This is a genomic window from Aurantimonas endophytica, from assembly GCF_014196845.1.
GTDB lineage: Bacteria > Pseudomonadota > Alphaproteobacteria > Rhizobiales > Rhizobiaceae > Aurantimonas > Aurantimonas endophytica.
Map to the genome: position 1 here is coordinate 683887 of NZ_JACIEM010000002.1, position 57671 is coordinate 741557.

46 protein-coding genes and 1 tRNA gene (2 of these 47 only partly in view) are annotated in these 57671 nt (G+C 67.8%); 10 read left to right on the top strand and 37 right to left on the bottom strand.

What is annotated here, in order from left to right; translation table 11 throughout:
• From GGR03_RS10755 to GGR03_RS10810, 12 genes are all read right to left on the bottom strand, one after another.
• Positions 1-6131, bottom strand: partial view of a LysM peptidoglycan-binding domain-containing protein gene (locus tag GGR03_RS10755; RefSeq protein WP_183207801.1) — the 5' portion only. 4813 nt of this gene lie to the left of the window's left edge; the window shows 6131 of its 10944 coding nt (coding positions 1-6131); its start codon is at positions 6129-6131; its stop codon lies beyond the left edge, outside the window.
• Between the two features lie 15 nt (positions 6132-6146).
• Positions 6147-7499, bottom strand: coding sequence for a hypothetical protein (locus GGR03_RS10760; protein WP_183207803.1), 1353 nt, complete (start codon positions 7497-7499; stop codon positions 6147-6149).
• Positions 7496-11185 carry a hypothetical protein gene (locus GGR03_RS10765; protein WP_183207805.1) on the bottom strand — a complete coding sequence of 1230 codons (3690 nt, stop codon included), beginning with the start codon at positions 11183-11185 and terminating at the stop codon, positions 7496-7498. The genes GGR03_RS10760 and GGR03_RS10765 overlap by 4 nt, the downstream gene beginning before the upstream one ends.
• A 37-nt stretch (positions 11186-11222) precedes the next feature.
• Positions 11223-11882, bottom strand: a complete 660-nt coding sequence (locus tag GGR03_RS10770) for a hypothetical protein (protein ID WP_183207807.1) — start codon at positions 11880-11882, stop codon at positions 11223-11225.
• Positions 11883-12310: 428 nt separating this feature from the next.
• Positions 12311-12697: a hypothetical protein gene (locus tag GGR03_RS10775; RefSeq protein ID WP_183207809.1), complete on the bottom strand. Its 387-nt coding sequence runs from the start codon at positions 12695-12697 to the stop codon at positions 12311-12313.
• 360 nt (positions 12698-13057) lie between these two features.
• Complete coding sequence (locus tag GGR03_RS10780; RefSeq protein ID WP_183207811.1) at positions 13058-16528, bottom strand: efflux RND transporter permease subunit; 3471 nt, start codon at positions 16526-16528, stop codon at positions 13058-13060.
• On the bottom strand, positions 16525-17709 hold the full coding sequence (locus tag GGR03_RS10785; protein WP_183207813.1) for an efflux RND transporter periplasmic adaptor subunit: 1185 nt from the start codon (positions 17707-17709) through the stop codon (positions 16525-16527). Before GGR03_RS10785 ends, GGR03_RS10780 begins: the two co-directional genes overlap by 4 nt.
• An 84-nt stretch (positions 17710-17793) precedes the next feature.
• Positions 17794-18408, bottom strand: a complete 615-nt coding sequence (locus tag GGR03_RS10790; RefSeq protein WP_246367805.1) for a TetR/AcrR family transcriptional regulator — start codon at positions 18406-18408, stop codon at positions 17794-17796.
• A 120-nt stretch (positions 18409-18528) separates the two neighbouring features.
• Entirely contained in the window at positions 18529-18969 is a 441-nt protein-coding gene (locus GGR03_RS10795; RefSeq protein ID WP_425486706.1) for a MarR family winged helix-turn-helix transcriptional regulator, read from the bottom strand.
• A 108-nt stretch (positions 18970-19077) separates the two neighbouring features.
• Complete coding sequence (locus GGR03_RS10800; RefSeq protein WP_246367806.1) at positions 19078-19677, bottom strand: hypothetical protein; 600 nt, start codon at positions 19675-19677, stop codon at positions 19078-19080.
• Positions 19678-19802: 125 nt separating this feature from the next.
• Positions 19803-21119, bottom strand: coding sequence for a UDP-glucose dehydrogenase family protein (locus GGR03_RS10805; protein WP_183207817.1), 1317 nt, complete (start codon positions 21117-21119; stop codon positions 19803-19805).
• A 463-nt stretch (positions 21120-21582) separates the two neighbouring features.
• A complete protein-coding gene (locus GGR03_RS10810; RefSeq protein WP_163044716.1) occupies positions 21583-21795 on the bottom strand; it encodes a cold-shock protein in 213 nt (70 codons plus the stop codon).
• Positions 21796-22087: 292 nt separating this feature from the next.
• Here GGR03_RS10810 and GGR03_RS10815 point away from each other — a divergent pair.
• Positions 22088-22164 (top strand) — tRNA-Pro (locus GGR03_RS10815).
• A gap of 82 nt (positions 22165-22246) precedes the next feature.
• Here GGR03_RS10815 and GGR03_RS10820 read toward each other — a convergent pair.
• Complete coding sequence (locus GGR03_RS10820; RefSeq protein WP_183207819.1) at positions 22247-23887, bottom strand: S8 family peptidase; 1641 nt, start codon at positions 23885-23887, stop codon at positions 22247-22249.
• A gap of 370 nt (positions 23888-24257) precedes the next feature.
• Between GGR03_RS10820 and GGR03_RS10825 the strand changes: the two genes are divergently transcribed.
• Both GGR03_RS10825 and GGR03_RS10830 read left to right on the top strand, forming a co-directional pair.
• Positions 24258-25028, top strand: coding sequence for a cytochrome c oxidase assembly protein (locus GGR03_RS10825; protein WP_183207821.1), 771 nt, complete (start codon positions 24258-24260; stop codon positions 25026-25028).
• Positions 25025-25534: a CopD family protein gene (locus GGR03_RS10830; RefSeq protein ID WP_183207823.1), complete on the top strand. Its 510-nt coding sequence runs from the start codon at positions 25025-25027 to the stop codon at positions 25532-25534. The genes GGR03_RS10825 and GGR03_RS10830 overlap by 4 nt, the downstream gene beginning before the upstream one ends.
• Here GGR03_RS10830 and GGR03_RS24265 read toward each other — a convergent pair.
• Positions 25512-26012 carry a DUF2231 domain-containing protein gene (locus tag GGR03_RS24265; protein ID WP_246367808.1) on the bottom strand — a complete coding sequence of 167 codons (501 nt, stop codon included), beginning with the start codon at positions 26010-26012 and terminating at the stop codon, positions 25512-25514. The genes GGR03_RS10830 and GGR03_RS24265 overlap by 23 nt on opposite strands.
• 57 nt (positions 26013-26069) lie before the next feature.
• On the opposite strand from GGR03_RS24265, the gene coxB reads away from it, so the two are divergent.
• From coxB to GGR03_RS10845, 3 genes are read left to right on the top strand one after another with little or no spacing between them, the layout of a single operon-like run.
• Complete coding sequence (gene coxB / locus GGR03_RS24270; RefSeq protein WP_343058704.1) at positions 26070-26747, top strand: cytochrome c oxidase subunit II; 678 nt, start codon at positions 26070-26072, stop codon at positions 26745-26747.
• Complete coding sequence (gene ctaD, locus GGR03_RS10840; protein ID WP_183207827.1) at positions 26744-29272, top strand: cytochrome c oxidase subunit I; 2529 nt, start codon at positions 26744-26746, stop codon at positions 29270-29272. The genes coxB and ctaD overlap by 4 nt, the downstream gene beginning before the upstream one ends.
• Positions 29273-29295: 23 nt before the next feature.
• On the top strand, positions 29296-29634 hold the full coding sequence (locus tag GGR03_RS10845) for a hypothetical protein (RefSeq protein ID WP_183207829.1): 339 nt from the start codon (positions 29296-29298) through the stop codon (positions 29632-29634).
• 10 nt (positions 29635-29644) lie between these two features.
• On the opposite strand, the gene GGR03_RS10850 is transcribed toward GGR03_RS10845, so the two are convergent.
• From GGR03_RS10850 to GGR03_RS10870, 5 genes are all read right to left on the bottom strand, one after another.
• Complete coding sequence (locus GGR03_RS10850) at positions 29645-29977, bottom strand: c-type cytochrome (protein ID WP_183207831.1); 333 nt, start codon at positions 29975-29977, stop codon at positions 29645-29647.
• A 2-nt stretch (positions 29978-29979) separates the two neighbouring features.
• On the bottom strand, positions 29980-30642 hold the full coding sequence (locus GGR03_RS10855) for a helix-turn-helix domain-containing protein (protein WP_183207833.1): 663 nt from the start codon (positions 30640-30642) through the stop codon (positions 29980-29982).
• Between the two features lie 82 nt (positions 30643-30724).
• The gene (locus GGR03_RS10860; RefSeq protein WP_183207834.1) at positions 30725-31141 is read right to left on the bottom strand and encodes a response regulator transcription factor family protein; all 417 of its coding nucleotides are present in this window, start codon (positions 31139-31141) and stop codon (positions 30725-30727) included.
• 102 nt (positions 31142-31243) lie between these two features.
• A complete protein-coding gene (gene fixJ / locus GGR03_RS10865) occupies positions 31244-31891 on the bottom strand; it encodes a response regulator FixJ (protein ID WP_183207836.1) in 648 nt (215 codons plus the stop codon).
• Positions 31878-33383 carry a PAS domain-containing sensor histidine kinase gene (locus GGR03_RS10870; RefSeq protein ID WP_183207838.1) on the bottom strand — a complete coding sequence of 502 codons (1506 nt, stop codon included), beginning with the start codon at positions 33381-33383 and terminating at the stop codon, positions 31878-31880. The genes fixJ and GGR03_RS10870 overlap by 14 nt, the downstream gene beginning before the upstream one ends.
• Positions 33384-33611: 228 nt before the next feature.
• Between GGR03_RS10870 and GGR03_RS10875 the strand changes: the two genes are divergently transcribed.
• Positions 33612-34436 (top strand): universal stress protein, encoded by an 825-nt coding sequence (locus tag GGR03_RS10875; protein ID WP_183207840.1) that lies wholly within the window; start codon positions 33612-33614, stop codon positions 34434-34436.
• A 22-nt stretch (positions 34437-34458) separates the two neighbouring features.
• Here GGR03_RS10875 and GGR03_RS10880 read toward each other — a convergent pair whose 3' ends face one another.
• Together GGR03_RS10880 and GGR03_RS10885 are read right to left on the bottom strand one after the other, a co-directional pair.
• Positions 34459-35085: a TerC family protein gene (locus GGR03_RS10880; protein ID WP_183207842.1), complete on the bottom strand. Its 627-nt coding sequence runs from the start codon at positions 35083-35085 to the stop codon at positions 34459-34461.
• 98 nt (positions 35086-35183) lie between these two features.
• Complete coding sequence (locus GGR03_RS10885) at positions 35184-36554, bottom strand: hypothetical protein (RefSeq protein WP_246367812.1); 1371 nt, start codon at positions 36552-36554, stop codon at positions 35184-35186.
• Between the two features lie 145 nt (positions 36555-36699).
• On the opposite strand from GGR03_RS10885, the gene trhO reads away from it, so the two are divergent.
• Positions 36700-37575: an oxygen-dependent tRNA uridine(34) hydroxylase TrhO gene (trhO, locus tag GGR03_RS10890; protein ID WP_183207844.1), complete on the top strand. Its 876-nt coding sequence runs from the start codon at positions 36700-36702 to the stop codon at positions 37573-37575.
• Positions 37576-37581: 6 nt separating this feature from the next.
• On the opposite strand, the gene ald is transcribed toward trhO, so the two are convergent.
• From ald to bla, 4 genes are all read right to left on the bottom strand, one after another.
• A complete protein-coding gene (gene ald / locus GGR03_RS10895) occupies positions 37582-38697 on the bottom strand; it encodes an alanine dehydrogenase (RefSeq protein ID WP_183207846.1) in 1116 nt (371 codons plus the stop codon).
• A gap of 119 nt (positions 38698-38816) precedes the next feature.
• Entirely contained in the window at positions 38817-40289 is a 1473-nt protein-coding gene (cysG, locus tag GGR03_RS10900; RefSeq protein WP_183208029.1) for a siroheme synthase CysG, read from the bottom strand.
• A 256-nt stretch (positions 40290-40545) separates the two neighbouring features.
• Complete coding sequence (locus GGR03_RS10905; RefSeq protein WP_183207847.1) at positions 40546-42171, bottom strand: alpha-amylase family protein; 1626 nt, start codon at positions 42169-42171, stop codon at positions 40546-40548.
• A 187-nt stretch (positions 42172-42358) separates the two neighbouring features.
• Entirely contained in the window at positions 42359-43261 is a 903-nt protein-coding gene (bla, locus tag GGR03_RS10910; RefSeq protein ID WP_252920196.1) for a class A beta-lactamase, read from the bottom strand.
• 207 nt (positions 43262-43468) lie between these two features.
• On the opposite strand from bla, the gene GGR03_RS10915 reads away from it, so the two are divergent.
• A complete protein-coding gene (locus tag GGR03_RS10915; protein ID WP_183207849.1) occupies positions 43469-44338 on the top strand; it encodes a LysR family transcriptional regulator in 870 nt (289 codons plus the stop codon).
• Between the two features lie 19 nt (positions 44339-44357).
• On the opposite strand, the gene pobA is transcribed toward GGR03_RS10915, so the two are convergent.
• From pobA to ribB, 7 genes are all read right to left on the bottom strand, one after another.
• On the bottom strand, positions 44358-45539 hold the full coding sequence (gene pobA / locus GGR03_RS10920) for a 4-hydroxybenzoate 3-monooxygenase (RefSeq protein WP_183208033.1): 1182 nt from the start codon (positions 45537-45539) through the stop codon (positions 44358-44360).
• A 62-nt stretch (positions 45540-45601) separates the two neighbouring features.
• On the bottom strand, positions 45602-46378 hold the full coding sequence (locus GGR03_RS10925) for a CoA-transferase subunit beta (RefSeq protein ID WP_183207851.1): 777 nt from the start codon (positions 46376-46378) through the stop codon (positions 45602-45604).
• On the bottom strand, positions 46378-47235 hold the full coding sequence (locus GGR03_RS10930) for a CoA transferase subunit A (protein ID WP_183207853.1): 858 nt from the start codon (positions 47233-47235) through the stop codon (positions 46378-46380). Before GGR03_RS10930 ends, GGR03_RS10925 begins: the two co-directional genes overlap by 1 nt.
• Positions 47236-47254: 19 nt before the next feature.
• Entirely contained in the window at positions 47255-47881 is a 627-nt protein-coding gene (pcaG, locus tag GGR03_RS10935) for a protocatechuate 3,4-dioxygenase subunit alpha (protein ID WP_183207855.1), read from the bottom strand.
• Positions 47881-48603 carry a protocatechuate 3,4-dioxygenase subunit beta gene (gene pcaH, locus GGR03_RS10940; RefSeq protein ID WP_183207857.1) on the bottom strand — a complete coding sequence of 241 codons (723 nt, stop codon included), beginning with the start codon at positions 48601-48603 and terminating at the stop codon, positions 47881-47883. Before pcaH ends, pcaG begins: the two co-directional genes overlap by 1 nt.
• Complete coding sequence (gene pcaC / locus GGR03_RS10945) at positions 48600-49004, bottom strand: 4-carboxymuconolactone decarboxylase (RefSeq protein ID WP_183207859.1); 405 nt, start codon at positions 49002-49004, stop codon at positions 48600-48602. The genes pcaH and pcaC overlap by 4 nt, the downstream gene beginning before the upstream one ends.
• Before the next feature lie 163 nt (positions 49005-49167).
• Positions 49168-50292, bottom strand: coding sequence for a 3,4-dihydroxy-2-butanone-4-phosphate synthase (gene ribB / locus GGR03_RS10950; RefSeq protein ID WP_183207860.1), 1125 nt, complete (start codon positions 50290-50292; stop codon positions 49168-49170).
• Between the two features lie 227 nt (positions 50293-50519).
• Here ribB and fdhD point away from each other — a divergent pair, with 227 nt between their 5' ends.
• On the top strand, positions 50520-51344 hold the full coding sequence (fdhD, locus tag GGR03_RS10955) for a formate dehydrogenase accessory sulfurtransferase FdhD (protein ID WP_183207861.1): 825 nt from the start codon (positions 50520-50522) through the stop codon (positions 51342-51344).
• Here fdhD and GGR03_RS10960 read toward each other — a convergent pair.
• The 5 genes from GGR03_RS10960 to GGR03_RS10980 all read right to left on the bottom strand — a co-directional run.
• On the bottom strand, positions 51341-51766 hold the full coding sequence (locus GGR03_RS10960; RefSeq protein WP_183207862.1) for a hypothetical protein: 426 nt from the start codon (positions 51764-51766) through the stop codon (positions 51341-51343). The genes fdhD and GGR03_RS10960 overlap by 4 nt on opposite strands.
• Positions 51767-51886: 120 nt before the next feature.
• Positions 51887-53041 carry an osmoprotectant NAGGN system M42 family peptidase gene (locus tag GGR03_RS10965; RefSeq protein WP_183207863.1) on the bottom strand — a complete coding sequence of 385 codons (1155 nt, stop codon included), beginning with the start codon at positions 53039-53041 and terminating at the stop codon, positions 51887-51889.
• A complete protein-coding gene (gene ngg / locus GGR03_RS10970; protein WP_183207864.1) occupies positions 53041-54843 on the bottom strand; it encodes an N-acetylglutaminylglutamine synthetase in 1803 nt (600 codons plus the stop codon). Before ngg ends, GGR03_RS10965 begins: the two co-directional genes overlap by 1 nt.
• 6 nt (positions 54844-54849) lie before the next feature.
• Positions 54850-56625 (bottom strand): N-acetylglutaminylglutamine amidotransferase, encoded by a 1776-nt coding sequence (locus GGR03_RS10975; RefSeq protein WP_183207865.1) that lies wholly within the window; start codon positions 56623-56625, stop codon positions 54850-54852.
• Positions 56626-56759: 134 nt separating this feature from the next.
• Positions 56760-57671, bottom strand: the 3' portion of a protein-coding gene (locus GGR03_RS10980) for an alcohol dehydrogenase catalytic domain-containing protein (RefSeq protein ID WP_183207867.1). The gene runs 135 nt beyond the window's last position; the window shows 912 of its 1047 coding nt (coding positions 136-1047); the start codon falls outside the window, past its right edge; it ends in the stop codon at positions 56760-56762.

Consider the following 57671-nt stretch of genomic DNA (forward strand, 5'->3'; position numbering starts at 1 on the left):
AGGACTGGCAGGTAAGGCGCCAGGTCCTTCACCGTGGCGATGCTGCCGGCAAGCGATGCCTGCGCCGCCTCGACCGCACTGAGCAGCGCGCCCGACAGGCCGAACAGCAGTGGCCTGGCCTGCGGTGTATCGCTCGCCGCCGCGAGAGCGGCGGTGCGCAGAGCCGGCGCGTGGGTGACCGAAGCCAGCCGGGCGGCATCCGACGTCGTCCACGTGGCGTGCGACGCCATGCCATAGCGGCGTGGCGCCAGCAGCGTTGCCCGCTCGGGCTCGAGCAGCGGTATCGCCGGCCGGTATCCCTGCTTTTGAGCCGAGGCTAGCACCTGGCCGGCGAGGCTCGTCTGGGCGATGATATCCCAGCCGAGGCTCGATCCGGTACCGAGCGTCAGCCATTTGAAATCTTCGGTTTCCGGTCGCGACAGGCTGATCGGGTAGGCGTCGGTGCGCTCGGCGAGCGGGAATTGCTGCCCGGTCAGCTGATAGGCGCCAAAGCCGCTCTGCTTCCCGGTCCAGTGCGGTGGCCCGTAGAGGAAGTTCGAGGGCAGCGCGAGGCCCGCCTCCACCGGCAGGCGCATGCCGTGCATCATGTAGCGCGCGCTCATCCCGGCGGTCTGGCCGAGCGTGCCGGCCGAAAGGATCGCCGGCCACAGCGCCGTATCGGGCAGTGTGAGCAGCGACGGCACTGCGAAGCGCAGCGTCGGATCGACAACGAACAGGCCAGCGAGCGCCAGGTTCGACGGCGTCAGGAAGCTCGCCGCGGGCACGGCGAGCCGCCCGATTAGCCCGCCGATCGTGTCGCCGGCAACGCTGGTCACGGTGACGTTCGGGATCGTCATGACGATGCCGGGCGCCAGCAGGCCCGGCTGCGTGTAGACGCCCGTCTGCGCCGACAGGACGTCGAGGGTCACGCCGAGACCGGCTGCCAGCTGGGCGAACCCTTCGCCGATGGCGACGACGTGGCTGTGGGTGACGCCGTCCACCACGATCGTCACGGTTTCGCCGACGGCCAGCAAATTGCTTCGGGCGGCATTGGCGATGATCAGGCCGGCGGAATCGGTGCTGCCTGCAACGGCGGCGTCGTTGTAGCGCGCCGCGATCGCCGCCAGCGTGTCGCCGGTCTGCACCATGTAATCGATGTCGGCGAAGCGCAGCGCCAGCTTCGGCGCGAGCGGGTAGGCGAGGTTGGCATTGACGAGGTCGAGCGCCGTCAGCTGCCCCGGCGCCAGGGCATTGGCCCAGTCGAGGATCGTCTGGAGGCTGGTCGCCGTGGTCAATTTGTAGGGATAGTCGTCGAAACTGTCGATGCCGCTCTGCACCAGCTGCCGCGCCAGCAGGATGAAATAATCGGTGAAGACCGAAGCCGCCATCGGCTCCGGGTCGTCGGCGACGGCGGCAAGGCTTGGGGCGGGGGTGCCGGACTCGGACTGGACGTTCGCCGCGACGGTATTGAAGATCTTGCGCAGCTCCGCCTGGTATGCGGCGGTTGCCTTCACGTAGGAATCGTAGGCGATGGTCGTGTCGCCGGTCGCCGCCGCCGGGTCGGGGACGGTCATCGACAGGCAGGCGAGGGCCGGGAAGATCGTCGTGCCGGCATCGAGGTCGTCACGCCGGGCCTTTGCAAGCGTCGCATCGGCCGCGGTGACCGTGACGGCGAAGTTCGCCGCCAGGAAGTCGACGAGTTGCTTGGCGTCGAATGGCGCCTTGGCGGGATCTGCGAGCGCCTTCAGTATGCCCTCCAGCAACGGCCGGGAGACCGTTCCGTCGCCGGGCGCCGCCAGCGGAACGTCGGTTTCGGGGACGACGCTGGCGATGATCCATGGCAGCAGCGCGCCGCACAGCCGGCCGAACGAGGTGTCGGCGCCGTCTCCGGCCCCACCGTCGGCGGTCGGCGCGTCCATGGCGAACAGGAGGACGAGCGCCGCTTCCTGCTGGCCGTAATCGGCGCCTTCCGCGCCGAGGATGGTGAACTGCGTCAGCGCCGTGAGCTTCAGCGGTACGGGCGCCCCATTGAGGGAAGCGCGCAGCAGCGCGTGCGGCTTGGCGAAGTCGAGGCTCAGCGGCCGGCCGACGATGCCGAGCTCGAACAGCGTTCGCGGCAGCGGCCGGGCGCGCTGCACGGCAATCGCGCCGTCGCGCCCGAGCAGCGCCGTCGCTGCCAGCGCCGAATGAGGATCGTCCCACGGCGCCGTGCCGTCGGAGCCGATGGTCAGTTCCTCGGTGATCGAGGCGGAGAAGGAGAAGCTGATCTTGATCGAGAACAGGCCGAGATCGATCTTGATCGAGACGCTGACCTGCACCGAGGCCGACAGCACCAGCGGGATCTTGCGATAGGATTCGTACGAAATCTTCGCATAGACGATGACGGTTAGGCTGACATCGGCCTTGATGACGGCGAAGTCCACCGAGCCGAACAGCTTGCCTATGATGCCGAACGTACCGGAAATCTTGAAATAATAGTCGCCCTGGACCTCGTTGCCGTTGCCCCTGTTGTCGGTCTCGAACGGGTGCCAGGCGGCGATCGTCCCCTCGATGATGCCGAACACGGTGATCGAGAACCCAGCCTTCAATATGCCCTTGTCGATGGTCCGGCCGATGCCGAGCTGGGCACCGAGGCCGAAGACGATCACCGGGTGGAACGTCCCGCGCGTCGTCGGCGGCAGGCCCGGCGCCGTGGCGTTGGACAGCTTGCCGAAATAGAAGCCGCCGGATCCCAGCACCGGCACGCCGTAGATGATCGCCTGAACGGTGAAGGACCGCGAGAAGTCCATGTTGTAGGGAAAGCCGAAATCGACGAGGAAATCGCCGTTGGTGTAGATCTGCAGTCCGATGCTCGGCAGCGTCACCGACACGGCGCCGAAATCGAGGTTGCGCAGCGCGCTCGGCAGGGTGAACTCGATCTGGTAGCAGCCGATGTCGTCGGTGATCTTCTTGTAGAGGACGTCGATGGCAAGGCCTGCCAGCACCTTCATCTTGTCGCCGTTCAGCGCGACGCGCAGACCATAGAGATCGGGGTCGTTGAAGACGATCATGCAGTCGATGGCGTAGACGGGGGTGTCGCCGATCCGCAGCAGGCCGAGATGCAGCGCGCCCAGCCAGTTGGACGAAGCGTCGTAGTAAGGCTGACCCTTGACCCGCTGGGTCGGGTCGAAGGGCATGGTCCCGTCGGTGGACGGCGGGATGGTCTCCAGCGCCTTGATGACCGCCGCGGTGGAATCGAAGCTGCCCGGATCGTGGATCTTGATCCGCTGCCCCAGCGCCAGCAGCTTGAGGTCGAAATAGGCGTTGCCGCGGCCGGGCACCTTGGGCATGTCGTTGACGTCCTGCCCGCCCTTGGAGGGGTCGAACAGCGGCGATGCCTGGGCACTGGGGATGATCGTCGAGCCGTCGATGGCGAGCTGGACCTTGCCGTCCACCTGCAGAAACTGCAGCCCGTTGATCTTGAGGATCCCGAGATCGATCGGCGAGGGTAGCTTGTAGCTGACGCTGACGCGGTTCTTCGCGTTCGGCGTCAGGTCGATCGTGAGCAGGAACCCGTCGAGCGAGATCTGATTGAGGATGTCCCAGGGCGAGGGCAGGGTGAAATACGGGTCGCCGATCATCTCGACGAGGGCCGTGATCAGGCCGCCGACCGTCCAGCCGGACAGCGAGAACGTCACCGACTTGTTGTCCTTCTCGTCGGACTTGTACTCCGCCCGAAAACCCTTCCAGCTCATCCACAGCGTGCTGTTTGCCGCGAAGGCCGCCGCGTCGAGCTGCGTCCCGCGCGGCAGCAGCGCCAGGGCGGCGAGGTCAGGCGAGCCGTCGGCTTTGACGGGCGGGCCGAAGCTGTAGCCGATCTGCACCGGGCCGATGTCGGCGATCTCGATCGTGCCGATCACCGAGCCGGCGAATTCCTCGCCGGCCTTGCGGTTGCCGTCGTAGTCGAGGCCAAGCTCGGCGAGGATGTCGACCGGGATGTCCTGGGTCAAATGGAAGGCCCAGCGGATCCGCGCCGCGATTTTATAAGCCGGCTTTGTAGTAGCGGGCGGGTCCACCGTCAGAAGCATGAGTCTGCCGGAAGGCTCCTGAAGCCGGCGCGTTGTCACCTGTGAATGGGCCGGCCGGATGGGGCTGCGCCAGCCGATACCCTGATGCGCCCCCGCCGCCCGGCGGGCCGGCCTCGTGGCGGATGCCCGGGCGGCGCTTAGCCGTGCGGTCTTCGGCGCGACGGGGATCGTCGCGTTCACCGTCAGCGTCTCGATGACCAAGTCGCCCGGCAGGAAGTCCGGCAGATTGTAGGCCCGGAAGAACGTCGCGATCAGGTCCGACAGGCTGAGCGGCTGCGCCAGCGCGGCGTCCAACGTCCAGACCGGGGTCTCCGCCTTGCCGTCGTAGTCGACCCGCACATTGGCGGCCACCGGTCCGATGACGATCTGCCCGTCCATCGAGCCGGCGTAGACGGTCGTGCCGGCCTGGCCGTCGGGCCGGTTCGGCGTGGAGGCGTTGAGGTCGAAGACCAGCCCGGTGATCTGGATGAGCGGCTTGGTGTCGCCGGTCGCCGAATCTGTGTGCCCGATGAAGGGGATGTCGACGAAGGCATCGACCTGGAAGCTGAGCGAATAGGTCTTGCGGCTCGGGCTGACGGCGAGGTGGATGTCGGAAAAGCCGATGGAAACCGCGTCCGGCAGGCCGATCGCGCCTTGCGTGATGGCGGTCAGGGCATCGTTGAGCGTCACCGAGCCGGTGAAGCTGCCCTCGAAATCGAGATTACTGTCGATGGCGATCTCGAACAGGCCGCCCGGCTGGCCGTCCTTGGTCCTGAACACTGTGGGGAACAGTTTGAACGTCGCCTCGAAGCGCGCGAAGTAGCTGGTTTCGCCAGCCGTGACCGTCTCGCCAGCCGCGATCGCCCTGACGGAGGAGTGCGCGTCGCTCGCCGAATAGTTGATTGTCCAGACGAGGGAGAACGCGTCGATCTCGAAGGCCGCGCCCGTCGTCGGGTCGTCGAAGAATTTGATCGGCTGGCCCTGCACGCTGCCCAGCATCGTCGTCAGGCTGCTCACCGCGGGTGTCGGCTTGAGCGGCCCGGCCAGCGTGAAACCCTGCATCTGCACGGCGGCGAGATATTGCTGCAGCGAGGCGGGCACCGCCGAGAAATAGCTGTTGCCGGCCATCAGCACGGCCACCGCCTGCGGCGTGATCGGATGTTTGGGGTCGGCCGGCTCGATTGCGAAACTGTAGCCCGATGCGTCGTCGGCGATCATCGCCCGGAACGCCAGCTTCAGCGTCTGGCCGTCCGTCCCGACCACGTCGATCTCGACGCCGAAATAGAAATACGGCGTCTGGAAGGTCATCGTCGTCGGCTCGCCGTCCGCATCGATCAGCAGGGAGCCGTCCTCGTCCTCGGTGTCGGTGGCGGTCTCGATGACGAAGCCGAGATGTGGGTTGACGACGTCGAGGAAGAACAGCTCGAGGCCGGACCCGGCGGCGATGGGCGCCGTCAGATCCATGTCGGGATAGAGGATTTCGGCGTTGTCGACCTTGTCGAGGCTGATCGCGCCGCAGGCGACGAGGCTGGGCGGGACGGCGCCGAGCCCCTCGATCAGGGCGAACAGCGGCGCCACCGCGGCCGGCACGGCGAGGACGCCGTAGAGATTCTGCCCGGCGGCCAGCGAGAGTGTCGTCCCCAGCGCGGCCGAGGCGAAATCCTGCGCCTCGCTGGCGAACAGGAACCGCTGCTGGCTGAGGCGGAGAAGGTCGAACGGCCAGCCGGCCGGGTCCATGCCCGGGAACTGGTCGGCGAGCTGCCAGCCGCCCGGCACGACGTCGATCGCCAGCAGCGGCGTCGCCGCCGTGCCGGCCGCGCCGTAAAGGCTCGCCGCGATCTTGTCCGCCGGCGCCTCCAGGAAGGCGAGCGTCAACGCCGGAATGACGAACCGGTCATTGGTGACGGCGCCTACCGTGCTGCGATCGTAGTCGATGGAGAGCCCGTCGCTGTCGTCGGCGAGGCGATAGGCGGCCTTGATCGCGGCGTCGAAGTCCGGCGGCGGCGTCAGCCCCGCGGCCGTGAAGAACGCCGCATTAACGACGACGGGGCCGGCCGGCGCGTTTGCAAACGCGTCGCGGAGTGTTTGAACGGCTGGATCGGCCATGGCGTCCTCCCTGCCTCAGATGTCCGCGACGATGGCGAGGTGGTCGCTGGTGCTGCGGATGCGGCCGTAATTGTTCCAGCCGCGGAACGCGCCCTGGCGGCCGGCGCTGAACGGCGGCGCCTGCGCGGCGGGGGCGGCGAAGGGCACCCCTGCCATGCGGATCGGCAGGTTATAGGTGCCGACAGGGGGATTGCCGGGCACAGGGGGGGCGACGCCGTTGTAGCGGGAACCGACGATGCCGTTGAGCACCGTGACGTTGGCCGGCCCAACAGCCATGAGGCCGGCACCGTAATTGGCGAGGATGTTGTCGATGGAATAGAAGTTCTGGATGATCGTGCTGCCGACATAGCCGTAGCCGGGGTAGTAGTCGGTCTGCGCGTTGGTGGTCCAATAGGTGGCGCGACTGGTCCGCTTGATGTGCGTGCCGAAATAGCCAAGCCATCCGTTCAGCGGTGCGGGCGGCCCACCCGGACTATCGATGCCGAGCGTGTATCCACTGCCTTCCAGCGCGTCATAGCTGTCGCTGCGTGTTCGTGGTGCGTCGTTGTCCAGAAGATTGACGTTGAAGTCGCCAAGGACTACCCGCACCTCGTTCGCGGCGATGCCGTCGGCCACCTCAGCGAGATCGTCGAGCGCGGTAAGATAGGCGCCGGCGCCGGCATTGGCGGGCGAGTGGATGCAGAACAGTGAAATGTCTCGCACGACGGGCGGCGCGCCAGCACCGGACATTTCCGCGAAGGTTACCCAGTAGGGCCGGCGCAGCGCGGCGAAGTTTTTCCCCATGCCGGCATTCGCATGGGCTGCCGCGTAGGTGAAGCCGGTGGCAGCCGCGAGCTGGTTCTGCGCCGTCCCGGTGTTGAGTGTGCCGGCGGGTACCGCCGCAGCTGGCAGCGCGCCGACAAAGGGCGCGGCGTAAGCGGCAGTGGCGGGAGCCGGCGCTGCCGGCGGCACGGCCGGCCCGACGCCGCCCGGCCAGAGCCAGGGGCCGGTGAAGATCAGGTTGGTGCTGTCGAAATACACCGCCACCGCCTCGCGCGGCCCGGTCTGCAGCGGCGGGACGAGCATCCAGTTGGGGTTGGCAGTCACGGCCCGCAGCGCCGTCAGCAAGGTCAACGCCCCGGCTGGTCCGTTGCCGCGCGCGAGAACGCCAGGTCCGTCATAGCCGGTGGCGACCTCGACGATGACCACGATGTCCGGCCGCGAGACGGCACCCCCTGCCGTTATGCCCCAGTGCGTGTTGATGTAGTTCAGTCGCTGCACCGAGGCCTGGTTTTGCTTCAGGGCGCCGCCGCGCTGCCGCTTGAAGCTGGGATTGGCAATCTTGTTCGAGGCGAATTTCTCGATGTTCCAATAGAGAATCCGGGTCATGCCCCTGGCTCCCGGGTCGCAACTTCTTCAATGGCTCCCGCCGTGCGCACCGGGCCGGCGATCGTCTCCCCGGGGGACGCCAGCAGCCGCGGCGCGCCCTGCCTTGGGGCACGCTCCTCGATCCGCGTTGTCTTCTGGTCGGCGACATAGGCAGCGTACCAGCCGAGGCTGCCGTTGCCGGAGGGATCGCCGAACAGGAAGAAGTTGATCGTCGCGCCCGGCGGCAGCTTGGCGAAGCCGAGAAAGGTCAGGCCGACATTGTTCAGCCGCAGCGTGAAGGAGAGCCCGGCCGTGGTCACCGCCTCGCGCCGCAGCACGAGGCTGTCGATGGTGAGTTTCATCACCCCCTGGATCGACATCAGCTTGGCGCCGGGTGCCGCCCCCGGCAGCGAGAGGCCCACGAAGACCGCCGCCGTCGCATCCTGCGCGCCCGAGCTCGGGGCCCATGCGATGAGAATGCGCGAGGCAAATCCCGCCTGCGCGACAAGCCCGCCGGGCGAGCCCATCGTGACCTTGTAGGCGATGCCGTACCAGGGCCCCGACAGCGCCTTGATCTTCGGCTCCACCGAGACCGGCAGGAAGCCGAAATCCACCGCTCGCTTGTCCTCCGGCCCGGCGATGAACTCGTCGACCTGGAGCGCGAGATCGGAGAACAGGCTGTGTGCCCGCGGCTCGCTCGATCCCTGATCGAGCGCCAGCTTGCCGGCCTCGAACGAGAACGTTACGGCGTTCGGCGCGTCGAGCGGCGAGGCCATCGTGAGCTCGAGGCCCGAGAAGCTGAGCCCTGTCGCCGGCGCGGTGCGCGGCGCCTCCGCCGGAAGGCCGAAGGACAGGAGGTCGCAGTCTTCCGTCGCATCGCCGGCCTTCGCCGCAAGAATGGCGAATTCTAGCGCGCCGGACATCAGGAAGCGGCTTCGCACCGTACCGTCGCCGCTGTTGGACAGCGTGTTGAACACCACCCGCTGGATCGCCACCGAAGGCAGCACGTTACTGTCGAGCATCAAGCGGGTCGTGGCATTCTGCTCGAAGACGTAGACGCTGGTCGCACCCTGGCGCTGATAGCTTCCCTTCAGCACGACGGCGGATGCCGGCAGCTTGCCGACCGAGCCGTAGGCGGTGGTGACCGGCGATAGGAACAGCGCGTCGAGCGTCAGCTGCACCCGGCTGCGGAAATCGACGAGCGCGGCGTTGCGGAACAGCGCCTGGAGCTGCAGCACCTGGAAGCCGAAATCGCCGTCGGTGCGAAGTGCCAGCGGCATGTCGGGATTGCCGCCCGCCTCGACATTCGCCCGGTAGGCCGGCAGCTGGTAGTCGATCAGGCCGAACAGGCTGCTCGGCGCCTCCATGGTGACGCTCGTGCCCGAAACGGTCACCCGGCTTGCCGTCGCGCCGAAATGATGGGCGCGGAAGAGCGTGAAGTCGATCCCGGCGACGAGGCCCTTGATCTGGTCCGGAAATCCGGAGGGGTCGACCTCCGCCGCCAGCACGATGAAGCCCTGCCAGTTCGCGTCGGTGACGATGCGGGCGAAGTCGTCATAGAGCGTGTTGCCGCTCTTGGCGGCGGCGATGCCGGCCTCGAGGTAGTCCTGCAGGTAGCTGGAGAGCCCGGTCAGCGCGATCCCCGGTTCGACGCCCTGGCCGGTCACCGAGAACGTCTCGGTGCCGACCCATTTGCCGGGGTTCTGCACCCGCTCGAGCAGCGAGCCGTCGCAATATTTCATGATCAGGATGTTGCTGTAGGCGGTGGCATTGAGGGATTCGCCGACGGCGGCCGTTATCCGCCAGCCGCCGATCACCACTTCGCGGTCGAAGAGCGCCGTGCCCAGCTGCGCTGCGGGCGGGTTGGCCGGCGGCGGATTGGGCGCCCCGAGCTTGGCCGGGTTGACGATCACCGCCATCAGCTGGTTGGTCTGGAACAGGCTCTGCAGCTCCGGGGCGAGGCTCTCGAAACCGAAATCGAGCGTGCCGCCCGCGGCGTCCTGCGAGCGCGCCAGCACAACCGTCTCGTAGAGCGCCTCGCCGCCGCCGTCCGGAATTTCCACTTCGGCATAGAGCCCCTGGGGCGTCGTCGCCTGATGAACCGTGGCGGCCGTCGGCGTTGCCAGCCGGCTCAGCCGCGCATTGCGCAGCGCCGTGAGCCGGGCGGTGCTGGCGGCGCCGAGGATGCGCTTTCGGGTCGACGATAGGATCTGGCTCTCGAAGCCGCCGTAATCCTCTATCGGGCTGTCGGCGGCGAGCGTGCCGAGCCCTGCATAGGGCGGCAGCGGCACGAGCAGCAGGCCGCCGTCGCTGCCTGCCTGGGCGATCGGAGAGGGCGTCGCCAGCGGCGGCAGCAAGGGCGTCGCATCGTTGGCGGCGTTCTGGGGCGGCGCATAAAGCGGGCTGCCCGAGGGCTGCGCCAGATAGCTCGCATCGCCCGAACTGCCGTTGAGCACGGCCGCCCAGGCGGTCGCGTAGGTATCGTCGAGCACCGGCTTGTCGCTCGGCGGCGCCGAGAGGCTGGCCTGCGGAAACGGGAACACAGGGGCATAGGCCGGCTGGTCCGGCAGGAAGCGCAGCCGGTCGTAGGAACCCTGGGACTGGAAGGGCGCCAGCGCGATGCGCTCCGTGCCGAACAGGCCGGCGAGCAGCGTCAGCGTGGTGCCGGCCTGCGGGTCCGTCGGCGCGAGGAGGCCGAAATCACCGGCCGGGGTCAGGCTGACCCATTTGGTCGCGGCGTTCTTCGGGGTAGTCGGCTGCAGCACCAGCGCCCCGCACCAGGGCAGCGGTTCGCCATTCCCGTCGATGCCGTTCAGCGGCACCAGATCGACCGCCTGACCGGTCGGCGTGCGATACCAGCTGGCAATCTGCGTCGAACCGCTGCCGGCCAGTGCGAACAATGTCCGCAGGCGCCCCTCGGTCGGCACCGACAGCGGCGCCACCCGGTTGAACAGGTCGAGCGGGTCGACCGCGGCGGCATAGGAGAGGTCGGAAAGCTTCGCCCCTGACACGATCAACGGAAAGACGCCGCAGCGATCGCCCTTGGTGGTCCCGTGCAGGAAGCGCATTCCGGTCGAGAGCCCATCGATCGTGTTGTGCGGCCCGGCCCGGGACAGAGCGCCGGCCATCGTGAACGAGCCGCCATGCGGGCCGAGGAAAGGCAGGCCTGCGCCGCCCGAAACCGAAGGCGGTTGCGTGTCGTCCTGGGTGTTGAACACCACCTTGCCGGATCCGGCCGTGCCGAAGACCAGGCCGCGCGCACCGATCGTGACGACCGTCTGGTTGGGGACGGAGAGGGTCAGCTGCCCCACCGGCAGGTTGAAGTCCTCCCCGGTCGAGATGCTTCCGCCGCCACCGTCGAGGAAGGTCACGGCGCTGGCCGCCGGTAGGCCGAAGACCGGGCCCGCCGGGCTCGCGAGCCAGACCGCGGCACAGCCGAGGAACACGCCGGAGTAACTGCCAAAATTCTGGTTGAGCCAGTCGATCACCGCCTGGGCGTAGGTCTCCGCCTGCTTGTTGTCCGCAAGGGTCGGAGCGCCGGTCGCGAAGAGATAATGGCCGCTCATGAAGCTGTCGGCGACGGAGAGGGTCTTCGGCGGCTTGGACTGGGTCCAGACGAAGCCGATCCAGCCCGGCGCCCCGCCACTCGCGTCGAGGGCGTAGAGCCGGCTGTCGAGGATCTGGCGGAACAGCGGATCGTCGCTCATGCGGGCCTCCCCGCGAGAGACGGTCCGCCACCGGCGATCAATTGTCGGGGGGCGGCGGCAGCGACCATTCCGCCATCGAAGCGGCGATCTGGGTCGGCGGCGTCGTCGCGGTGGTGATCGTCGCCTGCAGGAAGAGCATGCCGGGCTGCAGCGTCGTTGGAATGGTCAGCGTGATCTTGGCCCCCGAATCGATGCTCACGTCGCCCCCCTGGATCTTCGACGGGAACGCCTGCTGCGGCGAGAACTGCGTCGCCGTCAGCGTCGCGATCGGCGTGCTGCCACTGACGAACTGGAACTGCACGATGTTCGCCGCTGCCCCGCGCACGACCGTATGGGCGGAGAGCTCGCCATTGATCACCTGGGTGAACTCGGCGAACACCGGGTCGGCCTCCGCGGTCCAGGTGATGACCGCACCACGATAGGGCGTTACGGTGCCGGCGCTGGTCGCCGTGACATCCGCCTCCACGGACGAGATCAGCGGCGGTGCCTGCAGGTCGAGCGTGACGCTGCCGGTCGCGGAACTCGCGCCGGCTTTCACGTCCAGCGAGAGGCTCGGCTGCGCCAGCGTGAGGCGCTGCATGGCGATGGCGACGCCGTTCAGCGCCGCGGTGACCGTCGCGTCGCCCCGGGCCGGGTTGACGCGCGCCGTCAGGACCAGCGGGCCGATGGTCCGCGAGTCTTCGTTGGCGGTGCCCACGGATGCCGGCGGCCCGAAGGCCCGGACCCGGCTTTCGAGCGGGGCGGGAGGCGGCGGCGCCGGGGAGGCGGGAAGCGCCCGGCCTGGCACCGGCGAGACGGACGTCGCCGGCTGCGCTCGGGCGGGGGGACTGCCGGCACTGTTGCATAGCAGGCCTCCTGACAGCGCGATGGCGAGGGCCGACCTCCCGATCACCCGCCGGAAGGCGTTTTTCCAGGCCGGATGCGGGCGCACTTCAATGCGACCCAAGAACCCCGCCGCCCCCGGGCCGCGCCTGCGATCGTAACCGAGGCCCGGGGAGGCAAAGTCCTTGGTGCGCCCGGACGCAGGCGCAGCTAGACGTCGAGCATCCGGGGGATCATCCCCCCGGGCCCCGTTCGTTGGGATCGCGACGGTCGACCGCGCGACGGCTGGCCATGTCGCCGGCCTCAGCTCGTGGAGCTCGACGACAGCGTCCAGGAGGCAACGGTTGCGTTGAAGGGGATGCCTTGCGGCGCCGTCGGCGTCACGACGGTCAGCGACGCGACAACCGAGCCGGCCTGACCCGACGTCGGGATGGTCAGGGTAAAACTGCCGCCCTTCTTGATCGTCAGCTGCCCGCCGACGATGTCGTAGGGAATCTCCGCTGTCGGTGTGAACTGCGTCAGCGTCGTGCTCCACAGCGCCACCGAGCCGTTGACCAGCGACACGGTGGCGTTCTGCCGCGCGTCGCCGGTCACCGTCGTGCTGATGGTCAGTTGCGGGCTCAGGACGAAATTGATCACGAGCGGAGAGGCGGCGGCCAACTCCGCGCTGAAGGCTTCTGCATGTGACACGAGCGCAATCTCCCGACAGTCAAGAAATTCAACTGGCAGGCGATCTCCTGTCCCAAATCGCCCGCACGTGCATGGAAACATGGGACTTGCTCAGTGACAACGGGGGCCGATGGAGAAAGTAGGATTTCGACTAAGGAATATCTTGGGAGAAGCCAAAGAAGCGAGCAACATCAACGATTGCTGCAGTAGAAATTTTCATGACCTAACGGAAAGTTGAACGCATCGGGACCGGAGGGTTGCAACCCAGGCGCGAGAATCGTTGGCTTCCGCAGCCGCTTCACGCCGCGCCCGGGCGAGGCGCACCTCGCCAGGGCAGAACCTGCCGGTCCTGCCCTGCTGACCCTGGGGCCGGCGCTCTCGTTATTCTGCGGCGGGCTGGAGTCGGTCGTCCCGATCGGGCTTTGCCCGCTGCGGAAATTCGGTGACGCGTTGCCAGCTGGGCCCGAAGAGGTCCGGTTCCGCCGGCCTCGCCGGATCGACCGCCATCTCGGCGCCGTGCGCTGCGCCGTCGCCGGCCTTGTTCGGCTTCAGCAGCCATTTGAACAGCCGCCCCACCGCATGGCTCAGGTCGTCCATCAGCGTGTAGACCGAGGGGATGAAGACCAGCGAGAGCACGGTCGAGACCAGCAGGCCGCCGATCACGGCGATCGCCATCGGCGCGCGGAACTCGCCGCCTTCGCCCGTCGCCATGGCCGCCGGAACCATGCCGGCCGCCATGGCAAGCGTGGTCATGATGATCGGCCGCGCGCGCTTGCGCCCCGCGTCGATGATCGCCTCCGTCTGGCTGACGCCGTGCTTCTCCTGCTCCACGGCGAAATCGACCAGCATGATCGAGTTCTTGGTGACGATGCCCATCAGCATCAGGATGCCGATGACGACAGGCATCGAGATCGCCGTATGGGTCAGCAGAAGGGCACCGACGACGCCGCCCACCGAGAGCGGCAGCGAGGCGAGGATGGTGATCGGCAGGAAGAAGCTGCCGAACAGGAGGATCAGCACGACCAGCACCATCATGATGCCGGCGCCCATCGCCGAGGCGAAGCCGGCGAAGACCTCGCCCTGGATCTCGGCGTCGCCGACCTCCTGGACCCGAACGCCCGGCGGCATGTCCTTGATCGCCGGCAGGGCCATGATGACCTCGCTGCCCTGGCCGATCTCGTAGCCCGGCATCATCGAGGTGCCGACCTTGACCAGTCGGTCGCGATCGTAGCGGTCGATCGTGGAGGGCCCCTGGCCGAAGCCGATGTCGGCGACGCTCTCGAGCGGTACGGAGGCGCCGCTGCCGGTGGTCACCCGCAGGCTGCGGATGGTCGACAGGTCCTCGCGCGCGTCCTCGCGCAGCTGCACCCGGATCGGCACCTGGCGCGTGCCGACATTGAACTTGGCAAGGTTCGCCCCGACGTCGCCGATCGTCGCGACCCGCACCGTCTCCGAAATCGTCTCGGGCGCGATGGCGAGGTCCGCCGCCTCGTCGAGCCGCGGGCGGATGCGGATTTCCGGCCGGGCGAAGGAGGCCATGGCGGAGGGGTTGGCGAAGATCGGATCGCGCCGCATCTGGCTTTCCAGATCGGCCGCTACCGCCGCCACTGCGGCGCCGTCGGCGCCGAGGATGCCGACCGACAATTCCCGCTCGCCGCGATCGTTGACGTAGAACGAGCGGATGTCGGGGATCGCCGCCAGCCTGTCGGCGATGACCGGCTCGAGGTCGCCCTGGCTGCGGGTGCGCTCGAACTTGCGGGTCAGGTTGATCGTCAGTGCCGCCCGCCGCACTTCCAGCGTGCCGGTGGGGCTCGACCCGCCGATCACGAGGACGCTGCGCACTTCCGGCAGTTCGCGGATGCTCGCCACCGCCTTGTCGGTCACGGCGCGTGTCGTCTCCAGCGTCGAGCCGGGCGGCAGCTCGAGCGACACCACGATGCGGGAAGCATCCTCCTTCGGAATGAACCCGGTCGGCAGATATTTCACGCTGTCGATCGCCAGCGCGAACAGCGCGATGCCGGCAATCAGCGTGATCCAGCGCCAGCGCACCGTGGCGCGCAGGAAGCCCGTATAGGCCCGCATCAACAGGCCGTCATGCTGCTCCTCCGGATGCGGCATGCCGATATAGGCGAACAGGATCGCCAGGACGACGGCGCCGCCCATGACCGCGAGCGAGAGTTCCGCCGCCATGTCGAACGTGACCGTGGGCAAGGCCGCGGCATAGGCGGCGACGGTGGCGAAGAGCGGGTTCTCGGCCGCGGCACCCGGCAGCGCCGCGAGCGCGAAGAGCAGCCCGATGGCAATACCCGCGAGCGGCGCGGCGAACAGCAGGTTGCGGCGGAGCATGCGGCCGAAGCTCGGGCCGGTCGTGGCGTGCGGATGGAAGAAATACGCCGCCATCATCGGCGTGATCAGCCGCGCCACGAGCAGCGAGAAGAACACCGCGACCGCGACCGTCAGGCCGAACTGCTTGAAGTACTGGCCGGCAATGCCGCCCATGAAGCTCACAGGCGCGAACACCGCGATGATCGTCATGGTGATGGCGATGACGGCGAGGCCAATCTCGTCGGCGGCTTCCATCGCGGCCTGATAGGGCGGCTTGCCCATCGCCATGTGGCGTTCGATGTTCTCGATCTCGACGATCGCGTCGTCGACGAGAATGCCGGTGACCAGCGTGATCGCGAGCAGGCTGACGAGATTGAGCGAGAAACCCATCAGGTCCATCGCCCAAAATGTCGGGATCGCCGCCAGCGGCAGGGTGATGGCCGCGACGGCCGTCGCCCGCCAGTCGCGCAGGAACAGCAGCACCACGATGACCGCGAGCAGTGCGCCTTCTGCCAGCGTCTCCATCGCCGACTCGAAGTTGCCGTAGGTGTAGGTGACGCTGTCGTCGATCTTGGTGAACTGCACGTCCGGATTGGCGGCGGCCAGCTGGCCGACCTTTCCGGCCGCGAGGTCCGCGACGGTCGTGTCGCTGGCGCCCTTGGACCGATAGATCGAGAAGGCGACCACCGGCTGGCCGTCGAGCCGGGCGAAGGAGCGCGGCTCCTCCCAGGAGTCGGCAACCTCGCCGAGTTCGCTGAGCCGGACCTGCCGGCCACCCGGCAGCGACACCTTGGTGGCGCCGAGCCCGATGACCGTGTCGGCGGAGGAGAGCGTGCGGATCGCCTGTTCCTGGCCGCCAAACTCGCCCCGGCCGCCGGAGAGGTCGACATTGGTCGCGCGCAGCTGCCGGTTCACGTCCGCCGCGGTGATGCCGAGCGCCGCGAGCCGGTCGGGGTCGAGGCGGACCTGGATCTCGCGCTCGACACCGCCCATGCGCTCCACCCGGCCGACGCCGTTCAGTCCCTGCAGGGCGCGGATCACCACGTCGTCGACGAACCAGGAAAGCTGTTCCGGCGTCTTGCCGGGCGAGGAGGCGGCATAGGTGACGATCGACTGGTTCTCGACCTCGATCCGCTGGACGATCGGCTCGTCGATCGTGCGCGGCAGGTCCGAGCGAATCTTGGCGATGGCGTCCTTGACGTCGTTTGTGGCCCGGTCGACGTCGATTTCCAGCCGGAATTCCGCTGCCGTGACGGACGAGCCGTCTGTGATCGTCGAGGTGACGTGCTTGAGGCCTGAGATGCCGGCGATGGCATCCTCGACCTTCTTGGTGACCTGGGTCTCGAGTTCCGACGGCGCGGCACCGGACTCGGTGATCGTCACCGATATCACCGGCACGTCGATATTGGGGAAGCGGGTGATCGGCAGCGTGATGAAGCTGACGATCCCGAGGGCGATCAGCACCACGAAGAGGAGAATCGGCGGGACCGGATTGCGGATCGCCCAGGCGGAGAAATTCCAGTTCATTGCCGCACCTCGGCCGACTGCATTTCGCTCGGGGTGACGCGGTCGCCATCGCGCACGAAGGTGCCGGCCAGAGCGACAACCGACTCGCCTTCCGCCAGCCCGTCGGCGATCTCGACCTCGCTGCCGGTATTGATCCCTATCCGGATGGGCCGGCTCTCGATCGTGCCGTCACGCACGACCTGGACGACCGACTCGTCCCCATCCGTCACGACCGCTGTGTTGGGCAGCACGATGCCGCGGCTGCGGGCGATCTCGATGGCGCCGCGGGCAAAGCTGCCGCTGCGCAACAGGTCCGAAGGCGGCAGCGCGACACGCACGCGGCCGAGCCGCGTCGTCTCGTCCACGAGCGGCGAGACCAGCCGCACCGTTCCCTCGATCGGCTCGCGCGTCCCGGGCAGGGTCACCGTCACCTTCTGGCCCTTGGCCAGCGAATTCAGCACCGACTCGGTGACCTGGGCATCGAGCTCGATGAGATTTTCGCGGGCGATCTCGAACAGGCCGCCGCCGGATGCCGACGCGATGGCGCCCAGCCGCGCGGCCCTGGACAAAACCAGACCTGCGGTGGGCGCGGTGATTACCGCCTTGGACCGCTTCAGCTCCAGCTGCCGCCGCTCGGCGAGCGTCAGCGCCTTGTCGGCCTCCGCGACCGACACGCCCTGATAGGCGCTCGCGAGGCGTGAAGCAGTGGCCGCCGCCGCGGAGATGCGCTGGTCGAGCACGTCACGGCCGACAATGCCCTTGTCGGCCAGCGGTCGTGTCCGCGCCAGGGCGGCGTCGGCCTCGACCTTGGCCGATTCCGCCTCGGCGATCTGGCTCTGCGCCTGCGCCAGGGCGGCATCCGCGCGGGCGACCTGGGAATCGTTGCGGGCGAGGTCGGTCTCGATCATGTCGGTCTCGAGCCGCGCCAGCACAGCGCCGGCAGCAACCGTGTCGCCCTCGTCGGCGAGCAGTTCCTCGATGCGCAGCCCGTCGACCTCGGCGCCGACGACGACGGTCTCGCGCGGCACCAGCGTGCCGGTGACGACCACGGTCGAGACGATCTCGCGCGCCGTCGCCTTGACGACGGAAACACTCGGCGGCTGCGGCGCCGTTGCGGCGGGAGCCTCGCTCTCCTGCGCCGTGGCCGCGCTGGCGGTCAGGCCCGCAAGCACCAGCAGCAGAACCGGGTATCGGACGAACATGGCGGCCTCACTGGCGGGCTATCCCGCAATCCAAAGTCTCGAAATCGCCGGATGCGCCGGCAGTCATTCTGCCCGAATGTTCCGTCAGGACACGCCCAGCAGCCCCTGGACCACGCGGCGCAGATACGGCTCAATCGTCTCGATGTCGGCTTCGTCCTCGATCTGCAGGCGCATCACCAGGCCGTCGCCGATGGCAAACAGCACCGTCAGTGCAACCGCGATATCGATGCCCGGGTCGATTTCCCCGCTCTCCTGCGCGCGCAGCAGCGCGGCCTGGAATGCCCGGCGCACCTCGGCCTCGATCTCGTGGAAGCGGCGCCCGAGCGCGGTGTTCCGGATGCTTTCGGACCAGATCTCGACCATCAGCCCGCCGGTGTCCGGATCGAGCGTCTGGCGCAGATAGTCCATGCCCACCGCGGTGATGCGATCGACGAGGCTGCCCTCGCCATGCAGCGCCGCCACGCAGGCCGCCGCGTCGACCCGCTCTTCCTCCGCGATCGCTTCGATGATCGCGTCCTTCGACGGGAAATAGCGGTAGAGCGCTCCGGGGCTCATCTGCGCTTCCGCACAGATCTGCTGCATCGACGCGCCGTGGAAGCCCGCACGGGCGAAGCAGGTGCGCGCCGCCGCCAGCACGTGCATCCGGCGCTGGTCGTGGGGAGTGGGCGCTGCTTCCGCAGCGGAGGAGACGGCAGACAAATGCTTGACCTACGGCGCTGCGACAGAGGAGAGAGCGAATGATCGTTCTCATAACTCAACCCGGGCTCGTCGTCCATCCCCGTCGTCGTATCGGGAGCCCCCGTCGCATCCCCCAGAGGCCTACGACAGCGCAAGCAGGTCAGCCCGCAGTCGGGCAGGATCTGTCTCCGGCAGCAGGCGGTCGATCGCCTCGTGGGTCTCCCGCCAGGTCGGCATCGCTGCTGCCAGTGCGTCCTGTCCCGCCTCGGTCAGCCGCAGCCGGCGGCTGCGCTTATCCTTCGGATCGGGGACCGCCTCGACCAGCCCCCGCCGTTCGAGCGGCTTCAGATTGGCCGTCAGCGTCGTGCGGTCCATGCCGAGCAGCGGCGCGATGTCGCTGATGCGCGGCGGCGCGGGCCGGTTGAGCGACATCAGCAGGGAGAATTGCCCGCTGGTGATGCCGTGCGGGCGCAGCGCCTCGTCGAAACGGCGGGCCAGGGCCCGGGCGGCCCGTTGCAGATGCAGGCAGAGGCAGTGATCGCGGACTTCGATCGTGACGGAAAGGGGCAGATCTTCGCGCATGGCCATCGGCAGAAATATGTTGACATCAACCAAAATGTCAACCGGCGGGTGCCCTGTCATTCTGCCGCAGTAGGCGGAAGCGCTGCAGGAACATCCGGCGCCCGCCCCTCACTGCGGCGCTGGCGTGTCCTTCGCAAGAGCGGGATTGCGCCTATAGCCGGGCCCCACCGTCAGCGGCTGCTCCGGCACGACGTCGTCGGCCATCTGCGACCGCACGGCAAGCTCTTCCTCGAAGAGTACGGCGTTGTCGCCATTCTGGATCAGCCGGACCGTGACCTTGTACGGCCGGTCCTTCTGGACGCCTCGCACCGGCGGCGTCCGCAGCGAATAGCGCTTCGTTCGCGGGTTGAGTCGCTCGCTCACCCGTATCTGGGGACCGCCGGCCGGATCCTCGAACTCCGCCTCGATCAGCGACAGGTTTCGCACCGGCTTCTGGACCTCGGCCGTAAAACCGTAGAACACCTCGGCGACGCGATAGTTGAAGATGAAGCCTGCGCCGGCGATTTTGAGATAGGGCTTGTCTCCCACCGGCTCGCGGATCGCGAGTCCGATCACGAGCAGGACGGCGAGGACGCCGAACGCGCCGACGACGATGTGGGTCAGCCCAACCGGGCGAGCGCGGCGATGTCGGCTGCCGCGCCCCGCCGGCATCGCGGCACCGGCGGTCCCGCTCGGCCGCTGCTGGGAATATCTGGGCGCTGATTCCATGGCACGGCGTCCGTGCTTGTCCGATGCCGCAACGTAATCAGCAAACCGGCGGAATTGGCAAGTCGTCATGGGCGCCGGCCGACGGAAGCTTCGTCGGTCGGAAGCGCTGCTTTGGCGTCCGGCTATCAGGCCTCGGCGCGCTTTCGCCCGACGCCGACATAGCGGAAGCCGTGCCGCTCGACCTCCTCCGCCGGGTAGACATTGCGCAGGTCCACGAGCAGCGCCTCCGCCATCCTGCCGCGCAGCCGCGCGAAATCCAGGGCGCGGAACTCGTCCCATTCGGTGACCAGCACGAGCGCGTCCGCACCCTCGGCGATCTCGTAGGGATCCGTGCCGAAGACCACGCCGCTGGTCATCTCCCCCGCCGCCTCGACACCCTCCGGGTCGTAGGCGCGGATACTGGCACCCTTGTCCTGCAGCGCCTGGATGATCGCGAGGGAAGGGGCCTCGCGCATGTCGTCGGTATTGGGCTTGAAGGTCAGGCCGAGTATGGCGAGCGTCCTGCCGCGCACGTCTCCGCCGCAGGCAGCAATCACCTTGCGGGCCATGGCGCGCTTGCGGGTGTCGTTGACCGCGACCGTCGTCTCGACCAGCCGCATCGGGCTGTCGTGATCCTGCGCGGTCTTGACCAGCGCCAGCGTGTCCTTGGGAAAGCACGAGCCGCCATAGCCGGGGCCGGCATGCAGGAACTTGTCGCCGATGCGCTTGTCGAGGCCGATGCCCTTGGCGACCTTCTGGACGTCGGCCCCCACCTGCTCGCAGAGATCGGCGATCTCGTTGATGAAGGTGATCTTCATCGCCAGGAAGGCGTTGCCGGCGTATTTGATCAGCTCGGAGGTCCGACGCTCGCAGAAGAACAGCGGCGACTGGTTGAGATAGAGCGGGCGATACACCTCGCGCATCACTTTCTCCGCGCGCGGGTCTTCCGTGCCGATGACGATCCGGTCAGGCCGCTTGAAGTCGGCAATGGCAGCCCCTTCGCGCAGGAACTCCGGGTTCGACACGACGGCGAAGTCGGCATCGGGATTTTCCTGGCGGATGATCCGCTCGACCTCGTCGCCGGTGCCGACCGGTACCGTCGACTTGGTGACGACGACGGTGAACCCCTGCATCGCGCCGGCGATCTCGCGCGCCGCGGCGTGGACGTAGCTGAGGTCGGCATGGCCGTCGCCGCGTCGCGACGGCGTGCCGACCGCGATGAAGACGACATCCGCCTCGGATACGGGGTTTGTGAAATCGGTGGTGAAGCGCAGCCGCCCTGCCGCGAGGTTCGACTGGACCATCTGGTCGAGTCCCGGCTCGAAGATCGGGATCTCGCCCCGCTCCAGGGATTCGATCTTGGCGGCGATCTTGTCGATGCAGACCACCTCATGGCCGAAATCGGCAAAGCAGGCCCCGGAGACGAGGCCGACATAGCCGGAGCCGATCATTACCAGACGCATGAGTCCCCCACCGATCCTGTTACGCCACACGAATCAGCGTGTAGCGGCAATGCCTGATCTGCCGGCCATAGCGGCGCCCTGTTGCACTGGCGTGTCGCTTACCGCTTTCGCCTCGCCAACGCGACGTCGGGGGCAAATGGTCTGGTGAAAAGCCGAAACAGGCGGTCGCCGCACGCCATCGGCGCAGCCGCGACAGGCGGGCAAAGGGGACGTCGGTCGCATCGCGCGGGGCGGGTACCCGCATTTGCATCAGGGCGGGACGATCCCACGCTATCGCGTCGGGGGCGACATGCCGATCCCAAACAGCAAAAAGCCCCGCGTCCCTCACGGGAGCAGGGCCTTACAAGGCGGACCACCCTCAGGCGATCACGCACTACGCATCATGCATCGGACTGCCAGTACATCCGTGGTCAATCCAGTGCCGATGCGGCAGGCTCGCGGCTTTTCAGCCGCGCGCCAAACTTTAAGAGACGATCGACAGATTGTCGGCAGACATCTTGCCGCTCTTGCGGTCGGAGACGAGCTCGTAGGAGACCTTCTGGCCGTCCTTCAATCCGCTCAGACCAGCGCGCTCAACGGCGCTGATGTGGACGAAGGCATCATTGCCGCCGGAATCCGGCGCGATGAAACCAAAGCCCTTTTGGGAGTCAAACCATTTTACGGTTCCCGTCGTCATGGGAAACCCTTTCCATATATAATTCAGGCCGCTCCGCATTCGTCGCGGAGCGTTGTAGATCGATCTGTCAGGAGCGAATACTTGATCAAGGCGCTGCAAGCAGCACAAGTCCAACCAGTCCGGCCGTCTATCGACCCGTCTTATATGCACGCCGTCGCCGGCGATTACAAGGACAATCGGTGAAAGATCCGAAATTGTCCGCCGCCCGTGCCCGCCGAACGGCCTGCGAGGAGATTTGACGAAGCCGCTTGCGGCGACCCTGTGGCCCGGTTATATACCGCGCCGCAGGTCACGGAGTGTAGCGCAGCCTGGTAGCGCACCTCGTTCGGGACGAGGGGGTCGCAGGTTCGAATCCTGCCACTCCGACCAGCAACTTCCCGAAAAGCTTCTTCTCTTTCTTTTCCACGAGCAGACGCGTCAGGTGGCTACCGGCTCGTGGGCATGGAAGCCGTCATTCGGCAGCCGATCGTCCGGCGGCGCCCACCCAGCTGGCCGCCATGTCCACGGCGCGCTTGGCGTTGATCCGGCCCCATCCATAGAAGCGGCTCCACCCCCTTGCGTCGTATTCGCCGTTTTCCTCGTCGATGCGGTCGCAGGATCGCGCCAGGATCGAGCGAACCTCGTCACGGGTAAGGTTCGGCTCGACCGACAGCATCAGGGCCACCACGCCGCTGACGCCCGGACAGGAACTGGACGTGCCGCCGAACTTGTTGGTGAAATAGCCCTCGGCGTCCCCGGAAAGCGGGTGGCCGCTGTTGTATCCCCGCCTGCTGCCGATCCGGTCGGTCGTCCAGATGCCGGTCGTCAGAGGCGCGGGGCGTCCCGTCGGGTTGTGCGGGGCGTCATTGCTGGGGAACGTGCACCAGATCGCATCACCATGGTCGCTGTAGCCGCTCCGCACCCCGCGGTCGTTGCAGGCGGCGACCGCGATTACCTTGTCGTAGCTGGCATAGCCGTCCAGCCCGACATCCTCGTTGCCATTTCCGGCGGAAAACACGATGACGCAGCCGAGCCCGTTTCGCCCGTTCTTGGCCGCATAATCGATGGCCAGACGCGTGCTCGCGGGAATTGGCCAGGCGGTCTGGTGGGCCGGGTCGTTGTCCTTCTGCCAGTTGCCGTCGGGCGGACCCCAGCTGCATGAGATCACGTCGGCGCCGTTGTCAGCCGCCCACTGGAAGGCCTCGGCCTCCGCCGCCGTGCCCAACGTCATGGAGACGCGTATGGGCATGAGCTTGGCGTCGGGGGCAACGCCGGACGCGCCGCGGACGCCGCTCGCGCAGGCGACGCCGGCGCAGGCGGTGCCATGGTTCTCCGGCTCCAGGGGCTTGGGATCTTTCGGCCTTGGATCGTCAACCCCGAGAATGGCATCGCGCGGCGCGATGATCTTACCTTCGAACTCGGGATGGTCGATATCGAAGCCGTCGTCGAGGATGGCGATAGTGACGCCCTTGCCGGTGGCGACGGCGAGCGCTGCGGCGACATTGGCGTGGGCGACGACCGGCGTTTCCCCGATCGTCGCTTCTGCAAGGTGCCATTGCTGGGGATAGACCGCTTTGGACGATCCCTCGCGGACGATTTCCGGATGGCAGTACTCGACGCCTTCGCGTTCGAGCAGGGCCGCGGCGATGTCGAAGACCTTCTGGCCCTGCCCGTCGGCCGAGACGAACCAGGCGTTCGGCGCGTAGGCGACCTTGTGCTTCACCGTCACCTGGTGCTCGTCGAGTATGGCAAGGCAGTCGGCCTCGCTCATGCCGTCGACGAATTTGATGAACAGGTTCTCGGTGTAGGCGATGGGCGTGCCGGCCTCGTCCACCAGTACGCGCCCGGCAAACCGGACGTCCGGCATCTCCCGCAGCTGCGCCTTGGCATCCGCGACCGCTGCCGCGGTTCCTTCGGGCACCCGGTAGATGCCGACATTCGCCTCGGGAAAGCTTGCGGCCAGGCCCGAGTCCGGCAAAGCGAGCTCGAGCGGGCCGGGAACCGGCGGGCGTCTCATGACGATGGGCCGGTGCGTCCGGACCGCGATGAAATCGTTCGACTGCCGGAGCGGCGTGGCCGGCTCATCCTTGCGACCGAAATGCACCTCAGCCATGGCGCGGCCTCCGTCACGCGTTCGTTGAAAAAAGTTGGGAAGCTGCCACTGGCTCGCCTGGATGAAGCTGCCCCAACCGCTGGCCCGAACGTAAAGCTCAGGAATGCTTATCTAAAGTATTGACCAAAAATATACTGATCAAACTTGAGTGTCAATCCGTACTTCCTCTGCGAAATAGGCAAAACTAGAGACGACTTCACTCCCTGCTGGCGCAGTTGCCGAGGGGCGTCGCATGCTCGGTACTGGCCGCATGAGACGGCAAGGCTGGGGGCAGCGGCCGCATAAGCGACGTTTTCATATTGTCACGGCGCATCCGGGCCATAGGTTTGCCTGACGTCCATGCGTCGAGCCGAGGGGAACACACCGCGACATGACGCCACTCACGACACCCGAGGCCTTCGATCCCTATTGCGGGGCGCCACCACCGCCCGGTGAGCTTCTTGCCGCATGGAACGGCGACCCGGTCCTGATCGCTTCGCTCGCCCTGGCGACGATTGCAGGCTTTTGGGTTCTGCGCGGCGATGGCCGGGGCAGGGCGCGATTGTGGCACGCCGGCGCCATGCTGATGCTGGTCGCGGCGTTTCTCTCCCCCCTCTGCGCTCTCTCGTCGGCGTTGTTTTCGGCGCGCGTGGTCCATCATCTGCTGCTGATTGCCGTCGCGGCGCCGATGCTGGCGCTGGCCTTCCCGAAGCGGCGCGCCGGCGGCACCGCCCTGCTGTCGTTGCTCGTCGCCGTCCACCTCGTCGCCGTGTGGTTCTGGCATGCACCGCAGCCATACGAAACGGCACTTTCGAGCGACACGATCTACTGGACGATGGAGCTGACGCTGCTGGTCTCGGGCGTCCTGCTCTGGCGCGAGTTGACGGCGCCGGCAGCCCCGGTCGGGCGTATCCTCATGGCGCATCTGACGCTGATCGTGCAGATGGGCTTGCTGGGCGCGCTGATCACCTTCGCGCCGGAGCCGCTGTACGCGCCGCATTTCCTGACGACGACGCCCTACGGCCTGTCGGCGCTCGACGACCAGCAACTCGCCGGGCTGATCATGTGGGTGCCGGCAATCGCGCCTTACCTGCTGGCGGCGCTGCTGGCGCTCGACAGCCTGATCCGCGACGGGTTCGGGCAGAAGGGGCAGGCGGTTTGACCATCGTCTGGCTGAAGAGCCTACACATCGCGGCGCTGGTGATCTGGTGCGGCGGGCTGCTGACGCTGCCGATCCTTTTGACCCAGCGAGAGGCGGCCGGAGAACGCGGCGCGGAAATCGACCGGCTGCACACCTTCACCCGCTTTGCCTATATCGCGCTGGTATCGCCGGCCGCCTTCATCGCGATCGGTTCCGGCACTGCACTCATCCTGATAGGCGAGATCTTCACGGTCTGGCTGGCGGTCAAGCTGGTCTTCGTCGGGTTCCTCGTGTTCCTGCACGTCTGGCTGGGCCTGCTCGTCCTGTCCGTCTTCAAGTCCGGCAAGGACTTCCGTCCCTGGCGCGCGATCTCGGGCGTCGTGACGATCAGCCTGACGGTCTCGGCAATCCTCTGGGTGGTGCTGGCCAAACCGGACATCTCGACGGATTTCCTGCCGTCGGTGTTCCATGAGCCGGGCGGCCTCGGCCGGCTCGCCGGCGACCTCATTCCTGGTCTGACACCATGATCCCGACGCCGTGATGAAGGATCAGCTTGCCCCCATGCCAGCCTGCCAGACCCGTGAACACGCTGGCCAGCGCCGACAGCGCCAGGCCGAGCGGCAGCACCGCGTCCGGATCGACGAGGCGCAGGCCCCAGTTCATGCCGGCGATCGACAGGAGCATCATCGCCGCGATGGCGTGAGTCCAGCTTGCCGCGCGGCTTCTGATGCCGCGCACCAGCAGCAGCTCGGCGGTGCCGGCCATGCCCGCCAGGACGCCGAGGCAGAAGGCGAAACCCGCCGACCAGACACTTGCCCGCAGCCAGAATTCGTCGCCCGACCACCAGTAGAAGACGTCGCAGCCGAGCGTCGCGATGACGAGGGCGATCGGGAAATGCACGCTCATGGCGTGGATCGGATGACCCGCGACGGCCACGGCAGAGCTCGTGTCCATCTCGCTGATCTTCTTCATCACCGGGCTGACGGGCGATTCGGTCTTGCTCATGGGGCGTCTCCGCGCGCTTGGTCGGGATGGCGGCCGGCGCGTCTTGCCGCCCTGCTTTTGCCAATTGGGCTGTCCGGCTGCGCTGGCAACCTCTCGGCCCTCGATCCCGCCGGTCCGGCGGCGCGATCGACTGCGACACTTTGGTGGGTGATGGCCGCCGGCGGGACGGCGATCTTCATTCTGGTCATGGTTCTCCTGACCATCGCCTTCATGCGCCCTGGCATCGGCCGCGACGTCGATCCCAAGCGCTGGCTGATCTGGGGCGGCCTGGTGTTTCCCGGCATCGTCCTCAGCGCGCTGCTGACCTTCGCTCTCCTGACCGGCGAACGCCTCCTTGCGCATCCGCAGACGCCGGGCGTGGTGACGGTCGAGGCGCGGCCGCATCAATGGTACTGGGAGTTCCACTATCCCGGCCTTACCGACACGGTGACCAACGAGGTGCTGCACATTCCGGCCGGCGTGCCCGTCGACATCCGCGTCGTCGGCACCGACGTCATCCATTCCTTCTGGGTGCCGCGGCTCGGCGGCAAGATCGACGCCATCCCCGGCCACGTCAATGTGATCCGCCTGACCGCCGACCGGCCCGGTACCTTCGGCGGGGTCTGCGCCGAATTCTGCGGCGCCGGCCATGTCGCGATGGGCTTCTCGGTGATCGCCCACCCCGCCGAAGCCTTCGAGCAGGCGCTGAACGAAGCGCAGGCGGCGCCCCCACCCGAAACGCAGGAACAGCCGTGAGCGACACCACCGCGACCACCGAACCGGTGACGCTGCACCACGAGCTGGAGTCGATCTGGCGCACGCCGCCGGGTCTCGGCCGGCTTTCCGCCGTCAATCACACGATCGTCGGCCGGCGCTTCATCATCGCCGCCTTCACCTTCTTCGCGATCGGCGGCGTCCTTGCCATGCTGATCCGCGCCCAGCTGGCGACCCCGAACAGCGCCTTCGTCGGGCCGGACGTCTACAACCAGATCTTCACCATGCACGGCACGGTGATGATGTTCCTGTTCGCGATCCCGCTGTTCGAGGGACTGTCGATCTACTTCCTCCCGAAGATGCTGGGCGCGCGCGATCTCGCGTTTCCGCGGCTCTCGGCCTTCGGCTTCTACTGCTACATCTTCGGCGGCTCGATCCTGATCGTCGCGATGATCGCCGGCTATGCGCCGGACAGCGGCTGGTTCATGTACACGCCGCTCTCCTCCGGGCGCTATTCGCCGGGCATCAATGCCGATGTCTGGCTGCTTGGCGTCACCTTCGTTGAAATTTCCGCGGTTGCCGCTGCGGTCGAGTTCACGGTCTCGATCCTGAAGTTCCGCGCGCCCGGAATGTCGCTCGCCCGCATGCCGCTGTTCGCCTGGTACATCCTCGTGACCTCGGGGATGATGCTGGTCGGCTTCCCGCCGCTGATCCTCGGCTCGATCCTGCTCGAGCTTGAGCGGGCCTTCGACCTGCCGTTCTTCGACCCGACGCGGGGCGGTGACCCGCTTCTGTGGCAGCATCTGTTCTGGCTGTTCGGCCACCCCGAGGTCTACATCATCTTCCTGCCGGCGGCCGGCGTCATCTCCACGATCCTGCCGGTGCTCGTCGGCCGCGACATCCTCGGCTATGCCTGGATCGTGGTGGCGATCGTCGCGATGGGCTTTCTGTCCTTCGGGCTCTGGGTCCACCACATGTTCACGGTGGGCATACCGCATCTGGCGCAGGCCTTCTTCTCGGCCGCCAGCGTCCTGGTCGCCATCCCGACAGCGGTGCAGATCTTTCTCTGGATCGGCACGCTAATGGCCGGCCGGCCCCGAATGTCGGTGCCGATGCTCTATCTGCTCGGCTTCTTCTTCGTCTTCGTCTGCGGCGGGCTGACCGGCGTCATGCTGGCCATCGTGCCGTTCGACTGGCAGGCGCACGACACGCATTTCGTCGTGGCGCATCTCCATTACGTGCTGGTCGGGGGCTTCGTCTTCCCGATGCTGGCTGCGGCCTATTACTGGCTGCCGCATTTCACCGGGCGACAGCCGCTTTACGGCGTCGGCAAGGTGGCGTTCTGGCTGATCTTCATCGGCTTCAACACGACCTTCCTGATCATGCATCTCACCGGCCTGCTCGGCATGCCGCGGCGCTATTACACCTACGCGCCGGAATTCGGCTGGACCGGCCTCAACCTGATCTCATCGGTCGGCGGCTTCGTCATGACGATGGGCTTCGCGCTCTTCGCCGTCGACATGTTCGCCCAGGCACGCTTCGGCCGCCGCGCGGCGCGCAACCCATGGAACGCCGGCTCGCTCGAATGGGCGACGGCGACGCCGCCGCCCTCCTACGGCTTCGCCTCGCTGCCCGCGGTCTCGAGCCGCTCGCCGCTGCGGGACCGCCCCGACCTCGGGTCGGAACTTGCCGCCGGTGGTGGCTATCTCGCCGGCACCCGCAACGACTGGCAGGAGACGCTGGTCGTGGAGATGGCGACCGGCAAGCCGCAGCACATCGCGATCCTGCCGCAACCGACCTTCCTGCCGCTGGCCACCGCCGCCGCCATCGGGGTGTTCGTGCTGTCGCTGCTGTTCAAGGTGTATCTGCTGTCGCTCGCCGTCGTCCCGGCGGTGCTGGTGATGTTCCTCCTGTGGACGCGGGCGACTGGCGCCGAGATCGACCGCGGCCCGCTGCCGGTCGGTCACGGTCTCGACCTGCCGATCCACGCCGAGGTGCCGCATCCGGCGTCCTGGTGGGCGATGCTGTTCCTGCTCGTCGCCAACGCGACGCTGTTCGGGTCGCTGGCCTTCGGGGCGCTGTTCCTCTGGCTGGTTGCGCCGGGCTGGCCGCCGCCCGCCCTCGTGGAACTGCCGCTGCTCAAGGCCGCCGGCCTCGCCGCTGCGCTGGTCGTCGCGTCCGCCGCCGGCCATCTCGGCCTCGCACCGCTCGCCAAGCGCGACCGGCCGAGCGAGCTCGGCCTTGTCCTCGCCGCCCTCGGCCACGCTGTCGCCGCGGGGCTCGCTATCTGGATCTGCGTCGCCGACATCCCGGCGCCGAGGTCGCATGCCTATCTCGCCGTCACGGCGGCGCTGATCGGCTATGTCGCGCTGCATGCAGGGATCGGCCTCGTCCTGGCGCTGTTCACGCTCTATCGCAACCGCGCCGGCTACGTGTCGTCGCGGCGCAGCGGCGATCTGCGGACCGCCTGCCTCTGGCACGACTACACGGCGCTCACCGGCCTTGCGGCGGTGGCGCTGGTCTATCTGCTGCCGGTGCTCGTGACGTTCCGGGATGCCCAGCCATGACCGGCCGGAGCACGGGCACGGTTTTGCTGCTGCTGATCGCCGGCATGATGATCTGGGGTTCGGCCTTCCTCATGCTCTATGCCGTCCTTTCGGTCGGCTGCGAGCTGGGATGGGCGACCGCGGCCCTCGGGCCCATCAGCCTGCTGCGGGTCATTCTGATCGGGGTGTGGCTGTTCCATCTCGCGCTGATCGCCGGCCTGCTGCTGTGGACGTACCGCCGCAAGCAGGCCGTGGAGAGCGGCGCCGAAGGTGCTGAAGTCGACACGTTCTTTGCCGGCAACGTGCTCGTGGCGACGATCGTCGCCGCGGTCGCGACGGTCATCAACTACGCCCCGATCCTCGGCCTGTCGCTCTGCCTGTAGGCCGGTGCCGTCAGTGCGACTGGATGCTCTCGAGATAGGCGATGATCGCAGCGATCTGCACCGGCTCTGCGGTGAACTCGGGCATGTCGGGATGACCCGTCACGATGCCCTCCGCCAGCGATTCCTGCAGCGCCGAAACCGGATAGCGCTCCGACAGGGTACGGAAGGCCGGCGCTTCCGGATGCGGGCTGTTGCCCTCCCGGTCGATCGCGTGGCATCGGCTGCAGCGCTCCTCTAGAAGCGCCCGGCCCTCGGCGATGATCGCGGCGTCCTGCGCTGATGCGCCGCTTGCCGTGATCGCCGTCGCAAGCGCCAGCAGCGCGAGGCGGTATCGCCCTGTCATGCTCACTCGCCCATCTGGTGCAGCGCGTCCCATTTCAGGATCTCGACGCTGCGTGAGTTGGTCAGCCTGATGATCTTGCGTTCCTTGAGTCGCGAGAACACCCGCGAGACGGTCTCGATGGTGAGGCCGAGATAGTCGCCGATATCCATCCGCGACATCGGCAGGTCGACGTGGCCGGATGCGCCCTGGCGCTCGGCCATGTCGATGAGGAAGGCGGCCACCCGTTCGATTGCCGTGTGCCGGCCGAGCACGAGCAGATGATCCTGCGCCCGCATCAGGCTGCGCAGGGCGAGCGGCAGGAGGTCGCGCGAAATGTCGGCGCCGGGGGAGAGGCGGAACCGGCGGAGCGACGTGGAAGTGATCGCCTCGGCGAAGAAATGATGCGCGTTATCGGCCTCGAAGCCGAAAATCTCGCCGGGAAGATGAAAGGCGCTGATCTGTCGCCGTCCGTCGGCGAGGAGGCGGTAGACGCGGATCGCGCCATACTCGACCTGGTATATCGCCTCGGCCCGCCCGCCATCGGCATAGATCTCGGCGCCGGCGGGATAGAAGCTGAGCGGCTGCATCTGCGTGGGAGAAAAGACCGAGGGCATGGCGTCGTCGACGCGCGGCGAAACCGACGGGTGGAAGCGCGTGGCCGAATTGGCGGTGCTGTGGGCGAGCATGGCTGGTCTCCATCGAATCTCGATGGTTCAGGAATGCCGAAATCGGAGCGCCCGCGATATTCGGTTATATCCGTCCGGAAAACTACGTAGTCGTCGTCGGCAGCAGGCTTTCGCCGCCATCGTCGGAGCGATCCAGAGCCCTGCCGGCAAGCCCCCGAGGTATGACGTTTCCCTGCAACGCCCGCACCGTTCCCACCAGCGCATCCCATTGCAGCGGCTTGACGAGGATCGCTATGTCGTCGTGGCCGGCGCAGGCCGGGGGCCGCGCGACCAGCAGGATGACGGGCTTGGCGAAGCGCTGCAGCGCCCGCATTGCCGCACCACGGTCATCCAGGACGTCTTCGTCGACGACCGCGCAGCTGGCCAGATCGAGCAGCCGCGAGCGTTTCGCCGACTCCAGCCCGTCATGCGCGTCGACGGTCAGGTTCTCCGCTTCCAGCGCGAACTGGAGCGAGCGTCGAAGGGCACTGTCTGCGGCAATAACGAAAATCACGCTCATCGATGCCAATAGCGATGCTCTGCGCGAGCGCCTCGAGGGCCGGACGGAATGTCCGACAGCTCGCCTTTACGCTGGGGGGGCACCGTCAGGCATTGCGGCAGATCAAATGCGCGGAGATCGCGTCGCGGCGGCTTGCGGCTCGAGTTCGGCGAGCAGCGCCATGCGGACCAGCTCCGCGAGACTGCCCGCCTGCATCTTGGTCATGATGTTGGCGCGGTGCACCTCGACCGTGCGCGGGCTGATGTCGAGATCGAAGGCAATGGTCTTGTTGGCGAGCCCGGCGACGACGCCGGACAGGACCTGGCGCTCGCGCTCGGTCAGCTGTTCGAGCCGGGCATGGATCGCCGGCACCGAATGCGCCTTGTCGGGACGTGCGAGCAGTTCCGTTGCGGCCTTGCGCACGGCCGCGACCAGCACGTCTTCCTCGAAGGGTTTTTCGATGAAGTCGAGCGCCCCGGCCTTCATCGCCTCCACCGCCATCGGCACGTCGCCATGGCCCGTGACGACGATCGCCGGCATCAGTGCCTGCGCCTCGCTCAACCGCCGCAACAGCTCCACGCCGCTCATGTCCGGCATCCGAAGGTCGGTGACGAGACAGCCCTTCTCCAGCGTCGGCGCGACGGTCAGGAACGCCGTCGCGGATGCATGCACGCGAACGGTGAAGCCGCACATGGTCAGGAGGAAGGCCAGTGACTTCCTGACCGATTCCTCGTCGTCGACGATGTGGACGGTGTAGCTACCGCTCTCCATGGGTGTCCTCGCCTTTCAGTGCCGGAAGCGAGAAGCGGAAGGTCGCCCCGCCCTGCCGGTTCCGGCTGATCGATATCGTTCCGCCATGGGCTTCGACGATGCGCTTGGAGATCGAGAGGCCGATGCCCATGCCGCCTGGCTTGGTGGTCACAAAGGGCCGGAACAGCTGAGCCGCGACCTCGTCGGAAATACCGGTCCCGGTGTCCGATACTTCGACGATGACGTCGCCCTGTCCGTTGAAGAGGGTCCGGACCAGGAGTTCCCGTTGCTGGCTGTCGCGCATCGCCTCCATGGCGTTGCGCATGAGGTTGATCAGCACCTGTTGGATCTGGACCCGGTCGACCAGCACCTTCACCGGCCCCGGCGCGAACTCGAAATCCGATCGTATGCCGCGCTCGCGCGACCCGACGAGCGCCAGCGTCCCGGCCTCTTCGATGAGTCGCCGAAGGTCCTCCGGCAGTTTCTGGCTCTCGCCGCGCGTGACGAACTCGCGCAGATGTCTGATGATCTGGCCGGCCCGCAGCGATTGCTGCGCGGTTTCCTCCAGCGCCCCGCGCATCCTGGCGGCGAGGCTGTCGTCCATGTCGCGGAGCAGCCGGACGCAACCTTGGGCGTAATTGGCGATCGCCGACAGCGGCTGGTTGAGCTCGTGGGCGAGGGTGGACGCCATTTCGCCGAGCTCGTTGAGCCGGGCAAGCCGGGCAAGCTCGCCTTCGATCTCGCTGAGGCGAGCGGCCGATTCCTCGCGTTCCGTCAAATCGCGGACGAAGCCGGTGAAGAGCGTGCGGTTGCCGACCTTGAACTCCCCGACCGCCAGCTTCATCGGGAAGGTGGAGCCGTCCTTGCGCCGGCCGAACACGACCCGGTCGACGCCGATGATCCGCTTCTCGCCGGTTTCGAGATAGCGCTGCATGTAGCCGTCATGCTCGCGGTGATACGGTTCCGGCATCAGGATGCGGACATTCTCGCCGACGACCTCGCACTCGTCATAGCCGAACTGTCGCGTCGCCGCGGCGTTGAAGGAGACGATGTTGCCGCTGGTCTCGATCACCACGGTGGCGTCGAGCACCGTGTCGAGGATCGACTGGATATGCATCTCGCTGGCACCGAGCGCCCGGCTCGCGCGGTCGGCAAGGCCGATGCTGCTGCGCAGCAGCGCTCCCACTGCGACCGCGACGAGCCCCGCCAGCGCGAAGGCGGCGTAGCTCCAGGCTCCCGCCGCTGCGACCTCCTGGATGGCAAGCCCGCCCGCCAGGGCGAGCACGAGTGCGACCAGCGCCGGGCCGGCGCCACCGGAGACCGCCACGGCGAGGATGAGCGGAACGGCGAGCAACAGCCCCGGCTGGCTCTCGCCGAGACGCGTCAGCCCCAGGCCGACAGAGGCGGCAGCCGCCCCCAGAGCGAGCAGATACGCCCACACGCCCTCCGTGCGTAACCCTGCGGTCGCCCGGATCGCGTGGTCGCGCGTCTCGATATGGTCGATGGTCGACATGCAGGAATTGCCAGAATCGGAGGGCGAGGATCCGCCCGGACGGGATCGCGACCCAGAAACCAGCATTGCGCCGCCCGATCAAGACTTGCTTCGCGCGGGATCCCGGAAGGGGCGAGCCGACGACTGCTCCGACGTTGACGCAGGTCAAGGTGCGGCCCGACCGTCGGCGCCAGTGTGCATCCGACGGGGCCTGCGGGGAGAAGGCCGGCTCCACGGGAGTAAGGGTCGATGTACAAGACGATCGTCGTTTGCCTGAAGGATACGCGCAGCGCCGCGGCGCTGACGGCGATGGCGCTCGGACTGGCCGAGCGGCAGCGCGCCCATCTCGTCGGCCTGCATGTGGCGCCGGATGTCTTTGTCGGCGTGCCGGCGGAGGTCTCCCTGGACTACATCGAGCAGGCGCAGAAGCAGATCGAAGCGGATGCCACCGCGAACGAAACGACGTTTCGTGACCTCGCGGCGGCCAGCGGCATCGATGCCGAGTGGCGTCTCGAGCTTGCGCAGGGGCCGGGCTACGAGGCCGCCGTCACCCGCCACGTGCGCTGCGCGGATCTGGTGATCACCGGCCAGCCGGACGGCTTTGCCTGGCGGGGCGGGGATCTGCTGACCGAGATCCTGCTCGACTCGGGCCGCCCGATTCTCTTCCTTCCCTATGCAGGCACTTTCCCCAGGCTCGGCGAGCGGGTCCTCGTCGCGTGGAACGGCGGCCGGGAAGCCGCGCGCGCAGCCTTCGACGCTGTTCCGCTCCTAAGGGAGGCGCGAAACGTGCGGATCCTGATGATCGACCCGCCGCGCGGCCCTTCGTCGGGCCTGGCTCCTGCCGATGATCTGGCCGTCGCCTTGGCGCGGCATGGGGTTCCGGTCGAGGCGGCGCGCACGACGAGCGGCGGTCTCGCGGTCGGCGACGCGCTGCTCAACGACATCTCCGATCACGGCGCCGACCTTCTGGTGATGGGCTGCTACGGCCACTCCCGCTTCCGCGAATTGCTGTTCGGCGGGGTTACCCGGCACATTCTGGAGCACATGACCGTGCCGGTGCTGATGTCGCGCTGAGCAGGAGTTCGGGCCGGGAACGTCAGCCGAGGACGAAAGGCGCCACCTCGAGCCAGCCTTCGTAGATCATCTTCAGGGCCACGTAGAGCACGATGGCGAGGCCGACGAAGCCGATCCAGCGGTAACGGCCGAGCAGCCGGGCGATCAGCGACGCGGCAAGCCCCATCATCGCGATGGAAAGGACGAGGCCGGCCGCCAGCACCCAGAAATGCTCGCGCGCCGCCCCTGCGACGGCGAGCACGTTGTCGAGCGACATCGAAACGTCGGCGACGATGATCTGCCAGACCGCCTGGCCGAGGCTCTTGCGGGGCGCAGCGTCGCCGACGGCCTCTCCCTCGCCGTCGACAGCTCCCGGATGAGGCGCCGGTGCCCGCAGCTCCTGCCACATCTTCCAGCAAACCCAGAGCAGCAGAAGTCCACCGGCGAGCAGCAGGCCGATGATGGCGAGGAGTTCGATCGCCACGGCCGCCAGCCCGATGCGCAGCACCGTGGCGGCGATGATGCCGACCAGGATGGCTTTCGCCCGCTGGTCGCGCGGCAGCCCTGCGGCGGCAAGCCCGATGACCACCGCGTTGTCGCCGGCGAGCACCAGGTCGATCATGATCACCTGGAGCAGCGCGGTGAGCGATTCCGTCGTGAGAAATTCCATAGGGAGGATCCCGATGCGCCCCGGGCGCGGACCGGCAGCAGGTGGGACGCTGCCGGCAGCTTGGTAAGGAGGACGAGGGCCGATCTCTGTGCAGACAGCTAAAGAAATGCAGCCAGAGCCACGGAAACGGAGAGCGCAAGCCCGGTAACGAGAGTGAACGACCGGTTCCAGACAACGCCGACGCGCCAGGCGGTGGTGTGGCCGAGCCGGCCGACCAGCAGCGTCGTCGCCGTGAAGGGCGACGTCGCGCCCGCCAGCGCCCAGCCGGCGGTCAACGCCACGACGACGGCATTCGGCGAGACGCCCATCGCCGCAGCATCGGGCAGGAGCGGGGCGAGCAGCGAGACGGACAGGATCGGGTTCATGCCGAGCTGGCCGAGCAGCGGGATGAACCAGACGAGCGACACGAGGATCGCCCAGGCCGGCAGTGTCGAAAGGCCCAGCGACTGCCCGGCGAACATCGGCTCAAGCAGCGCTCCGCCGACGGTTCCGATGATCCCGGCCATCACCAGGAGCACGAGCTCCGAGTGATAGGAGGGCACGTCGACGAAGGCGATCTGGCCGAGCCGCTTGCCGGTCTCCCTGACGTTCGCATGGGTCTGGATGACGATCCATCCAACGGCGATCACCGGCACCAGCAACATCACCACCGCGATCACCCGCAGCCCGGTCATCACCTCGAGGATCGATACGCCGGCGAAAAGCAGCAGCAGCAGCATGAGCAGGGGGCGCAGGTCCCGCCAGCTGCCCATCGGCCGCCGCGCCGGGGGAGGCTGCGTCAGCCGCGGCTTGAAGATCGTGTCCAACGCCCAGCCGACGAAGGTGATCAGCACGGCGTTGAAGATCGCGATCGACGCCGCGCCACTCCAGGTGGAGCCGGGAACCACCGAGGTCGATATCGCCATGGCGAAGGCGAGCGGCGACCAGGTGAGGGAAGCGACGAAGCCGCGCTGGATGGCCAGCAGCATGCGGCGGTTGCGGATCTCGCGAACCTCGGCATTGGCCTCGCGGCTGGCGATGCTCTCGGTCAGCCCGCCCAGCAGCGAGATCGCGCCGTAGCTGAGGATGAGCGCGAAGAGATGGCCGCCCATGGTCAGCGACAGGTAGCGCTTGCCGGGCGGCTGGCTCGCCAGGTACTGCCCGCAGCGCTCGATCGCGGGCGAGGCCGACGCCGGGTTGCGCAGCGACGCGAGCGCGATGAAGAAGGCGGCGATGAACGCCCCTTGTTCCAGACCGCGCAGCGAAACCGCCTGCCAGTCCGGGCGCAGCGCGATGACGGCCACGACCAGCACCAGTCCCACTGCGACGAACCCCTGCCGCGACCAGTGCGCCCGCGGCGTGGCCAGTACCAGGAATGCGACCACCCCGACCGCCGCCACGAGCGACGCCGTCTCGCTGCCGATCCACTCGCGCAGGACGACGGCGATCGCAGTGACGATCAGCACGATACCGATGACACGGTCGATCAAGCGGGGAATGCTCCGGAGACTCGCGGCGGGTTCAGTATCCTTCTCTTAGCATCTCCCGCGCGCCGGTCACCGCCGCGGCTGCATTTTCTGCTCGGCCATCCCCGTTTGCGTTGAACAGGCGGGGGCGGGGCGGCTATGACGGCGCATGACCCTCACTGTCGCAACTTTCTACCGGTTCGTGCCCCTTGAAGATCTGCCGGCGCTGCAGGAGGCGCTGCACGCCGCCTGCCTCGAACACGGGCTGCGCGGCACGATCCTGATCGCTCCCGAAGGCATCAACGGCACGCTCGCCGGTTCTGCAACCGGCATCGAGACGATGCTGGGCGATCTCGACGAGCGCTGCGGCATCCGGTCGGGCGAAGTGAAGCTGTCCGAAGCGACGGAATGGCCCTTCGCGCGGCTCAAGGTCCGGATCCGGCCGGAGATCATCACCATGCGTGCACCGGAAGCCGACCCCGCGGCACTCGCCGGCACCTATGTCGAGCCTGGAGACTGGAACGCTTTGCTCGCCGACCCGGAGGTCTTGCTGCTCGACACCCGCAACCGCTACGAAACCAAGGTCGGGACCTTCGCCGGCGCCGTCGATCCCGGCCTCGACAATTTCACTGACTTCAAGGCGTTCGTCGAGAGCGAGCTCGACCCGGCGCGCCACACCAAGGTGGCGATGTTCTGCACCGGCGGCATTCGCTGCGAGAAGGCCTCCGCCTTCATGCGCGCCAGGGGCTTTCCAGAGGTCTTCCACCTCAAGGGCGGCATCCTGCAGTATCTGGAGGACGTGCCGGAGGCAGACAGCCGCTGGCGCGGCGAATGCTATGTGTTCGACGGCAGGGTCGCGGTCGGGCACGGCCTCTCGCCGACCGGCTGGACGGCGTGCTTCGGCTGCGGCAACCCGTTGTCGCCGGAAGACCTGCGCGCCCCGGAATACGAGCCGGGCGTCTCCTGCCCGGCCTGCATCGGCGAACTGACGCCGGAAAAGGCCGCCTCGCTGCGCGAGCGCCAGCGCCAGATGCTGGCGGAATAGGGCGGCTCAGGCGGCGATGGCCCGCTGCGGGTCGACGAGCTCGCGCCCGAGCGACTCGGCGACGGCGCGATTGGTGATCTGGCCGCGATGCACGTTCAGCCCGTGCAGCAGATGCGGATCGGCAAGCAACGCCGCGAGCCCGTGATCGGCCAGCGCCAGGCCGAAGGGCAGCGTCGCGTTGTTCAGGGCATGCGCCGAGGTGATCGGCACGGCGCCCGGCATGTTGGCGACGCAGTAATGCACGACGCCCTCCACCTCGAAGGTCGGCTCCGCGTGGGTCGTCGGATGGGAAGTCTCGAAGCAGCCGCCCTGGTCGATGGCGACGTCGACGAGCACGGCGCCTTTCTTCATGCCGGAGAGCATCTGCCGCGTGACCAGCTGCGGCGCCGAGGCGCCGGGGATCAGCACCGCGCCGATTACTGCGTCGGCCGCGAAGACCTCTTCCTCGATGGCGGTCTTGGTCGAGTAGCGGGTGTGGACGCGGCCGGCGAAGAGATCGTCGAGCTCGCGCAGCCGCGGGATCGACCGGTCGAGGATGGTGACGGTGGCGCCGAGGCCGATCGCCATCTTGGCGGCCTCCTTGCCGACCACCCCGCCGCCGATGATCACCACCTTGGCGGAAGCGACGCCCGGCACGCCGCCCAGCAGCACGCCGCGGCCGCCCTGCGCCTTCTCGAGCGCCCGCGCCGCCGCCTGGATCGACAGGCGTCCGGCCACTTCCGACATCGGCGCCAGCAGCGGCAGGCCGCCGCGCGCGTCGGTCACCGTCTCGTAGGCGATGGCGGTGACGCCGGAGGCGATCAGCCCCTCGGTCTGTCTGGGGTCCGGCGCCAGGTGCAAATAGGTGTAGAGGATCTGGCCATCGCGCAGTTGCACCCATTCGTGCGGCTGCGGCTCCTTCACCTTCACCACCATGTCGGCGCGGGCGAAGACGTCCGCTGCGTCGGCGGCGATCTCGGCGCCCGCCGCTTCGTAGTCGCCGTCGCTGGCGTCGATGCCGGCGCCGGCGCCCGTCTCGACCAGCACGCTGTGGCCATGCGCGACATATTCGCGGGCGGCCGAAGGCGTCAGGCCGACGCGGTATTCGTGGTTCTTGATTTCTCGGGGGCAGCCGACGCGCATGAGGCTCCTTGCGGGGTTTGGCCGACTCCTTGTCCGCCGGCGCTATCGCGCTGCGTCAGAAGGACCGACGTCGCATGCCGGAGTTTGCGTCCCGCCGCGCCCGGACGCAAGCGCCGGCGTCAGCTGGCTTCGGCTGCGGCGACCGCGTCTTCGGTCAAGTGTTCGGCAGCCGCCGCGGCTTCGGCGAACACCCGGCCGACGCCGATGAGGATCGGCCGCTCGTAGCCGATCTCGCCGACGAGGGCGGCCAGCCCGGCAAGCGTGCCGGCGCCGCGGGTCTCGTCGTCGCGGCTGAGATTGGCCGCGACCGCGACCGGTGTCTGCGGCGACAGGCCATGCGCGATCAGCTGCTCGGCGATGCGTCCGGCCATGCGTCCGCCCATGTAGAACACGGTCGTCACGTGGTCGTCGGCGAGTGCCGCCCAGTCGAGATCGTCCGGCAGGCCGCCCTTGCGGGAATGGCCGGTGACGAAGCGCAGCTGCTGGGCGCGGTCGCGATGCGTCAGCGACACGCCGAAGCTTGCGGCCAGCGCGGAGGCCGCGGTGATGCCGGGCACGATGGCGACGGGAATGTTCTCCTGCGCCAGCGCGGCGATCTCCTCGCCGGCCCGGCCGAACACCGAGACGTCGCCGGATTTCAGCCGCACGACGTGCTTGCCGGCCTTCGCGAAGGCCACCATCATCCGGTTGATGTCCTCCTGCCGGCAGCTGTCGCGGGCGGCGCGCTTGCCGACCAGGAAGCGGCGCGCCTCGCGCCGGGCGAGTTCGAGCACGGCATCGGAGATCAAATCGTCGAACAGGATGACGTCGGCGGACTGCAGGGCCCTGACGGCCTTCAGCGTCAAAAGCTCGGCTTCGCCCGGGCCGGCACCGACCAGCGTCACGCGCCCGGCCGCTTCGCCGGATAACGGCCCCCGCGCCAGTTCCTCGATCAGCCTGTTCGCCGTCGCCTCGTCGATCGGGCCGGGATCGCGGGGCGTGAAGGCAGCGTCGGCAAAGCGCTCCCAGAAGGCGCGCCGCAGCGGGCCGGGCGCCAGCTTCTCCATCGCCGCCCCGCGCAGACGCGCCGCCAGCTGCGCCCAGCCGGCGAGCGCCGGCGGCAGCAATGTCTCGATGCGGCGGCGGATGGCCTGCCCGACGATCGGCGCGGCACCATCGGTGGAAATGCCGACGACGACCGGCGAGCGGTTGACGATCGACCCGAAATTGAAGTCGCAGAAGGCCGGCTTGTCGACGACGTTGACTGGCACCCCGGCGGCCCGGGCGGCACAGGCAAAGGCCTGGCCCTCTTGCGCGCTCTCGGTGTCGGCGACGGCCAGCGCGGCATGGTCGAAGATATCGATCGACCATGGCCGGTCGTGATGCACGATCGTCCCGATCGATGCGTCTGCCTCGTCCGGATTGCTGCCGGGGATCGCCAGCAGTTCGGCCATTTCCGGGTCGATCTCGTCGGCAGGGGTATAGAGATCGATGCGGGCACCCGCCGCGCGCAGCAGCTCGGCCTTCCACGCCGCGCCCGGGCCGCCGCCGGCCATCACCACCCGCCGGCCGGAGAGCCCGAAGAACACCGGCAGGCTCGCCAGCGGCCCCATCCGCGCCGGGCGCTCAGGAGCGCCGGTCAGGTCACCCGCCGGTGTCTCGACAGGTTCGATGTGCGGGCGCTCGGCCATGTTCGCGTCCTCGAAGACTCCTACTCGACCCATGGATAGACCGGGCCCGCCCCACAGGCGAGATCAAATATTGCGCAAATGCAGCATGCGGGAGATCATCCTTGAGGCGACGGCCCGTGCAGAAGTAGGATCGCCCCTTCCTTCCTGGCCCGAAGCGCGGGCACGTCGACGTTCTTCTTCACTCGTCTCCTGCAACCCGCAGCCACTCGTAGCCGAAGGCGCCGAGGCGAATGCGACAGGCGCCGCCGGTTCGGTCGATATCGATACCCGACTGCAGCAACGGCCGGACCGGCGCACCCGCGACCGTCTCGCCGCAATCGATCGTCACCGGCGCCTCGCCGAGATTGTGGAGCGTCAGGATCCGCCCGCCCCGCCACTCGGCGAGCAGCGCGACGACGCTGGTTTCGCCGAGGTCAATCACCCGGCAGCTGCCCCAGCCGATTTCCGGCGCGCTACGCCTTGCGCGGATTAGGCGCTGGGTCACCGAAAACATCGAGTTCGGGTCAACCCGCTGGCTCTCGGCATTCACATGCGCATAGGCAAACGGCCCGTCGGCAACCGGCTGGCGGACGCAATCTTCCGGCGCCGCCTTCGAGAAACCGCCGTTCGGCTCGCTCGACCACTGCATCGGGGTTCGCACCGCCGTCCTTTCCGGCAGGTCCAGATTGTCGCCCATGCCGATCTCGTCGCCGTACCAGATCACCGGCGTGCCCGGCAGCGAAAGCATCAGGCTCATCGCCATCTCGATGCGCCGCTCGTCGCCTCCGAGCATCGGCGCCAGCCGTCGGCGGATGCCGCGATCATAGATCTGCATCGACTTCTCGGGCCCGAAGGCCGCGAACGCCTCCTGGCGCTCCTCGTCCGAGAGCCGGCCAAGATCGATCTCGTCATGATTGCGCAGGAATGTCGCCCATTGCGACGTGGGAGGAATTTCCGGCAGCTTCTCGAGGAAGTCGCGGACGGGTGCGCCGTCGCGGCGCGCCAGCGCCAGGAACAGTCGCTGGTTCAGCGGGAAGTTGAAGATCAGGTTCAACCGGTCGCCGTCGCCGAAATAATCGCCGGCTTCCTCCATCGGAATGTTCGCCTCGGCGAGCAGGATCGCCTCCGCCTGCCGCCAGTCGAGGAACTGGCGCATCCGCCCGAGATAGTCGTGCGGCGAACCGCCGGTCTCGGCATTAACGAGGTCCTCGATCAGGAAGGGCACGGCGTCGATCCGGAAGCCGGAGACGCCGAGCGCCAGCCAGAAACCCATGATCCGGTCGATCTCTTCGCGCACTTCGGGGTTGGCGATGTTGAGGTCGGCCTGGTGCTTGTAGAAGCGGTGGAAGTAGTATTCCTGCCGCTTGCGGTCGAAGGTCCAGGTGGATTCCTGGACGCCCGGGAAGATCACGCCCTTGGCGTGGTCCTCCGGCCGCTCCTTCTTCCATACATACCAGTCCTTGTATTTCGGATGGCCGGCGCGGCTCGCCTGGAACCAGGGATGCTCGATCGAGGAATGGTTGACGACGAGGTCGACGATGACCTTCAGCCCGCGATCGCGCGCGGCATGGGTGAACTCGACGAAGTCTCCGAGCGTGCCGAGGCGGGAATCGACGCCGAAATAGTCGGAGATGTCGTAGCCGTTGTCCTTGTTCGGCGTCGGATAGAACGGCAGCAGCCAGATGCAGTTGGCCCCGAGCGCCTCGATATGGTCGAGACGGTCGGTCAGGCCCTTGAAGTCGCCGATCCCGTCGCCGTCCTGGTCCATAAAGGCATCGACGTCGACGCAGTAGATGACGGCGTTCTTGTACCAGAGGTTCAGCATCCGGCGCTCCTGAGGATTTGTCGACGGGAGCGCAGATAGGGCAGCAGCGCCCGACATCCGGCAGAAAGTCGGATCGCGGGGCTTGGATTTGCCGATAGAGGCGCCGGGTCCGGCGGGTGGATCGCCCGATAAGAGGAGGGGGCAGGAGCCGCGCGAGGTCGTCTCCTGCCTCTTTCGCCTCGTCCGGTCAGGCGCCGAGCGCTTCGGCGACCGCCTGGCCGACCGCGGCGATCGCGGCGTTGCGGTCGTCGATCGTCGCCTCGGTCTCGGTGATGTAGACGCTGACGATCATCGGCTTGCGGTTCGGCGGATAGAGGATGGCGATGTCGTTCGCCGTGCCGTATGCGCCGGTGCCGGTCTTGTCGCCGACCCGCCAATCCCGGGGCACGCCGGCGCGCAGCCGCGTGTCGCCGGTCTTGTTGGCGAGCATCCAGTCGGTGAACTGCCTGGTCGAGGCCGCGGAGAGGCTGCCGCCGAGGGTCAGCGCGGCAAGGCTCGTCACCATGGCGTCCGGCGTCGTGGTGTCGCGTGGATCGCCCGGCGTCGCCTCGTTGAGTTCCGGCTCGATCCGGTCGAGACGCGTCTCGGCATCGCCCAGCGAGCGGGCGAACGCGGTGATGGCCGACGGACCGCCGAGGCTTTCCAGGATGAGGTTCGCCGCCGTGTTGTCGCTGAGGGTTACAGCGGCCTCGCAAAGCTCCGCCAGCGTCATGCCTTCGCCGCCGACCCGGGTCTCGGTACCCGGCGAGTAGGGGACGAGGTCGCTCTTTGCGAAGACGATCCGGCGGCCGAGGTCCTCCTCGCCGGCATCGACCCTGGCCAGGACGGCGCCGCTGGCGATCGCCTTGAACGTGCTGCACATCGGAAAGCGCTCGTTGCCGCGGCGCGTCCATCGGCGACCCGTCTCCGTGTCGAGGACCGCGACGCCGAGACGAGCCGTCAGGCCGTCTTCGATCTCCGCGAGTCGCCGCGCGAAGGCGTCCTCGCCCGTCTGCGAAAAAGCGCGGGCCGTGCCGCCGAGAGTCAATCCTCCGGCCAGTGCCGTGCCAAGCATCATCGAAAAGCTGCGCCGCGTCAGCGTGTGTTTCACGTTGCCCTCCAGGGTCGGTCATGGGGTGAATTCGGCCATATGTCGGCCAGCATCGATCGATGGCTCGCCGCAGCAAGCCCTCGCAGAATTAATGACAATCGGACATGTCTGCCGCTTGTCCTGCCGACAAGGAGGAGATTATCTGCCCGGCGCGGTGGCCACAAACCACGATATTTGCCATCTGCCATGAATTGAATTGGGGCATCTATGGTCAGGCCATACCTGCCGCTCAATGCCCTGCGGGCATTCGAGGCCTCGGCCCGGCATCTGAGCTTCACTCGCGCGGCGATCGAACTGCACGTCACCCAGGCGGCGGTTAGCCACCAGGTGAAGGTGCTGGAAACCCGGCTCAACGTCGTCCTGTTCAAGCGCCTGCCGCGCGGCCTGATGATCACCGCCGAGGGCGAGGCGCTGCTGCCGGTGCTGCGCGATTCCTTCGATCGCATGGCGGACATGCTGGAGCGTTTCGAGAACGGCCATGTGCGCGAGGTGGTGATGGTCGGCGCGGTCGGGACGTTTGCGGTCGGCTGGCTGCTGCCGCGCCTGCCGGCCTTCCGCGAGAAATACCCGCATGTCGATCTGCGCCTGTCGACCAACAACAACCGGGTCGATCTCGCCGCCGAGGGCCTCGACTATGCGATCCGCTTCGGCCGCGGCGCCTGGCAGGGGATCGATGCCGTGCCGCTGTTCGAGGCGCCGCTGTCGGTGCTGTGCGTGCCAGCCATCGCCGACGAGTTGCACCGGCCCGCGGACCTCACCAACCAGACGCTGCTGCGCTCCTATCGCAGCGACGAGTGGACCAGCTGGTTCGCCGCGGCCGGCATCGCCGAGCCGTCCTCGCTGCTGCGCGGGATCGTCTTCGATTCCTCGCTGGCGATGATGGAGGCGGCGCTGCAGGGCGCCGGCGTCGCGCTGGCGCCGCCGATGATGTTCGCCCGGCATCTGGCGATGGGCGCGGTCAGGCAGCCCTTCGAGATCTATACCTCGATGGGCAGCTACTGGCTGACGCGGGTGCAGTCGCGCACGCCGACGCCGGCCATGGAGGCCTTTGCCGACTGGATCGCCACCGCCACCTGATCGATCCTGCTCTCGGACATCAAAGATGCGGCAAGCCGACATAGTTCTCCGCCAGCGCCGTCTGCGCGGCGCGGGAGCCGGCGAGATAGTCGAACTCCGCCTCCTGGATCCGCTGGCCGAAGCCGCCGTCGTCCTCGAAGCGGTGCATCAGAGACGTGAACCACCAGGAGAAGCGCTCCGCCTTCCACACCCGGGCGAGCGCCGTGGCGGAATAGGCGTCGAGCAGTCCGTCCTCGTGTTCCTTGAAATGCGCGATCAGCGCCTGGCTGAGGAAATGGACGTCGGAGACCGCGAGGTTGAGCCCCTTGGCGCCGGTCGGCGGCACGATATGGGCGGCGTCGCCGGCAAGGAACAGCCGGCCGTGCCGCATCGGCTCGGCGACGAAGGAGCGCAGCGGCGCGATCGACTTCTCGATCGAAGGTCCGCGCTGCAACTGCGCCGCGGCGCGCTCGGGCAGCCGCGCCGCCAGCTCGTCGTAGAAGCGTTCGTCCGACCAGTCCTCGACCCGGTCGCCCACCGGACACTGGACATAATAGCGCGACAGCAAAGGGCTGCGCAGTGAGCAGAGGGCAAAGCCGCGGCTGTGATGCGCGTAGATCAACTCGTCCTGGACCGGCGGCATGCGGGTCAGCACGCCCAGCCAGCCAAACGGATAGACCCGCTCGAATGTCCTGATCCTGTCGGCCGGAATGGCCTGCCGGCAGACGCCGTGAAATCCGTCGCACCCCGCGACGAAGTCGCATTCGAGCCGGTGCTCGCCCGCCGCGGTGCGGAAGGTGACGAAGGGCGTCTCGGTGGCGAGATCCTGTGGCCGCACATCCTCGGCCCCGTGGACGATCGGCACGCCGGCCGCATCCAGCGCGTCGTAGAGGTCGCGGGTGACCTCGGTCTGGCCGTAGACAGTCACGGTCTTGCCGCCGGCAAGGCCGCGCAGGTCGACGTGCAGCATCTCGCCGCGCCAGGCGATGTCGAACCCGTCATGGACGAGGCCTTCCCGGTCCATGCGGGCGCCCACCCCCGCGAGGCGCAGCAGATCGACGGTGCCCTGCTCGAGCACACCGGCGCGGATCCGCGACAGCACGTGGTCCCGGCTCTTGCGCTCCAGCACGACGCAGTCGATGCCGGCCCGGTAGAGCAGCAGCGCCAGCAGGAGGCCCGCGGGCCCGCCGCCGACGATGGCGACGCGGGTGCGCCGCGGAATGCGCCCGGGGGGCGGGGGGCCGGGCACGTCGGCACCCGGTCCGCTCGCCAGGGTATCGATGCTCACGCCGCGCTCCGCCTGTGCGCCGCAGCGGTGCGGGCGTTGATGTCGCGCAGCGTCGTCAGTTCCCGATCGGTCGGCGGCGCGGTCTCCTCGACGCCTTCGCTGTAGATCACGTCCCAGCCACAGCTGGCCTCGATCGCTTCGCGCGTCGCGCCCGGATGGATCGAGGCGACCTCGAAGGCCTTGGTTTCAGGGTGCGGACGCCAGACGGCGAGGTCGGTGACCAGCAGCGTCGGGCCCTTGGTGGTGATGCCGAGGTCCTGGCGGTCGGTGCCGCCCCTGCCGTGGCCGAAGGAGGTGAAGAAGTCGATTTCCTTCACCATGCCGCGCCGCGACTGCTTCATGGTGATGAACACCTCGCCGCAGGACGAGGCGATTTCCGGCGCGCCGCCGCCGCCGGGCAGCCGCGTCTTCGGATGGGCGTAGTCGCCGATGACGGTGGTGTTGATATTGCCGAACGGGTCGAGCTGCGCCGCGCCTAGGAAGCCAACGGTGATGCGCCCGCCCTGCAGCCAGTAGCGGAACATCTCCGGCACGGCGACGGTGGTCAGCGCCGTCTCGCAGAGTTCGCCGTCGCCGATCGACAGCGGCAGGATGCTGGGCGCCGTGCCGATCGTGCCGGATTCGTAGATCAGCGTGACGTCCGGCGCGTGGGTGAGACGCGCGACGTTGCAGGCGGCCGACGGCGCGCCGATGCCGACGAAGCAGACGTCGTCGTTGGAGAGCGCCCGCGCCGCCGCGATGGTCATCATCTCGTCGGGGGTGAAATCGGCCATCACGTCGCTCCCTTGAGGCCCGCGACGCGCTCGGCGAACACGTCCGGGCCGCATGCCATGACATGCGTGTCGATCCAGGCGCGGAACCGGTCGATGTCGGCGGCGATCTCGTCCCAGTCGAGATAGGCGGCGTTGTCGCGGCCGTAATAGCCGCGGGTGTAGGACGGATGCGCGCCGCCCGGCACGGCGACGACGGAGGTCACGGTCCAGTGCGGCAGGATCGTCAGGTTGGGATGCAGCCCACCAAAATCCTCGACGATCTCCTCCACGGTCACCACTGACCGCTTCGCCGCCAGCACCGCCTCCTTCTGGACGCCGAGAATCCCTTCGATCAGCACGTTGCCCTTCCGGTCGGCCTTCTGGGCATGGATGAAGGCGACGTCCGGCCTGATCGCCGGCACGGCGGCGAGTTCCTCGCCGGTGAATGGGCAGGTGACCGAGCGAATGTTGGGATTGACCGCCTTGAGCCCGGCACCCTTGTAGCCGCGGAAGATCGCCACCGGCAGGCCGGCCGCGCCCGCCTCGTAGGCGTTCGCCATCGCCGCATGCGAATGCTCATCGATCGCCAGCGGCTGCGGCACGCCGTTCTCCACCGCGTCGCGCAGCCGACGCAGCAGGCCGACGCCCGGGTTCCCGGCATAGGAGAACACCAGCTTACGGGCGAGGCCGCAGCCGATCAGCTGGTCGTAGATGATGTCCGGCGTCATGCGGATCAGCGTCAGGTCGCCGATCCCCTGCCTTATCACCTCGTGGGCGGCGGCATGCGGGATGAGATGGGTGAAGCCCTCGAAGGCGGCGCTGTCGCCCGGCGACAGATTGTCGGCGACGGCGGCTTCGAGGGACTGGAACTGGGCCATGGGTCTCGCTGATTGGTGGTCAGATGTCGAAGAAGATCGTCTCGTTTTCGCCCTGCAGGACGATGTCGAACCGGTAGGTCGGGACGCCGTCCTCGTCGCTGCGTGGCGCGACCAGCGTTGCCACGCGCGAGCGGTGCTCGATCCGCGACAGCACCGGATCGGCCTCGTTCGCCGCTGCCTCATCGCCGAAATACATCCGCGTGTGCAGGCCGAGATTGATGCCGCGCGCGACGATCCAGACGCTCACGTGCGGCGCCTGGGGTCGGCCGTCCTTGAACGGCACGCTGCCGGGCTTGATCGTGTCGAACACGAACTCGCCCGTCGTCATGTCGCCCGGCAAGCGGCCAAAGCCGGTGAAATGCGGATCGGCCGTGCCGCGCTTTTCCTGCGGCGAGGGGTAGAGCCCCGCCGCGTCGGCCTGCCAGATCTCGACCATCGCGTCCTTCAACGCCGTGCCGACGCCGTCGAACACCCGCCCGACGATGCGGATCCGCTCGCCCCTGGTCTCGGCATCGACCATGCTTGCGCCGAGATCGGCCGGGAACACGCCCTCGATGCCGCAGTAATTCGGCGTGCAGCCGATATGGACGTAAGGCCCGGCGGTCTGCGAGGCGGTCTCCTTCAGGCGGTCCAGCGACTGCACCATCAATTGCCCTCCAGCCGGTTCTCGAAGAGGGTCGAGCGGCGGCCGCGCAGGATGATGTCGAATTTGTAGGCCCTCGCGTCCATAGGCACGCTGCTCGCCATGTCTAGCGGCGCGATCAGCTGCTCGATCGCCGCCCGGTCGGGGATCGTCCGCACGATCGGGCACCGCCAGATCAGAGGATCGCCTTCGAAATACATCTGGGTGATCAGCCGCTGCGCGAAGCCGAGGCCGAAGACCGAGAAATGGATATGCGCCGGCCGCCAGTCGTTCGGCCCGTTCGGCCAGGGATAGGCGCCGGGCTTGACGGTCCGGAACCGGTAGCTGCCGTCGGGACCGGTGAGCGTGCGCCCGCAGCCGCCGAAGTTCGGATCGAGCGGGGCGAGATAAGTTTCCTTGCGGTGGCGGTAGCGCCCGCCGGCATTGGCCTGCCAGAACTCCAGCAGCACGTCCGGCACCGCGCGGCCATCCTCGTCCAGCACTCTGCCATGGACGATAATCCGCTGGCCGATCGGATCGCCGCCATGGGCGTAATTGCGGGTCAGGTCGTTGTCGAGCGCGCCGATCGGCACGTGCCCGAACACCGGCCCGGTCATCTCGGAGATCGTGTTGTCCAGCGAGATCGGCGCCTTCTGCGGCGAGCGCGTCACCGAGGTCTTGTAGCCCGGCGAAAAGGCCGGCGGATGCCGGCTCCGGTCGCGCTGGTAGAACGACCCGTCGCTCAAGCCGCGTCTCCCGCATCCATCTCGGCATAGACCGCCTTGGCGATCTTGATGGCGTGGTTGGCGGCCGGCACCCCGGCATAGACGGCGACATGCAGCAACGCCTCGAGCACGTCCTCGCGGCTCGCGCCGGTATTCGCCGTCGCCCGCACGTGCATCGCCACCTCGTCATCATGCCCGAGCGCGGCGAGCAGCGCGATCGTCACGATGGAGCGCTCGCGCCTGGTGAAATGCGGCCGTGACCACACCGCGCCCCAGGCATTCTCGGTGATGTAGGCCTGGAAATCGGCGTCGAATGCCGTCGCCTGCGCCGTGGCGCGATCGACATGTGAATCGCCGAGCACCGCGCGGCGCGTCGCCGTGCCGAGCGCCAGCCGGTCCCGGTCTCCGCCCTCGACGCCCATGTCACCTCCCATGCCGACTCTACCCGGCACTGAGGCTCGCAAATGTCACGGCCAATGGAAAGACAGGCAGACGGAATATCCCTGCCTGGGGTTGCCGGTCGGCCGGCCGGTACAGCGCGGTCCGTCTCGCTAGGCGAGGGGCCCGTGCCGTGGGGCGTTCTGATCAGTCCTCGACGAGGATGGTGCCGGCGACCTCGATCCCGAAACCGGTCAGGCCGACATAGGCGCGCTCGTGCGTCGCCAGCACCGAAATCGAGCGGACGTCGAGGTCCCGCAGGATCTGCGCGCCGATGCCGATCTCGCGCCAGCGCTGCTGGCGCTTCAGCGCGCTGCCGTGCAATTCGCCATCGACCGGCTCGGGTGCCGCCAGCGGGCTCACCTGGTCGACATTCGGCGTGCGCAGCAGCATCAGGACGCCATGGCCGTGCTGCTTCAGCTTCTCGACCGCGATCTCCACCCAGGTCCGCGTGCCGCTGGTGCGACCGAACAGGTCGAGCACCGGTTGTTCGCGGTGGATGCGGGTCGGCACCTTCTCCCGGGCCCGGACGTCGCCGAACACGGCGACCACATGCTGCATGTCGTCGAAGGGCGTCTCGTAGATGCGCAGCACGCCGCTGAGCCCGTCGATCGTCAGTCTCTCTTCCTTGACGCAGGTGACGAAGGATTCGCGCCGCACGCGATACGAGATCAGGTCCTCGATGGAGATGATCTTCAGCCCGTGCTCCCGGGCGAAGGGGATGAGTTCCGGCAGCCGCTTCACCGTACCGTCGTCGTTGACGACCTCCGCAAGCACCCCGGCCGGCGCGAGCCCGGCGAGCTTGGCGAGATCGGTGCCGGCCTCGGTATGGCCGGAACGGGTCAGCACGCCGCCGTCCCGCGCGATCAGCGGAAAGATATGGCCGGGCCGCAGGAAATCGTTGCCGGTGCAGTTGTCATTGGTCAGCGCCCGCGCGGTGTTGGCGCGCTCCTCCGCCGAAATACCCGTGGTCATCCCTTCCTTGTAGTCGACGGACACGGTGAAGGCGGTGCGCATCGGGTCGAGATTGTTCGCGACCATCGGCGGCAGGTTGAGGCGGTCGGCGCGGTCGGCGGTCATCGGCACGCAGATGATGCCGCTGGTGTGGCGGATCATGAACGCCATCTTCTCCGGCGTCGCCTTGGACGCCGCCATGATCAGGTCGCCCTCGTTCTCCCGATCGGTGTCGTCCACGACGACGACGAGCTCGCCATTGGCGATCGCTTCGATCGCATCCTCGATCCGATCGAGCGGTGTATCCTGGTCCGTCATGCTTCCCGTCCATCTTCGCGGCGTCGCCGGTGAGCGCTATCTACGGGCCCGCGCCAGCTTCGGCAACGCCCGGCGGGCGAACGGGGCGTTCGCCGTTTCGGCCGACCTTCGCGGGTAGGAGCGAGAGGGGTCGCTTGCTAAGGTGCGCCGATGAGCGACAGGCCCGAACTTCTCACCATCCGTATCGCCATCGGGCTCGCCGGACTGACCGGTACCGGAGCGATCGCTTGACGCATTCCGTATCCCGGAGCGTCGGGACGCTCGCCTTCAATGGCGGCACGTTCCGCTTGGACGCGCGCGCGGTGCCGGAGGAGACGGCCGTCGCCATCTCGGTCGGCGGCTCGACCCACGCCGTGATGATGGCGACCCCGTCCCACCTTCGGGAACTGGCGGTCGGCCTGGCGCTGAACGAGCGGATCGTCGAAACCGCCGCCGAGATCGAGCGGGTCGAGATCGCATCGAGCGACCTCGGCGTCGATTGCCGCTTGTGGCTGTGCGCGGCGCGTGCGGGCGAGTATACGGTGCGCCGCCGCCAGATGACCGGCCCGGTCGGTTGTGGCCTTTGCGGGGTGGAATCGCTGGAACTCGCGCAGCGCGTCTTGCCAACGGTTGCCATCCGGGCACCGCAGCTGGCGCCGGCCGACATCGAAGCGGCCATCGCCGCCATGTCGAACGCTCAGGGCCTGAGCCGCCTGACCCGCGCCGTCCACGCCGCCGCGTTCCATGTGACGGGGCAGGGGCTGGTCGTCGCCCGCGAGGATGTCGGCCGGCACAACGCCCTCGACAAGGTCGCCGGCCATCTCGCCGAAGCCGGTATCGATCCGGCAACGGGGTTCCTCACCATCACCAGCCGGGTCTCTGTCGAGCTGATCCAGAAGGCGGCGGTGATGGGCTGCGGCTTCATCGCGGCGGTCTCGGCCCCGACGGCGCTGGCGATACGCGAGGCCGAGGCTGCCGGGATCACGCTGGTCGCCGTGGTGCGTGAAGCGGATTTCGAGGTGTTCACCCATCCGGCGCGTATCGCCGGCGCGCCGCCGCTCCCAGACCCCTAGGCGTCTGGCACCGCGGTCCTTGCAGATGCGGGCGTCACTTCCCAGGCATCCTGGCTCGCCGCCTCCTCCTCGTAGAGGCGGCGCCATTCGGCGGCCTCGGCGCTCGCCCGCCTTGCCGTGGCGCGCGCGTCGCGCAGTCTGAGCCGGAGCGTCATCGCCGCCAGCGAGACGACGAGGATCACGGCGAAGCAGCCGGCGGCGAAGACGGCCCGCTTCAGCGGATCGGCAACCGGTTCGCTGCCGAAGACCGCCGCCACGGCAAGAAACGCCGAGGCGATGAAGATCGTCAGGCTGCGTGAGAGGAGCAGCGACAGAAGCGCCAGCGTCAGTCCGGTCGTCGCCAGCACGGGATGGGCGAAGGCTGCGGCCAGCAACTCGCCCCACCACACCGTCGCGGTGGTCAGTAGAGTGTCCGAGGTCATGATGGGGCTCCGGCGGGCCCCGGTCGCGTCGGCGCCGATGTCTCCCGGGCAGGAGATTAGCGCGGTCTCCCGCAAGCGCCACTATCCACGTTCATCCGGCGGCCGCCGGGCTGTCGAGGCCTACTCCGCCGGGTCCAGATCCTCGGCGCGCGCCTGCGCCGCCTCCACCGCCGGCTGCCGCGTGAAGCCCTTGATGCCGGCATGGATGTTGCGGTCGCGCTCGATCTCGACGGGGGAGGTGGCGTAGGCGGTGATCAGCTCCGCCAGCGAGCGCAGCGCATGGGTATGGATGCGCTCGTAGCCGTGCGAGGCGTCCACGCCGAAGGTGATCAGCGCGGTGCGCACGTCGTGGCCGGCCTCGATCGCCGAGGCGGAATCGGAGCGGTAGTAGCGGAAGATGTCCTTCTGGTAGCGGATGTCCTCGTCCTGGCAGAGCCGCACCAGCTTCTTGGTCAAATGGTAGTCGAACGGCCCGGACTGATCCGCCATGGCGATGGTGACGCCGAACTCCGACGAGTTCTGCCCCGGGGCCGAGGTGCCGTTGTCGACGGCGATCATCGAGGCGACGTCGGGCGTCAGGATCGAGGCGGCACCGACGCCGACCTCCTCGGCGATGGTGAACAGCCAGTGGATGTCGACGGGCGTGGCCGCCGCCGTCCGCTCCATCGACTCGATCGCCGCCAGCATGACGGCGACGCCGGCCTTGTTGTCGAGATGGCGCGAGACGATGAAGCCGTTGTCCATGAATTCCGGCTGCGGATCGACCGCCACCGTGTCGCCGATCTCGATGCCGAGCCGGTCGAGCTCGGTGCGGTCGCGCGCCAGCGCGTCGACCCGAAGCTCGATGTAGTCCCAGCCCACCGGCAGGCTGTCGATCTCGTCGTTGTAGGTGTGGCCGGAGGCCTTGAGCGGCAGGATCGTGCCGCGATAGGTGCCGGCCTCCGAAAACACGGTGACCCGCGCGCCCTCGGCGAAGCGTGCCGACCAGTGGCCGATCGGCACGAGTTCCAGCCGGCCGTTCTCCTTCAGCCGCTTCACCTGCGCGCCGAGCGTGTCGAGATGGCTGACGATGGCACGCGCCGAGGCGCGCCGCGAGCCCTGGCGAAGCGCCGAAATCGCACCGCGGCGGGTCAGCTCGACGGTCAGGCCGAGCCGTTCGAGCTCCTTGGCGACATGGCGGACGACCGTATCGGTATAGCCCGTCGGGCTGGGTATGTTCAGGAGCGCCTTGAGCTGGTCCGTCAGGTACTGGGCATCGATGGCGAGCCTTGGCACTACTCGTCCTTCCTCGGCTTCCGCCGTTGATTCCTGGCGGCGCGCACTGAAAACGGAATCGACAGGGGAAACAAGAGGTCGATGAAGCGCTCGGCGGTTGGTTGCGGCTCGTGATTGGCGAGGCCCGGCCGTTCGTTGGCTTCGATGAAGACGTATTCCGGCCGGGTCGGCGCCTTCACCATGAAGTCGATGCCGGTGACGGGGATCTCGATCGCCCGCGCGGCGGCCACTGCTGCCTCCACCAGCGTCGGGTGCACATCGCCGGTTACGTCGTGGATCGTCCCGCCGGTATGAAGATTGGCGGTCTTGCGCACGGTGATGCGCTCGCCTTCCGGGGGGATGTCGTCGAGGCCGAACCCTGCGTTCTTCACGCAGCGCTCGGTCTCGGCGTCCAGCGGCACCCGGCTCTCGCCGCCCGTCGCCGCGGCGCGCCGGCGCGACAGCCGCTCGATCAGTTCGCGCAGGCTGGTCCGGCCGTCGCCGGTGACCGCCGGCGGCTGCCGCAGGGCGGCGGCGACCAGGCGATAGTCGATGACGATCAGGCGCAGGTCGCTGCCCTCGAAGCAGGCTTCGAGCAGCACCCGGTCCGACTGCTGCCGGGCCGCCGCGATCGCCACCTTCGCATCGGCCAGGTTGTCGATGCCGACCGCGATTCCGCGGCCCTGCTCGCCGCGTGCCGGCTTCACCACGATCTGCCCGTGCTTCTCGATGAACGCCTCGATCGCCGCGTCGTCGACGTCGGCGTCGATCTGCTCGGGTACGGCGACGCCGGCCGCCTCGACCACCCGCCGCGTCACCGCCTTGTCGTCGCAGATCGACATGGCGACGCCCGAGGTGAGGTCGGTGAGGCTCTCGCGGCAATGGATCGACCGGCCGCCCTGGGTCAGGCGGAAGAAGCCGCCTGCTGCGTCCGTGACCTCGGCGTGGATGCCGCGGCGCCGCGCTTCGTCGACGATGATCCGGGCGTAGGGGTTGAGCCCGTCATAGTCGGCGCCGGAGCCGGTGAAGAGCTTCTCGTTGATCTCGTTCTTCCGCTTCACCGCGAAATAGGGGACGCGGTAGAAGCCGAGCTTTTCGTAGAGGGCGATCGCCATCTCGTTGTCGTGCATGACCGAGAGGTCCATGAACGCGCAGCTGCGCGCCTGGAAATGCTCGGCGAGACGCCGCACCAGGCTCTCGCCGATGCCGGGATGCGTCGCCTGCGGGTCGACGGCGAGGCACCAGAGCGACGAGCCGTTCTCGGGATCGGAAAAGGCGCGGCGGCTGTGGACGCCGGTCACCGTCCCGATGATCGCGCCGGTGGTCTCGTCCTCGGCGACGAAATAGGTGAGGGCCCGGTTGTCGCGGTTCGTCCAGAAGAAGGCGGGGTGCACCTGCACCATGTGACGGCTCTGGTAGATGCGGTTGACCTCGGTCGCGTCGAGTTCGGAGGACAGGCGGCGGATGAAATAGCCCCGCGGCCGGCGCGAACTGGCGCGGTAGGTCGACAGGTCGAGCCGGTAGGTGTGCGACGGGTCGAGAAACAGCTCCTGCGGCGCATGGCTCAGCAATACGTGCGGATCGCGGACGTAGAAAGCGATGTCGCGTCGGTCGTTGCCTTCCTCGCGCAGGCTGCTGACGAGTTCCTTCGGGTCGTCGAAGGTCTGGGCGAAGACTAGCCGGCCCCAGCCGCAGTCGAGATAGGCATTCTGCTCCGGCCTTCCGGCGTCGGCATGCTGCTGGTTGATCGGCGCCTTCAGCGCCTGCGTCCGCATGCGCACGAGGCGGTGCTGGGAGGGATTCTTCGGCCGGTTGTCCGCCATCGGGCGCTACAGTCCCTGCTGCTGGAGCCACATCTCCAGCAGCGAGACCTGCCAGAGCTCGGAGCCGCGGAGCGGCGTGATGTGGTCGGAAGGTGCCGCGAACAGCGTGTCCAGATAGTCCTGACGGAACAGGCCGCGCGAGCGCGCCGCCTCCGAGCCGAGCGTATCACGGACCATGTCGAGATACGGGCCGGAGATGTATTTCAGCTGCGGCACCGGGAAATAGCCCTTCTTGCGGTCGATGACTTCGTGCGGGATCACCAGCCGGGCGGCTTCCTTGAGCACGCCCTTGCCGTCCTGCTTCAGCTTTTCCGATGCCGGCACGCGCGCCGCCAGTTCGACCAGCTCGTGGTCGAGGAAGGGCACCCGGGCTTCGAGACCCCAGGCCATGGTCATGTTGTCGACGCGCTTCACCGGGTCGTCGACGAGCATCACGTGGGCGTCGACCCGGAGCGCCTTGTCGACCGGGTTCTCAGCGCCGGGCTGGGCGAAATGACGCGCGACGAAGTCGCGGCTGACGTCGCCGTCCGCATGCCACTCCGGCGAGATCTGCTGACGGAGCGTCGCGTCGGAGCGGTCGAAGAACGCGCCGGAATAGGCCGCCAGCGGATCGTTCGAGCCCACCATCGGCGGATACCAGTGATAGCCGCCGAACACCTCGTCGGCGCCCTGGCCCGACTGCACCACCTTGATGTGCTTGGAGACCTCGCGCGACAGCAGGTAGAAGCCGACATTGTCATAGGAGACCATCGGCTCGGACATCGCCTGGATGGTCCCAGGCAGATGCTCCATCAGCTCCGAACCGGGAATGAAGATGCGATGGTGCTCGGTGCCGTAATGGCGTGCGATCAGGTCGGAGAACTCGAACTCGTTGCCGACCTCGCCATTGGCGTCCTCGAAGCCGATCGAGAAGGTGTTGAGGTTGGCCTGCCCGGCTTCCGCAAGGAGCCCGACGATCAGCGAGGAATCGACCCCGCCCGACAGCAGAACGCCCACCGGCACGTCGGCGACCATGCGGCGGGCGACGGCGGTCTTCAGCGATTCCAGCACGAGGTCGCGCCAGTCGTTGGAGGAAAGCTTCTCGTCGCCCGGGCGGGCGCCGAACGCCGCTTCCCAGTAGACCTCGTCGGTGAAGCTGCCGTCCGCCTCGATCAGCCGCGTCGTCGCCGGCGGCAGCTTGCGTACGCCCCTGACGATGGTCAGCGGCGGCGGGACCACGGCATGGAAGGTCATGTAGTGGTGCAGCGCCTCGCGGTCGATCGAGGTGTCGACGTCGCCGGTCCGCAGGATCGCCTGCAGCGAGGAGCCGATATAGAGCCGCTTCTCGTCCTGCGAGAGGTAGAGCGGCTTGATCCCGAACCGGTCGCGCGCCAGCAGCACCCGGCCGCTGTCGCGCTCGTGGATCGCGAAGGCGAACATGCCGTGGAAGCGCTTGACGCAATCCCGGCCCCAGGCGTGATATGCCTTCAGGATCACCTCGGTGTCCCCGTGCGAGAAGAACCGGTAGCCGAGGCCGCTGAGTTCCTGCCGCAGCTCCGGATAGTTGTAGATGCAGCCGTTGAAGGCGATGGTCAGGCCGAGCTCGGGATCGACCATCGGCTGCTCGGCCTTGTCCGTCAGGTCGATGATCTTCAGCCGGCGATGGCCGAGGCCGACCCGGCCGCGCACTACCTGGCCGGCACCGTCCGGCCCACGCCGCTCCAGGCATGCGGCCATCTGCGAGATCCGTTCGGGCGACGCTGATTTTCCGTCGAACCGGACCTCACCGCAAATGCCGCACATGTCGTCTCCTGTCTGCTCGCTACGCTCAGTTCCCCTGCCATATAGAAGCGAGGTGCCTCATATGAACCGCGGAGCGGTCGTTTTTGCCGCGCTGCGGGAGAACGAGGTGTCGCAGAAGGCTGCCTGGCCGGCGGTCAGGGACGCAGGAACACCTTGCCGCGGTTCATCCCGTCCAGTGCCGCGGCCAGCCTATCCGGTGCCTCGGCCAGCGGAATCGTCTCGGCCACGTCGGTGCGCCAAGCGCCGGACAGGAAGCGCTTCTGGACCTCGGTGAATCCTTCGACCCGCTGCTCTTGCGTTGCCCGCGCCATCCATTCGGCCAGCCAGAAGCCTTCGATGACCTTTTTCATGAACACCATCTGGCCGAGCCCCGGCAGCTTCGGCGCCTCCGGCGAGAGCTTGCCGTAGATCACCCAGCGCGCGCCGGCCGGCATGGCGGTGAAGATCGTGGCTGCATTCTGGTCGGCGACGGCGTCGAGCAATACGCGCGGCTTCGTCTCCTTCATCGCCTGGACCAGCAGTTCGTCGAAATCCTCGCGGGCGGAATTCAGCACCGTCCCGGCACCGAGTTCCTCGAGCATCGCGCGATGCTCCTCGCGCCGCACGACGGCGATGGCGTGCATCTCGCGATCCCGAGCCAGCGAGGCCATCAGCTTGCCGAGCTGGCTGGCGCCGGCGGTCATGACGAACGCCGACGACCCGTAATGCCTGACGAGGTCGACCATCGCCCAGGCGGTCATCGGATTGACGATCAGCGCGGCGGCATCCTCGTCGCGCAGGCCCGGCGCCAGCGGCACGACGGCGCCGGCATCGGCGAGCGCGTACTCGGCCCAGACGCCGGTGCCGGTGCGCCCGGCGGCGACCGCGACGCGCTGGCCGATCAGCTTCCGCGACGCCTCGTCATCGCCGGCGGCGACCACCTCGCCCATGCCCTCGAAGCCCGCTGGCGTCCCCTGGCGGCGCGGCTGGCCGTATTCGCCCTTGATGTAGTGCAGGTCCGACGGATTGACGTTGGCAAGGCCGATCCGGATCAGGACCTGCCGCGG

What these genes read in the sequence shown, in the direction of transcription:
- GGR03_RS10760 (WP_183207803.1), bottom strand. Translation starts at nt 7,499, where the DNA reads ATGACCCGGATTCTCTATTGGAACATCGAGAAATTCGCCTCGAACAAG.
- GGR03_RS10765 (WP_183207805.1), bottom strand. Translation starts at nt 11,185, where the DNA reads ATGAGCGACGATCCGCTGTTCCGCCAGATCCTCGACAGCCGGCTCTAC.
- GGR03_RS10780 (WP_183207811.1), bottom strand. Translation starts at nt 16,528, where the DNA reads ATGAACTGGAATTTCTCCGCCTGGGCGATCCGCAATCCGGTCCCGCCG.
- GGR03_RS10785 (WP_183207813.1), bottom strand. Translation starts at nt 17,709, where the DNA reads ATGTTCGTCCGATACCCGGTTCTGCTGCTGGTGCTTGCGGGCCTGACC.
- GGR03_RS10795 (WP_425486706.1), bottom strand. Translation starts at nt 18,969, where the DNA reads ATGCGCGAAGATCTGCCCCTTTCCGTCACGATCGAAGTCCGCGATCAC.
- GGR03_RS10800 (WP_246367806.1), bottom strand. Translation starts at nt 19,677, where the DNA reads ATGGAATCAGCGCCCAGATATTCCCAGCAGCGGCCGAGCGGGACCGCC.
- GGR03_RS10805 (WP_183207817.1), bottom strand. Translation starts at nt 21,119, where the DNA reads ATGCGTCTGGTAATGATCGGCTCCGGCTATGTCGGCCTCGTCTCCGGG.
- GGR03_RS10810 (WP_163044716.1), bottom strand. Translation starts at nt 21,795, where the DNA reads ATGACGACGGGAACCGTAAAATGGTTTGACTCCCAAAAGGGCTTTGGT.
- GGR03_RS10820 (WP_183207819.1), bottom strand. Translation starts at nt 23,887, where the DNA reads ATGGCTGAGGTGCATTTCGGTCGCAAGGATGAGCCGGCCACGCCGCTC.
- GGR03_RS10825 (WP_183207821.1), top strand. Translation starts at nt 24,258, where the DNA reads ATGACGCCACTCACGACACCCGAGGCCTTCGATCCCTATTGCGGGGCG.
- GGR03_RS24265 (WP_246367808.1), bottom strand. Translation starts at nt 26,012, where the DNA reads ATGAGCAAGACCGAATCGCCCGTCAGCCCGGTGATGAAGAAGATCAGC.
- GGR03_RS10850 (WP_183207831.1), bottom strand. Translation starts at nt 29,977, where the DNA reads ATGACAGGGCGATACCGCCTCGCGCTGCTGGCGCTTGCGACGGCGATC.
- GGR03_RS10855 (WP_183207833.1), bottom strand. Translation starts at nt 30,642, where the DNA reads ATGCTCGCCCACAGCACCGCCAATTCGGCCACGCGCTTCCACCCGTCG.
- GGR03_RS10860 (WP_183207834.1), bottom strand. Translation starts at nt 31,141, where the DNA reads ATGAGCGTGATTTTCGTTATTGCCGCAGACAGTGCCCTTCGACGCTCG.
- fixJ (WP_183207836.1), bottom strand. Translation starts at nt 31,891, where the DNA reads ATGGAGAGCGGTAGCTACACCGTCCACATCGTCGACGACGAGGAATCG.
- GGR03_RS10870 (WP_183207838.1), bottom strand. Translation starts at nt 33,383, where the DNA reads ATGTCGACCATCGACCATATCGAGACGCGCGACCACGCGATCCGGGCG.
- GGR03_RS10875 (WP_183207840.1), top strand. Translation starts at nt 33,612, where the DNA reads ATGTACAAGACGATCGTCGTTTGCCTGAAGGATACGCGCAGCGCCGCG.
- GGR03_RS10880 (WP_183207842.1), bottom strand. Translation starts at nt 35,085, where the DNA reads ATGGAATTTCTCACGACGGAATCGCTCACCGCGCTGCTCCAGGTGATC.
- trhO (WP_183207844.1), top strand. Translation starts at nt 36,700, where the DNA reads ATGACCCTCACTGTCGCAACTTTCTACCGGTTCGTGCCCCTTGAAGAT.
- ald (WP_183207846.1), bottom strand. Translation starts at nt 38,697, where the DNA reads ATGCGCGTCGGCTGCCCCCGAGAAATCAAGAACCACGAATACCGCGTC.
- cysG (WP_183208029.1), bottom strand. Translation starts at nt 40,289, where the DNA reads ATGGGGCCGCTGGCGAGCCTGCCGGTGTTCTTCGGGCTCTCCGGCCGG.
- GGR03_RS10905 (WP_183207847.1), bottom strand. Translation starts at nt 42,171, where the DNA reads ATGCTGAACCTCTGGTACAAGAACGCCGTCATCTACTGCGTCGACGTC.
- GGR03_RS10915 (WP_183207849.1), top strand. Translation starts at nt 43,469, where the DNA reads ATGGTCAGGCCATACCTGCCGCTCAATGCCCTGCGGGCATTCGAGGCC.
- GGR03_RS10925 (WP_183207851.1), bottom strand. Translation starts at nt 46,378, where the DNA reads ATGGCCGATTTCACCCCCGACGAGATGATGACCATCGCGGCGGCGCGG.
- GGR03_RS10930 (WP_183207853.1), bottom strand. Translation starts at nt 47,235, where the DNA reads ATGGCCCAGTTCCAGTCCCTCGAAGCCGCCGTCGCCGACAATCTGTCG.
- pcaG (WP_183207855.1), bottom strand. Translation starts at nt 47,881, where the DNA reads ATGGTGCAGTCGCTGGACCGCCTGAAGGAGACCGCCTCGCAGACCGCC.
- pcaC (WP_183207859.1), bottom strand. Translation starts at nt 49,004, where the DNA reads ATGGGCGTCGAGGGCGGAGACCGGGACCGGCTGGCGCTCGGCACGGCG.
- ribB (WP_183207860.1), bottom strand. Translation starts at nt 50,292, where the DNA reads ATGACGGACCAGGATACACCGCTCGATCGGATCGAGGATGCGATCGAA.
- GGR03_RS10960 (WP_183207862.1), bottom strand. Translation starts at nt 51,766, where the DNA reads ATGACCTCGGACACTCTACTGACCACCGCGACGGTGTGGTGGGGCGAG.
- ngg (WP_183207864.1), bottom strand. Translation starts at nt 54,843, where the DNA reads ATGGCGGACAACCGGCCGAAGAATCCCTCCCAGCACCGCCTCGTGCGC.
- GGR03_RS10975 (WP_183207865.1), bottom strand. Translation starts at nt 56,625, where the DNA reads ATGTGCGGCATTTGCGGTGAGGTCCGGTTCGACGGAAAATCAGCGTCG.